This window comes from Ferdinandcohnia sp. SAFN-114, assembly GCF_059415045.1.
In genome coordinates, this window is the sequence record NZ_JBPFDQ010000041.1 from 1 (window position 1) to 47,279 (window position 47,279).

Below are 47,279 nucleotides of genomic sequence, written 5' to 3' on the forward strand. Positions count from 1 at the left end.
CTTATAGTTGATATACTTAATTCTCTATCAGTCTGCTAGCCCTTAATTTTTTTGTCCAGCTAAGTGTAACCTATCCAATAGTGGAAGTATAGAGGTAAGTGGTGAGAAGGTGAACCAGTTTAATCCCTCTATTGCACACGAAAAAGGAATCTATTTGGTGCCTCAAGAACCTTTATTATTTCCAAATATGTCAGTTGAGCAAAATCTCACAATTGGGTTAAATAGGAAAAAACAAGTGGTAAGGGAGCAGGCAAAGAAATTAATTCACCAACTAGGTTGGGATCTTGATTTGAATAGATTTGCAAATTCATTGTCAATTGCTGAGCAGCAACAAGTAGAAATCATAAAAGGTCTGCTAAGGAATGCGAAGATTCTTATTTTAGATGAACCAACATCTTCTCTAACATTTGCAGAGACGAAAAGCTTATTCGAGCTAATTGAGAAGTTAAAGGCCGATGGTGTAGGTGTTTTTTATATCACTCATAGACTTGATGAGGTTTTTCAGATTTCGACACACGCAGTCATTCTTCGAGACGGTAAAGTGACATTAAAAGGAGAAATCCATGACTTTACAAAAGAAATGTTAATTAACGGATTGTTACCAGAAGAAAGCGAACGAAATGGTAAAGAAGAGTTTAGGAAAAGGTTCATAAGTCGTGAAAAAGAAGAGCCGATCCTGAAGGTCCAAAATATTTGTGGTGATGGTTTTAAAAATATAAGTTTCGATGTTTATAAGGGAGAGGTAGTCGGTCTTGCGGGACTCGTTGGGGCAGGTAGAACTGAAATTGCAGAGGCTATATATGGAATTAATAAAATAACTAGCGGGAAAGTTTATTTGAATGGAAAGGATATTACGGACTTACCAGCAAACGAAACAATTGAAAGTGGCTTAGCCTATATTCCGGAGGACCGGTTTTTAAACGGAACTTTTTCAATTAGTTCGGTAAGTAGTAATATCACAGCACAGGTAATCAAAAATCAGGGATTTTTCCTAAATAAAAATTTGGAAGAAGCAATTACAAATGAATATGTTAAAAAGTTAAGCATTAAAATAAGTAGCCAAAATGAAGAAATTAAATCATTGTCTGGCGGAAATCAACAAAAAGTAATCATAGCACGGATTTTATCTACAAATCCACAACTTATCATCATGGATGAACCTACAAGGGGAATTGATGCAGCAGCGAGGAGTGATATTTATTCGATTATCACACAACTAAAAAAACATGGATATTCGATTTTGTTGGTCTCTTCAGATTTAGAAGAAATTGAAAGAATTAGTGATCGAATATATGCCATATATCGTGGTACGTGTGCGGACTGTCTTGGATTTGATGAGATTAATGCAACAAATGTGATGAGTGCTGCATTTGGAACATATAAAGGAAGAAGTGATAGGCATGTCTAAAATCACTGGCATAACGAAGTATAGGGAATTTAGAACCATTATCTTCTTGATTATTATTTTTTTGCTGGTAGGTATAGTTAACTCTGACTTTCTTGCTTTGGAAAACATACTAAATTCTGTGAAAAATAGTTTGCTATATATAGTCCTTGCGGTTGGATTAACTTTCGTTCTATTGACAGGAGAAATTGATATCTCTGTTGGAAGTACTTTAGGACTTAGTGCTGCAGTAAGCGGTGTGATTGTAAGGGACGGAGGAAGCATCTTTCTAGCGATTATTGTAGCTATTTTCATTGGGGCTTTAATCGGTTTAGTCAATGGAATAGGGGTTACAAAACTAAAAATATCTTCATTCATTATGACTCTAGGTATGTTGGAAATTGTAAGGGTTGTACAAGTAATATACACAGATGGAAAATGGATTGAAAATCTTCCTGCAAATTTCAAGCAAATCTCACAGATTAATCTACTGGGAATGAATCTATTAGGAATTATCGTGATTTTAGCCGTTATTATCCTACATCTTTACTTGTCAAATAGTAGGAAAGGGAGGTACTTCTCGGCGATTGGTGATAACGAGGATGGAGCTATATTAATGGGAATACCCGTAATAAGGTATAAAATCATATCATTTGTCATTTGCGGAATCTCAGCTAGTTTAGCTGGACTCATCTTTGCAAGTCAGGTTGGTTTTATTTCAACCACTGCGGGATTAGGGATAGAGATGACGGTAATCGCAGCTGCTGTTCTTGGAGGAGTCTCCTTAAGCGGTGGCATAGGTTCTGTAGTTGGTGCGGCGATTGGAGCCATTATTATGAGTTCAATTAATTCAGCTTTAGTATTCTTAAAAGTTCCAGCATTTTGGAATGCCACAATCTCAGGGTCGCTATTGATCGTTATTGTCGTAGTTGATGTCCTCATTTTCCGTAGAGCTAATAAGAAGGCGAAAAAGGAAAGGTTAAATGCGAGAGTGCTAACTTTAAAGGAGGAGGTGTGAAGTCTGGGATGCTGAAAAAAATACCGAAGTGGAATTTGATCCTTTTACTAACATTAGTTGGTGAAATTATTATATTTGGTTTAATTAACCCGAGATTTTGGAATCTAAATGTACTTCTAAATAGTTTTAATGACTTTGTGGGAATTGCCATCATTGCTTTTTTTGTGACATTTGTCGTTATTACAGGTGGTATCGATATTTCAGGGGGATCTATTATCGGGCTAACTTCTGTAGTAACAGGTATGCTAGCACAATTTGTTGGAATGAATATTTGGATTGCCGCCCTATTAGCAGTACTAGTTGGAGGACTCTGTGGTTTGCTGAATGGAGTACTTATCGCATATGCCAAAGTTCAGGCCATGGTTATAACGCTAGGCGGGATGCTTTTATATAGTGGAATTGCAATTGTATTAGTTGGTTTATCGGGAACAAGCACATATGAGGGAATTTCTGGATTTTCACAAGAGTTTATAAATCTAGCAAATGGAAAAATTCTTGGAATACCACATTCCGTTATCCTCTTTCTTGTAATACTAGTGATTGCCTATATTCTACTTCATAGAACGAGATATGGGAGATATGTCTATTTAACTGGGATTAATCAGAACGCAGCGGATTATTCAGGTATCGATACTAGGAAGATTATTACAAGTACTTATATTTTATCAGGGTTAAGCGCAGGTATTGCGGGTGTAATTTTAACATCGTATTTGGGAAGTTCTCGAGCTGATTTTGGTGCGGAGTATTTAATGCCAATTTTAACAGCTGTTGTCCTAGGAGGAACATTAATAACTGGAGGTAAAGGGGGTGTTATCGGCACTGCACTTGCAAGCATAGTTGTTGGTTTCTTAAAGCTAGGATTGCAAATGGGAGGAGTTCAAACACAATATATAGGCTTAGCTACAGGATTGCTCTTAATCACTTCGGTTGCATTCTTAGGTGTTCCAGGATTCAAGTCCAAGGTAAAAAGATTTTTAACGATTAAAAAGGACAGAGGGGGAAATCTACATGCGTAAATCCAAGTTTTTTCAACTATTAACGGGAGTGGCTCTTTCCACATTGTTATTAGCAGCCTGTAGCGGTGAAGATTCTGGCAAAAGTACAGAAAATGGTTCTGGCGGAGAAAAAGATGCAAGTGACATTGAAGTCGTTTTTATTCCAAAAATGACTGGGAATGCATTCTTTGAATCAGGTAATGACGGTGCACAAGAAATGGCTGAAAAGATAGGATTTAAGGTGAAATATGATGGCGCACCGGAGGGAACAGTTGCAAATCAGGTGCAGATTATTAATAGTGCGGTCAATAGTGGTGCTGATGCAATTGCGATATCATCAGTTACCTCTGATGGATTAAATCAAGCTTTACAAAAGGCATTAGATGCAGGAATTAAAGTTGTTACTTGGGATTCAGATGTTGACCCGAAATATCGAACTGCATATATCAATCAAGGTACACCTGACATCCTTGGTGCAATGCTAGTTGACATGGCAGCACGTCAGCTTGAAAATCCCGATGAAGCACAACAGATTGCATGGTTCTATTCAAGTCCAACTGTGCCTGATCAGAATTCATGGGTTGATTATGCGAATAAATATATAAAAGAAAAATATCCTAACTGGGAAGTTGTAACAACACAATTTGGTGATGGGAATGAACAAAAATCTCTCCAAGTGGGTGAAAGTATTCTAGATTCATATCCTGACATCGATATTATTATTTGTCCTGACTCTACTGCTTTACCTGCAATGGCACAAGCGGCACAAAATAAAGGACTAAATAAGGAGGATGTAATCATTACTGGATTTGCATCTCCAAATTCTATGAGACAGTATATTGAAAATGATACGATCGAAAACCACGGTTTATGGGACGTAAAAGACCAAGGGGCTCTCGCAGTCTACATTGCATACTATTTAGCTCAAGGAAATGAACTAAAAGTAGGTGACACTGTAGATGTTCCGGAACTAGGGGAAGTAAAAGTAGAACCAAATTCTGTTCAAGGCTATGAGTACGAGGCAGAAGATTCCGGAATTATTGTATTACCTGAAAGAATCGTATTCACGAAGGATAATACAGGAGACTATGATTTCTAAAACCTTATAACAAAATTTCGCTTATTACTATCGATACGATTCTAGATATCTTGTAAGGAGAGGAAGAAAAAATGGCTGATGTAATTGGAAACAAAGCTGCAAAGAAATTTTTAGAAGAAACTCCTTTTGCCAATAATGGTAACTTTCATGTGAAAGGAGCAGCTAATTTAGATTGGGGAATGAAAGATCGATTATCAAGAATTTTTAATCCTAAAAGTCAAAAGACAGTCATGTTGGCTTTCGACCATGGATATTTTATGGGACCAACATCAGGCTTAGAAAGATTAGATATCCTTATTCCGAAATTAGCAAATTATGCTGATTGCTTAATGGGAACTAGAGGGGCAATCAGAAGTAGTGTCCCCCCAACCTTTAATAAATCAATAGCACTCCGGGCGTCCTCAGGCTCAAGTGTATTGCAGGATGACTTGAGTCACGAATCGATGGTTGTTGATATTGAGGATGCAATTCGAATGAACGCAAGTGCGATAGCCATCCAAACCTTCATCGGGGCAGAGGGGCAAAAGGAAACAATTGAACAACTAAATAAAGCAGTCAATTTAGGAACTAGGTACTCAATACCAACTATGGGTGTTGTTGCTGTCGGGAAGGAGATGGAACGCACAACCCAATTTTTCCTCTTAGCAACTAGAATGTTAGCAGAATTTGGTGTGCAAATAGTCAAAACCTATTATTGTGAGGACTTTGATAAGGTAGCATCTGCTTGTCCTGTACCATTAGTAGTTGCGGGTGGAAAGAAAGTTCCTGAAAAAGACGCACTCTCGTTGGCGTACAATTCTATCCAAGGTGGTGCGGCCGGAGTTGACATGGGAAGAAACATTTTCCAATCAGATTACCCTGAAGAAATGATTCAGGCAGTGGGAAAGGTTGTGCATGAAGGATATACGGATAAGGAAGCATATGAGTTTTTCATAGATTTAACGAATCAATAATGCTAATTTATTAGAAATCAAGCTTCTGCCTGGATAAGGGTAAAAGCTTGATTTTTGTTTGTCCTTTTAGAAAATATTTTAACTTTTTAAATTAGTACGATATAATTTATGTATATTTCGATTTGCGAAACATTTTACAAGAGAGGGGAAATTTAAATGGCATTATTACGTTCAGAAGTACCTGTTGAGCAAACATGGAACCTACAAGATTTATTTGAAACAGATGAGGCATGGGAGAGAGAGCTTTCGTCTGTTGAAATTGACATCCAAACCGTAACTCAATTTAAGGGGACTGTTGGGAAGAGTGCTAAGAACTTACTTAATTGCTTATTAGCAAATGACGCACTTCAGGAAAGAATTATGCGTGTTGTGAGTTATGCAGATTTACATATGTCGGTAGACGGTACGAATTCCGTTTATCAAACAAATGCTGCCAGGGCCGCATCCTTGGTCTCCAGTGTAAGTGCGAGTATATCATTTATAAAGTCAGAGCTACTTGCATTAGAATCAGAAACCATCCAATCATACATAAAAGAGGAAGAGGGATTACAAGAGTTCATAAAAACGTTATCGGATATCTCAGAGGCAAAGGAATACACACTATCCCCTGATGCAGAGGAAGTTTTAGCTGCGTTTGGTGAGGTGATGGATTCTCCATATATGATTTACCAAAGAAGCAAAACTTCAGATATGCAGTTTTCAGCATTTAAGACGGATAATGGGATCGAACATCCACTTACTTTTAACTCATTCCCAAAATATGAGGATTCTCCTGATACGGAATTGCGCCGTAAGGCTTCTGCAGCTTTTGCTGAAACTTTGGATAAATATAAAAATACCTATGCTGCGACATTAGCCACAGAGGTAAAAAAGCAAGTCATTGAAGCGCGCTTACGTGGTTATGAATCTGTAACAGATATGCTACTTGATGAACAACAGGTTACAAAGGAAATGTACCATAATCAGTTACATACCATTCAAACGGAATTAGCACCCCATATGCGACGCCTTGCTAAATTAAAGCAACGCGTATTAGGGCTTGAAAAAATGTATTATAGTGATTTAAAGGCTCCGCTTGATCCAGACTTTGACCCAGAGGTAACGTATGAGGAGGCTTCAAAGTATGTTCTTGATGCCATCCAGGTTATGGGGCCGGAATATAGTAAAATTATGGAAGAGGGCATTCATAATCGTTGGGTCGATTTAGCAGATAATATTGGGAAACGATCGGGTGCATTTTGTTCGAGCCCGTATGGAGCCCACCCATATATATTGATGACATGGAATAATTCCATGCGAAATACGTATACTCTTGCACATGAATTGGGACATGCTGGTCACTTTGTGCTAGCGGGGCGTAATCAACGCATCTCAAACAACCGTCCTTCACGTTATTTTATCGAGGCGCCATCAACAATGAATGAGATGCTGTTGAGCAGACATATTCTTTCGCATTCCAATGATGAACGGATGAAGCGCTGGGTGATTTTACAATCATTAGGCACCTACTACCACAATTTCGTTACCCATATATTAGAAGGTGAATTACAACGTCGTATCTATGAGTTGGCTGATAAAGGAACCCCGATTACAGCAAAACTTTTATGTGAACAAAAAACAGAGTTGCTGTCGACATTCTGGGGCGATGATGTAGTAATGGATGAGCTCGCTGCTTTAACATGGATGCGTCAGCCACATTATTACATGGGTCTATATCCATATACGTATTCTGCTGGTCTGACTGCTTCAACAGCTGCATCCCAAATGATTCAAGAGGAAGGCCAACCCGCAGTCGACCGCTGGTTATCTGCATTAAAAGCAGGTGGAACACTGAAACCACTTGAGTTGATGAAGCTTGCAGGTGTTGATATGTCAACACCGGAACCAATTAAGAAAGCAGTTGCCTATGTTGGTTCATTGATAGATGAGCTTGAAAGAAGTTTTTGATCAAAACGTTTTAACCTAGTCATTTTGGCTAGGTTTTTTTGTGTAAAAATGGATTTCAGGCATAAGATAAGGAAAGTGAAATTTTAAAGCTTGTACAATGATTCATTTATTCGCCTATGTAGTACAATAGTAGTAAAGGATTCTGATCATTTAAAATGGGGGATTCAAATGGATGAAATGGAAAAGCATTATTCAGACGATAAATTTTGGGAAAAACTTAAAAAGTTTGCATTAAGAGCGGGCCATTCAGTCGTATATACGGCATTATTGCTTTATTATGTCCTTCAAAAACCTGATTTGCCTGCAAAAGCAAGGGTGACGATTCTTGCTGCGTTGGGGTATTTTATTTTTCCAGTGGATCTCATTCCAGACCTTGCAGTAGGTATCGGCTTTACCGATGATTTAGGTGCCTTAGGTGTAGCATTATTCCAAGTGGCAATCCATATTGATGACAATGTCAAAGCAAAGGCAAAAGCAAAGTTAGTTGACTGGTTTGGTGAAGATGTCGATACTTCAGAAGTGGATGAAAAACTCTAGAAAGTAGAAAGGAACTACCCTTATTTAGCCTGGGGTAGTTCTTTTTTTAGAGTGATGGATCGTGGTGTTTTGGGTTCATAATGCAGGACTCCTTTTTCTTTAAGGCGATCCAGATATGCTTTAATTGTGCTTGTTGAGCTCACCGAAGTACAGAGTCTAGAAAGTTCACGTATCGTCGGAGCTTTGTGGAATTTCTTCATATATTTTTCAATTTGTTGAAGTAATTCCTGTTCGGTGTCCTCCATTCGCATTTGTAGTGTTCTAATTTGCAAACTTAACAACTCCTTTTTTCCTGGGTACATCTGCAGATAATATGCTTTCTATTTTAAAAGTTCTTTTTTTATGACGAAGCAAGCAATAAGCCTTGATGGTATGTTCATTGATTTCGTAAACCTTGATTAGGCGTTGTGTAAGTATGCCGTTTTGAGACATATAGATGATTTCGATTGGTGTGTGTTGAGAAAGGGCTCGTTGTAAAATCCCGCGCATGTAATCATCTCCTTTCTTATATTATATACGAACATATATTCTATTATCAACATAAACCAGAACATTTATTCGTGTCTTGGAGACTCGCTTTTAAATCAAGGATGTATGAAAACAGGGGTACCGATTGGAATGGTTCGTGCCAGTTCCTCAACATCATGGTTATACATTCGAATGCAACCTTTTGAAACGAATTTACCGATAGAGCTCGGGTCATTGGTTCCGTGGATTCCGTAGTGTTCTTTTGATAAGCTCATCCACATTGTCCCAAACGGTCCACCAGGATTCGGGGCTTTATTGATGATGATAAAGTTTCCGATAGGTGTGGAATGAAGCATACGGCCAACCGCAATTGGGTATTGTTTTTGTAAGACTCCATTTTTCAGTAAGCGTAAATGACGGTTCTGAGTAGAAATCTCAATTTTAAAGGGAATTGTTGAGGGGTCTGGGAAACCTGGAATAATAATGGATTGACCTGGATAAATCAGATTGGGGTTAATGGAAGGATTTGCTCGAATGATTTCAAAAAGTGGTTTCCGATAATCTCTGGCGATTTGATTCAGTGTTTCACCAGGTTTTACGGTATGATTCAACAGGAATACCTCCTTATTTACTACGTACATTCATCATATTAATTAACGAAGGAAAAGAGTCTGTACCTGTGGTCCAACAAGCCAATCCTCTGTTAAGAGGAATAAAAATACACCAGGCTACAAGGCCTCGTGTATTATGATTTGGATGAAATAGTTGGAGTTGTTTGTTGCGTTTGGTCTGCTTTTCTTTTTCCGGGAATGCCGTTTGTCTCAAGTAATTCAATGATTTTATCAAGATGTTCTTCATTTTCAACAACAACGAAATTGAGGAATGGAAAAATACTTTTTACCTTAATCGTTAACTTATAGCTAAAATTTAATCGGTCTTCAATCCCGTACAAATCATGCCAACGGACAATTCGCTCGACTTCATATTCCTTGACTCGGCTATAAGAAAAATATCGGCCCTGAAGGATAATACCTTTTGGTAATAAAAAGAGGTTTCCACGGTGGCGAACTGCACTAATGAGTGCAAAAAAGAAATATGCCAATGAAAAAAAGGAAGATCCTAAGTAATCTGTTGTAAGAATAACAATTAATAGCCCTATGAGAACGATGATTATAGCAGTCGTTCCCCATTTGACAATTTTATAAGATCTTGTTGATTTAGAAAGGGGCTCCATTTCCTTAAACTCATTCGGGATAAGGATGCCACGGAACTCCTCTTCCGTTTGCGGGTAAAGGGCTTCTTTTGAAAAATCGACTGCCTTTTTAATACTGATTCTGTATTGAATCAAATAATACACACCAAGTATGAAAACAATCGAAAAAAAGATATCTACAAACAAATAATCACCAACCTTGGTTTTTACATTATTTTCTATATATCTATTTTTTCATATTTTCAGCTGTTTGAAAAGGAAAAAAGACCACATTGCTGTGGCCTTCCTTTTACGCTTGTTTTGCATCTTCAACGATATGATATAGCAGGTGAGCGAGGTGATGGATGGGTCCATACTCTTGCTCTTCGTCTTCCGATTCTTCATCTGAAAACTCAAGGTCATTAAGGTACAATGCCATAAATTCATAAAAGTCCTTAAGCTCAAATGAGAAACAGTATGTAGGTTCTTCACTATCTTCTTCATACTGCAGGGCAAGATAATGTATATTTCCCTCGGCATCCGCACCATCGAAAAAGACAAAAAAACCAATATTTGTGTCAAGCTCAAATAAGTGTCGCGTACCACCTTCAGTCACACGGTTAAAATCGTCTTCCTCGAGGATACCGACTTTCATTGCTTCAACAGCATCTTCTTTATGAAATGAAACAGTAATTGATTTCAAAGATAACACCTCCTTAGGCTCATCTTTAGATTGTACTAAAAATATAAAAAGTAAAACAGCTAAAAGAAAATTAATCGATTTTTAAGATTACTAGATTTTCAGGTATAGAACCTAATCACCCTGGCTATCCTTGTTAAGGAGGTGAGGGACAAAATGAAAATGACAATTGCATTAATCTTATCGTTGGGAATTTTAGCAGGATTTTATAATAATCAGGAAGAAATCATTCAAAAAAACGATTTAGTGGATATAAAAGAAATTGCCGATAAAAATGAAATTGAAATTTCATCTTGGATGGCCTTATCTCGAGATAAGGTTGGACAAGCAAATAATGTACATGAAATGAAACAACAGATTGAAAAATTCATGAGTGATCATGGTTCATATAAGTGGAAAAGCATTCTTAAAGAAGAAAACAGCCATTATGTTTGGCAAGGATTAAAAGAAAATGATAACGGAATTACGGAGTCAATTAAGCTAAAAGCTTATAAATCCAATGATAAATACGAAATCGCTATCACGAATGAAGCAAAAGGGAATCAGCTTACTGCAGACCATGTTGAATGGGTGAGTGAAACTTTCGTGGAAAGAAATACTTTTTATACAGTCTCCGGTGTTATGAGATCCAAATCAAACCAATTAGATGAGGTAGCCGAGAAGATGGTTGGAGATGTGAATGCAAAGATGGTGGAACAGCTACAAGAAAAGAAATTTGTGTCGGTATCAGCTTACTCGGAGGTTTTCGAATCTGAATTGTTAACAGCAAAACAAGAAAAAATTAATCTTCAACTAGGCTTACGAGCAGATACAGATAAAAATGAAATCGACGTAACGATTGGAACACCAATAATTACAACCGAATATTAGAATAAGTAGCTTGGGCTAGTTTCCAAGCTATTTTTAAATGGAAGAGCATATTTTGTGACTTTTTCAAATTGTATGCTAAATTAATAGAATAAACTTCGAAGAAAGGATGAAACTAAATGTCACTTGAGAGTGTAAAAGATCATTTCAAAAAGTGGAACCGTGAAAAAGATGTGATGGAGTTTGATTCTGTAAGTGCAACCGTTGATCAGGCTGCTGATACAATCGGCGTTGCCCCTGAACGGATTGCAAAAACTCTTTCCTTTCGGGGAAAAGAGGATGCTGCCATTTTAGTTGTAGCAGCAGGGGATGCGAAAATTGATAATAAAAAATTTCGAAATACCTTTGGGTTTAAGGCAAGAATGCTGTCTGCAGAAGAAGTAGTCGAACAAACCGGACATGTCATAGGTGGTGTATGCCCGTTTGGCTTGGCAAACAATCTTGACGTTTACTTGGACGAGTCCTTAAAACGCTTTACGACCGTATTTCCAGCATGCGGCAGTATCAATTCTGCTATTGAACTAACCTGTGACGAACTATTCCAATACTCCGAAGCAAAACAATGGGTCGACGTATCCAAAGGCTGGCAACCCGAACAAACCGAACAAAAAGAGGCCGTACATAACAAATAGGTGGGACAGAGGGACAGGTCCCTCGTCCCACCATTTTTTTACAGGATTAGTGAAATCCCCTTCATTGAGGTTATGAAGGGGAAATCGAGTAGGTGGATGGGGAGAAATCCAAATCTTCGGGGTTATGAAGGGGAAACCGAGTAGGTGAATCGGGAGAAATCCTCTTCATTGAGGTTATGAAGGGGAAACCGAGTCGGTAGATCCATAGAAATCCTCTTCATGGGGGTTATGAAGGGGAAACCGAGTCGGTAAATCGTGAGAAATCCTCTTCATCGAGGTTATGAAGGGGAAACCGAGTCGGTAAATCGTGAGAAATCCTCTTCATCGGGGATATGAAGAGGAAAACGCGACGGTAGATCCATAGAAATTTTCTTCATCAGGGATATGAAGGGGAAACCGAGTCGGTAAATCGTGAGAAATCCTCTTCATTGAGGTTATGAAGGGGAAATTGAGTCGGTGGATCAGGAGAAATCCTCTTCATGGGGGTTATGAAGGGGAAAACAAGTCGGTAAATCGTGAGAAATCCTCTTCATCGGGGATATGAAGGGGAAACCAAGTCGGTAAATCGTGAGAAATCCTCTTCATCGGGGATATGAAGAGGAAAACGCGACGGTAAATCGTGAGAAATCCTCTTCATCGGGGTGATGAAGGGGAAACCGAGTCGGTAAATCGTGAGAAATCCTCTTCATAGGGGTTATGAAGGGGAAACCAAGTCGGTAAATCGTGAGAAATCCTCTTCATCAGGGTTATGAAGGGGAAACCAAGTCGGTAAATCGTGAGAAATCCTCTTCATCGGGGATATGAAGAGGAAACCGCGACGGTAGCCCCAGAGAAATCCTCTTCATCGTGGATATGAAGGGGAAACCGCGACTGTAGGTCCAAAGAAATCCTCATCATTATAGAGGGAATGTCTATTTTTTTGATGATACTCCTGGTAAATATAATGAAGTAAACTATTGGGATACCAAACAAGATGCCAAATCCGCACATAAGGTAATCTCTCCAAAATTAGAAGCGGCGTTTAAACAAATGAAAAGCCTACTTATCTCTTCATTGAAGTATTTGATACCATTGATGATGAGGAGATTATCTCATCACATTCCGTAACTAAATGAAAAAAAGAGCTTGGTGAGGTGGTGACCCCACAAAGTTAGATTTTCAACTCTAACTTCTGGGGTGCACCACCCGACTCAAGCTCTTTTTATGTGACAACAAATAGTTGGAAAATAGGATTGTATCGCCATACCATATTTTTACGGGGACAACGGACCTGTCCTTGTGTCCCATTATTTTTTCTTGTTGTATCCTCGTTCCCCGTATGGTTGGAAGTGTTCTAACCATTTGTTTTCGAGTTCTTGTAATGCTTCTTTTTCATTGTAATAGGGATCGTCCTTCTTTTTGAGTTTTTCTAGTATCTCAATACTGAATGCACTTGCGCCGTAATGATTCCAATCTACTTGGAGCGCTTGGTTCGTAGGTGAGGCTGAACCTGATTCTAAACTGAACCTTAACCCGTTTAAAGTTTTAAAGTTTCTCGTGCTTCCGATGAAAAGCTTCCCATTTTGGTTGTTTTTTATTTGATAAACACCAGCTTCAATTGGCGTTTCTTTATATTGCTGTTTCAATACTTTCTTTCGATCCATAGTAGACACTCACTTTCTTCTTATTGTTTCAGCCAATATTGACTGCCATCTTTCTTTCGTTCTAAAAATCCATAACTAATTAAATATCTTCGAATCAATACATAATCATCATACAATCCTTTTAATATCTGGTTGATTTCTCTTTCTGTGTATGTGATGTTACTATCGAATTGTTTTGTTATTTCTCGCAAAACAATCAGTCTTTGTTTTTCTTTTGGCGGGAATTTTAGTAGTCGACCATTTATCCCTTCTGGTAAAAACTTTTCAATGATTTCTTGTTGCTCCTGCTCTGTAACAGCATATCGATCATCAACCATTGTCGCTGTTTTATGAGGGGGAACAAAGGCTGGTGCGTGTTGATCTTTTTCTTTTAGTAGCTCCATGATGGCTAAGAAGGTCCTAGCTTGGCGTTCTTTTTCTTTCAATGCAAAACGATGATGTCTAATTGTAGAAGTACTGCCAATCCCCATTTCGGCTTGAACTTCTTTATCGCTTTTTCCTTGGTAGAATAGACGAAGCAGCTGATTTTGATGATCCGTAAGACCCGTAAGTTTTTTATCAAGTTCGATTAAATAATCAAATACAGATTGATGGGTCGCTTCGATATGAAGACGCATATACCTCTCCGCCTCATAAAGAACTTTTTCATGAGGATATATGACCCCCTTTTCTATTTTCTCGCCACATAAAAGGCAGACATATGAATCTGACTCTTGGATATACCCTTTTTTAAGTTCATCTAGTGAGGCATTCCAAAAATTTTCCGACATATCCATTACTTAAACACATCCGTTCAACGTTTGATATAGAACAAACACTTTTGAAAAATGTTTATCTTTTAATCAAAATTTTATAGTGTCCCTAGCTAAAAGTCAAACACTTTATATGGTTGTTTGTATAAAAGTAAACATTTTGTGTGAAAGTTTAACTATATGCAAAAAAGACTAGGATCTATTTATCCTAGTCTTTTCATTTATTCAATTAGCCCTAGCTGTTTTAATCCGTTGTATACGCCGGAATTCTCGACATCCGTTGTTTTATATTTTGCATAGGAAAATAAATCGGGATTGGCATTTCCCATGGCAAATCCAGAACCGACTGCTGACAACATTTCTTTGTCATTCATGCCATCTCCAAAAGCAGCCGCTTGTTCAGTTGATATGTGAAGTGAAGCTAACACAGCTTTTACCGCAACCCCTTTGTTTACTTCATCACGAATGACATCGTGACATGTTCTCATACCATCCACATTAACCGAGGAGAGGTGAATCCCATCGATATGTTCGAACCATTTTTCTGAATGTTCCTCAGTCGTAATAATCGTCGAACCTAGAATTTCGTCTTTTTTAGTGTCATCGTATAGCGCATTTTTCCTTAGATGGAAGGTTTCGATGAACTCTTTTACAATGTTAGAATCCATGCTAGTGAAGATATTTTTATTTTGAGTATATAGAACAATATCGTAATTATTTTCCTTGGTCGTATGTAAAAGGTTGTCAACTAAGCTAGCTGGAAGTGGTTCATTAAACAGTGTTACACCACGATGAATGGCAAAAGCACCATTATATGCAATATAGGATGAAATTGAAAGTTCATCTCCAATATCCGTTATTTCATGAAGCGGTCTACCAGTCGCGAGAAATACTTCAATTCTATTTTGCTGAAGGTGGGTAACCGCCTCCTTGGTGGACTCTTCAATGGTATCGTCCGGTCGCAAAATCGTTCCGTCTATGTCAAGAAAGACAATTTTTATATCAGGCATTTATTTTCTCCTTTTTAACTTTATTCAGCGTTCATCGCCGTTTCATACAGTTAGAGAATTAATTCATAGTGGAGGTTCAAACTTAATGAATAAAGGTAAAGCCTCCGGCGGATGCCACGATTTTTCAAGGATTCGAGTTTGCTTGAAAAATCGGGCGGCAAATACGCCAAAAGGAATTTGATAATAGTATACCACGTTAGTTTGAAACCATATGGGGTGTTTATTCGTATTCATAAGTATGAAGGAGGGGACGGCATGCGTGCAAAAATGGGAGGCATCATATTATTACTAGTATTCCTTTTACTTTTTCCGATGCAAGGTTTTGCGGTCGATTTTTGGATCAATGATGTAAAAATGGATGCGCAGTTGCAGGATGATGGTACTGTTCACGTAACAGAAACACATACATATGAATTTGATGGTGAGTTTAACGGGATAACAAGGACTGTCATCCCGAAGGAAGGAAGTACGATTAAGGACTTTTCCGCTACTGAAAATGGATCGGAGTTACGAGTAAAAAAGGAAGATGAACTTTATAAAATTTATCGTAAGGGTGAGGACGAGACAATAACAGTCACACTTACCTATACGATTGAAAAGGGATTAGAAATTTACGAGGATGTAGCCCAATTTTATTGGCCATTTTTTGATAGTCGGAATGAGGCAACTTATGAAAACCTCGTTATCACAGTTCGTCCGCCACAATCAACAAACGACGTGATCGCCTTCGGGTATGATGAGGCATTTCAAAAGGAAACTGTGAAATCGGACGGCTCTGTTGTCTATCAGTTCGGAGAGGTTCCGAGTGAAACAAATGGAGATATTCGAATTGCTTATGATGTAAATCTTTTTTCTGGAGCAGGCTATGTAACCTCTGATAAACCGATGAAAGCAGAAATTATGAATGCCAAAAATGAACTATTTGCAGAAGCGCAGGAATGGACAGAGACACAAGACACTCTTTCTAAGGTTGCGATTGTGTTAGTACCGCTTTTAGCATTAGTCTTTATTCTCATAATGATTCGAAATCGGATGGAAGGTCGAGCAAAGTTAGCTATGGTAAAAAGGGAGATGACAAATCCTGGTGCGCTCCCAAAACAGGATATCAGCTTGCCTGCAACTATCCGTTTTACTAACTACAATTATTTACCGCAAGGGCAGTCGATGGCAGCTGCGTTATTGGATTTGGTGAGGAAGAAAATGGTTAGACAGGTGACAGATGAAAAATTTCAGCTTATGAATCAGTCAGGGGTACTGCCACATGAGAGTATATTAATTGAGTGGTTATTTGAAAAGATTGGCCAAAATGGGGAGTTTAGTTTTAAAGACCTAGAAGATTATTCAAAAAACAAGAAGAACTCTGATAGTTACTCAGGCTTCCAACTGAAATGGGGCGAGTCAATTCGAAACGAAATTAAGGAACGCAATCTCTATGAGGATAAATCAAAGTTCAAATTGGTTCTTGGGCTGTTAAGCATTTTACTGGTTCCATTTTTAATCTTGTTCCCAATGTATGAGTTATTTTCCTGGTTTGTTTTGGATTTGATTTTGTTTGGAGGAATTATCATCTATTTGATTGCCTATCGACCAAAAAATATAGATGGTTTGCGAATTTACCATGAATGGTTACTGTTCAAAGAGAGATACAAAACATTGTCATCGGATGAATGGAAAAAATGGTCAGAAGATGACCAGATGCGTGCCTATATTTACGGATTTGGTATGGGAGACAAGGAAATGAAAAAGCAGAACGAGGATCTGATATCCGCAATCACTAAGCCTTATTACAATAATAGCACTGGTTTTTATCCTTATTCGGTAGCCTCATTTGGCTATGTTGGACCAAATGCCTCAACCCACTTTGATTCTGCCAATGAACTCATTGGAAGTGGAAGCAGCAGTTCGAGCAGCACAGGCGGTGGTGGAACCGGTGGCGGCGGAGGCGGTTCTGGAGCGTTTTAGGGACACAGGGACAGGTTCCGCGTCCCACCATATTTTTACAGGGACACTGTACCTGTCCCTCTGACCCACAAAATAAAAGCGGTAGCCCACGGGCTACCGCAATAACTAATCTCAATATAATTTTCCCTGTCGATATAGGACAGTAGATAGTCTTGTGACGGCATGAATATAACAGTTTTGACGCAGGGTGAATGAGTCCCCATAGAACGTTGGTAAGATTGCATCCAATGTTGCCTTCATTTTATTCAATAGCTGACTGAACACTTCTTCCTCGGAATAAAATTGTGTTTCACGACCCTGTAGCCACTCTAGGTAAGAAACGATAACGCCACCTGCGTTTGCAAGAATGTCCGGTATAATCAGGACACCTTTTTTACTTAAGAAATTGTCTGCTTCCTGTGTTATAGGGGCATTCGCACCCTCTAAAATAATAGGTGCTTTAATTTTCTCCATATTATTCTTATGGATTTGATCCTCTAAAGCAGCGAGAATCAGAGTATCTACTTCTAAATAAAGGATAGCCTCTCGGTCAAGAATTTCAGCCTTGACACCAGCTGCAGCTAGCTCCTTATCAGAAATAGGGAGATCCCCTTTATTGCTCTTAGTGAATTTTACAAGAGAAGGGATGTTTAAACCGTCCTCATTAAATAAAGTAACATTCCGGTCACTAACAGCTACAACTTTATTTTGTAAATGAGAACATTGATAAGCCTCTAGAGCTGCGACAGAGCCAACATTACCGAAGCCTTGCACCGCGAGCCTCATGGCTTGGTTTTCAAATTTGACCACTGTATTTGAAAACACATTATCAGTTTTCGTAAGTAGACTCTTTTGATTTTGAAGAAAATCATGAAATAGATATCGGAACGTAAAATAGACGCCTTTCCCGGTAGCTTCTCGTCGTCCTAATGAACCACCATTAACCACGCTCTTTCCGGTAAAACTCCCGCGATAGGGTGTGCCAGGTCGAATGCTTTTATACTCTGCCATCATCCAATCCATCTCGCGTTCACCTGAACCAACATCTGGTGCTGGAATATCTTTATCAGGACCAAGACTATCTGAAAAGTAACGAACATATTTTTTGCAAATTAGATGTAGTTCTTTTTCGGAAAGTGTTCTAGGATTGATAACGAGTCCGCCTTTGCCTCCACCAAAAGGAACGTCATGAAGTGCATTCTTTAATGTCATCAGAGAAGCAAGGTTAATTACTTCATCTTCGTTGACTGTTTCGTGAAAACGGATTCCACCCTTATAAGGACCTAACGCATTATTATGCTGGACACGGTAGGCTGGGATACGAACCACCTGACCATTTTCTAACGGGATTCTTAAAAAAGACTTATGAACATGATTCGGGGTTGATAGTATTGAGGCTAGTGAGGTAAAAGCTTGCTCACGGGTTTCCCCAGATAACTCTGGAATAAACGTGTCATCCTTCATTAATGCATCTAATGATTCTTGGACAATCAACTTTGTTTTATTCAATTCCATTCCTCCTTGTTGAAAGCGTTATTACACCTATAATTGTAACATATAGACGGTGTAAATGTTGGTCTGGGACTCTGTACCCTTGTCCCAAGGAATAGGAGCGTTGCTCTACATAAAACTGGCGGATGGAAGGAAAATACTAGAGTGGAGGGATATTGATGAAATATATTATTATTGGTGGCGATGCAGCGGGAATGAGTGCTGCTATGCAAATTGTACGGAATAGCTCAGGGAATTCGATTACTGTGTTCGAGAAGGGTGGAATCTATTCATATGGTCAATGTGGGTTGCCTTATGTAATAGGTGGGAAGATTGAGTCCACAGACAAGGTGATTGCAAGAACACAACAAGAATTCATAGAAAAGTATGAGATTGATGCAAGGGTATTTCATGAGGCGAAGAGCATTGATGCGAAACATAAGGTTGTACGAGGAATTAACCTGTCCACGGGAGAAAACTTTGAACAAGCATATGACCGTTTGCTAATTGCGACGGGTGCCAGTCCAGTTGTCCCAAATTGGGAAGGAAGTTCACTTCAAGGCGTCTTCACGCTAAAAACAATACCAGATACTGAAGAAATTTTAGATTATGTATACAAGGGGTTCCGTGATGTCAAAGACGTAACAATCATCGGTGGTGGTTATATAGGTCTTGAAATGGCAGAAAGCTTTTCGGAAATAGGAAAAAACGTCACCATCATTGAAAGAAATGATCAGCTTGCTGGAATTTTTGATCGAGATCTTGCTGAACTCATTCACGAAGAGGCAAAGAAACATAATCTAACACTAAGATTTGGTGAATCAGTAGAAGGTTTTATTGGAAATAACTTTGTTGAATCCGTAAAAACGGATAAAGGCAGTGTCAAAACAGATTTGGTTTTAATTGCCGTAGGAGTGAAGCCAAATACAGCGTTTATTAATGGTACGGGAATTGTAACAGGAATAAAGGGAGCGATCCAAGTAAATTCGAATATGCAAACAAATCTGGATGATATCTTTGCAGCGGGTGACTGCGCAACACAGTATCACCGAATCAAGGAGCGGGATGATTATATTCCTCTTGGTACTCATGCCAACAAGCAGGGGCAGATCGCTGGCTTGAATATGGTCAATTTACATAAAACCTTTAAAGGCGTAGTTGGGACATCAATTATCAAGTTTTTTGATTTAACACTTGGTCGAACCGGGCTATCAGAAAAAGAAGCGGAGAGGTTGAATATGCCAACTGCTTCTGTCACAATCCGTGCGCGAGACATTGCGGGCTATTATCCGGATGCAAAGAAGATGTCCTTGAAATTAATCTACCATAAAGTAACCCGCAAGCTTCTTGGGGGACAAATTATTGGCGAGAATGGCGTAGACAAACGAATTGACGTCCTATCCACGGCCCTCTTTCACAGTATGTCTATTGATGAATTAATGGATTTAGATTTAGCATATGCACCACCATACAATGGTGTTTGGGATCCCATTCAGCAGGCGGCAAGAAAAGCAAAATGAGGATACAGGCTCTTGTCTCTTGTACCCTGCCAAAAATTGGTGGGACAAGGGACCTGTCCCTGTGACCCACCATGCTTGACGATTTTGGGGGGGTCTTATATTATATGGGAAGATACTTGGTTTAATCGAGAGAGGTTCATAGCTCATAACCCTCTATAAAAAACTATGGATACATGACTATGATGCCATGTCCATATTGGACGTGGCTTTTTATATGTTTGTCCAATTTAGTTTGAAAAGAATAATAGAAGGTTAAGATGTTGGGACAACATTTTACAGGGAGGTTTTTTCATGTCAGGAAGAAGTCATGAAGAAGGATTGAAAGATTTAACATTACTTGGAAATCAAAATACAAAATATAGTTTTGAGTACGCACCAGAGGTGTTAGAGTCTGTTGATAATTTACATCCAGACCGGGATTATTTCGTGAAGTTCAATTGTCCGGAGTTTACGAGTCTTTGCCCACTGACACATCAGCCGGATTTTGCAACGATGTACATTTCGTATGTTCCAGATAAGAAAATCGTAGAAAGCAAGTCTTTAAAGCTGTATTTATTTAGTTTCCGAAACCATGGTGATTTTCACGAAGATTGCGTGAACATCATTATGAATGATCTTATTAAATTATTGGATCCACGTTATATCGAGGTATGGGGCAAGTTTACTCCACGCGGGGGCATTTCGATTGATCCTTGGTGTAATTATGGGAAACCTGGTACGAAATATGAGGAAATGGCACAATTTCGTTTGATGAACCACGACCTCTATCCTGAAAAAGTAGATAACCGATAAGGATTTTTTTCTATATGCAAATGCACACGTGTCAATAACGTGTGCATTTTTTATGCTTTGAAAAGCTGGTAAATAATGCTTCTTATAAATGTAATCCCTTTTACTTGACATGGGCGAAATAAAATAGTTAAATCGTATATGTTTAGTAGGAATTAATTTTTTGATAAATCTCTCTTATAAGATAAATAAAAAAGCTTAAAAGAGTAGTAGCAGTACTAAACGTACAAGATTACATATCATCGGGGGGTAATGACATTGAAAAAACGAACAAAACTCATTTCAGTATTATTACTAAGTGCACTTCTTTTTCTTGCAGCATGTGGTAATAATGAAGCTTCAAAATCAGGCTCTGACTCAAAAGAGGCGACAATTAATAAGGATGCAGAATTAAATATCGCATATCCTACAAATCTACAAACCTTAGATCCACATTTAACAACAAATCAATCAACAAGAGACGTAGCAAGACAAATATTTGAACAGCTTTTGACACTTAATGAGAACTATGAAGTAGTTCCGATGTTGGCTGAATCATACAAAGTAAGTGATGACGGTCTTACATACACATTTAAACTAAGACAAGGTGTAAAGTTTCATAATGGAGAAGAAATGAAAGCAGATGATGTTGTAGCTTCTATGGAAAAATGGATGAAAACATCGACTCAAGGTAAAGCAAACTTAAGTGGTGCACAATTTGTTGAGGTTGATCCGTACACTGTAGAATTGCATATTGATAAGCCGTCTTTAATTGTTCCTTTTGTACTGGCTGATGCAGCTCCGTTCCCAGCAATTGTTCCAAAAGAATCAGTTGAAGCGGCTGGTGATACTGGATTAACAGAATATATCGGTACAGGTCCATTTAAGCTTGAAGAATGGAAAGTTGATCAACATATTCACTTAACACGATTTGATGAATACGTAGCAAGAGAAGACGAAAGCAGTGGTCTTGGAGGAAAGAAAGAAGCGCTTGTAAAAGATGTATACTTCCGCATTGTCACAGATGAATCTACACGGGTATCAGGTGTTACAACCGGCCAATATGATATTGCATTTGAAGTTCCGTTTGACAGTGCAGATCAAATTGAATCAACTGATGGTGTAACGAATGTATTTGACGAAGGTGGAATTGCTACCTATGTATTTAACAAAAAGTCAGGTCCATTTTCTGACTTGAAATTAAGAGAAGCGTTTAATACCGCTCTTAATGCAGAGGAAGCAATGATTGCTGCTTATAGTGATGATCGTTTCTACACATTAGATTCTGGTCTTGCATTACCAAACCAGGTTAACTGGCATAGTGATGCTGCGAAGGAAAAATATAATATAGGTGACATTGAAAAGGCTAAAAAGTTAGTAGAGGAATCAAGCTATAACGGTGAGGAAATTGTTATATTAGCAACGAAAGACTACACCGACCAGTACAATTTAGCTGTGGTTGCTCAACAAGTTCTTGAAAGCATTGGTATAAAAGCGAAGTTAGATGTATATGACTGGCCAACAGTTCAAGAAAGACGAGTAGATCCAAATAACTTTGATATGTTTGCCATGACATTTGCCGTTAGACCAACGATTCACCAAAATCCATTCCTGGATTCTAAAGCAGAGTATCCTGGTTGGACAAATAGTGAAAAAATTGACCAATTACTTGTAGATATTAAATCAGCTTCATCATTTGAAGATGCAAAACCATTAATTGATGAGCTTCAAACAGAGGTTTGGAATTACTTACCGGTGGCTAAGGTTGGTAATATCCAAGACTTAGTAGCTGTAAGTGATGATGTAAAGGGTTATAAAAATCTCATTGGCCCAATCTTATGGAATGTCAGTAAGAGTGAATAAGGTGAAGCTCCAGCGATGAAGGCGGTAAGCTAGATCGCCTTCATTCATAAATAAAGGATGATGATAAATTGCTAAAGTATATTGTACAACGATTATTTTCATTACTTCCCATATTGCTGGTAGTTGCCATAGTAGTCTTTTTCTTGGCCCATCTGACACCAGGTGATCCCGTTACTGTTCTTCTTGGAGATGAAGCTTCAGAAGAGACCAAAGCCGAGTTACGAAAGGAACTCGGTTTTGATTTACCTCTTTATACTCAGTTCATCCTGTGGTTCAAAGGGGCTATCTTAGGTGATTTAGGAGATTCCTATTTTCTGAAAATGCCAGTAACACAAGCGTTTTTTGAATATTTAGGACCGACTTTATCATTGGCCATCATCTCGCAAATAATTGCGATTATTGTGGCTCTTGTTCTTGGTGTCTTGGCAGCAAAAAAGAGAGGCACTTTCATGGATCAGGCAGTTATGGGAATATCTCTCTTTGGTATTTCAGTACCTAGCTTTCTAGTAGGTTTATTTTTAATCTTAATTTTTTCCGTTCAATTGCAATGGCTTCCTGTTGCAGGCTATCGTCCTTTAAGTGATGGGTTGGGGGAACATCTCCGTTATCTAATCCTACCTGCAATAGCCCTTGGCATGATGCAAGCTGCGTTAATTGCAAGAATGACGCGGTCTTCGATGCTAGATGTAATGAAAACCAATTATATAAAAACGGCTAAATCCAAGGGGTTACATCCAAACAAAATTACCTTCAAGCATGCTCTCCGTAGTGCATTTATTCCAATCTTAACCGTCATCGGGGAAAGCTTTGGAACGTTAATTACAGGTGCAGCTGTTGTTGAAACTGTATTTAATATTCCTGGAATTGGACAATTAATTGTTAACTCAATCGAGAGAAGAGATTTTCCTGTTATTCAAGGAACAGTTTTAATGATCACTGTAACATACGTTTTATTAAATTTAGTGATTGATTTGCTTTACGGCGTGGTTGACCCGCGAGTTCGCTTAAATCAGAGAAAATGAGGAGATTACATGAAGAGTGAAATACAAGTAAGCAAGCCATCGACTCTTTTCGTAAAAAAACAACGTAATTGGACACGGGTCTTATCTAACAATATGCTCCTTACTGGTTTAATCATCATTTCGATATTAACCATCATTGCTCTTTTAGCACCGGTTTTAGCACCATTTAGCCCTTATGAAATTAATCCACAGAACCGACTCCAGCCACCAAGTGGAGAGCACTGGTTTGGAACAGATAACTTTGGTAGAGATTTATTTACAAGGGTCCTTTATGGAATACGGGTATCTATAATAGTTGGTCTTTCAGTTGCAATTATTACGGGGATTATTGGTTTAGTGATTGGCCTATTATCTGCTTATTTTAATGTGCTTGATCATATTCTAATGAGAATAGTCGATGGTCTGTATGCTTTCCCTTCTATTCTTTTAGCAATGGCAATAGTGGCTGTAAGAGGACCAAATACAGTAAACGTGATGATTGCTCTCGTGATTGTCTATATTCCTTCCATCGCAAGGGTAGTTCGATCCGCGGCATTAGTGGTAAAGGAGCAAACATATATTGAAGCACTAAAGGCACAAGGGGCAAGTACATGGAGGATACTAGTTATTCACACCATTCCCAACGTACTTTCGCCGGTTATTATTCAAACAACCTTTATATTTGCTGTTTCCATTTTAACAGAAGCTTCATTAAGCTTCTTGGGTGCAGGGATTCCAGCGCCGGAACCAAGCTTAGGAAATATATTGTTTGATGGGAAAAGCGTAATCTATAAGGCGTGGTGGATGACCGTATTTCCGGGTAGTTTCATCGTCCTCCTTGTTCTTGGATTAAACCTTGCAGGTGATGGTCTTAGAGATATAATGGATCCAAAAATTGTCCATGCAAAGCGAAGAAAGAGTCTTTAAAGTGAGTGTTTAAAAAGGAGGATGAAAAGGACCACGTCGACAAAAACGCCACGGCCTCATGTCTTGTCGACACTAGCACATCCTGTGCGTCGAAAGTTCGAGGCGGCGCAGCTTTGAGTACCGGAACGTATGCATTTAATACGTGAGGAACGCAAAAGCAAGCCAACGAGCTTCCACAGGATGTGGTGACTTCGACGTTCGACACAGGACGTGTCGGCACTTAGTCGAAGCTCCGATATAGCAGTGTCATCTTCACCGGACTTTTTAAACTTCTTCTTGTAAAAAAATAGAATTGTAGAATTTGTACCATTAGGAGGGGAGAGCATGAACAGCGACTATTTACTACAGATTGATAAATTAAGAGTTTCTTTCTGGACAGAGAAAGGGCGTTTAACGGCTGTTGAAGATGCTTCCTTTTATATAAAGCAGGGTGAAACACTAGGGGTTGTTGGTGAGTCAGGTTGCGGTAAGAGTGTTACTGCGGAGTCTATCCTGAAATTACACGATGACCAATTGACTGATTATGAAGGAACAATTTCCTATCATAATCAGAACCTTTTAACAGAATCTGAAAAATCCCTTAGAAAAATAAGAGGGAATGAAATTTCAATGATTTTTCAAGACCCAATGAGTTCACTAAACCCCGTCTATACAATTGGCGATCAAATTGTTGAATCGTTGAGATTACACAAAAAAATGTCAAAGAAGGACGCCTATCAAAAAGCGATTGAGGTCCTGCGATTAACAGGGATTCCTTCTCCTGAACAAAGAGTTCATGATTACCCTCATCAACTTTCAGGCGGAATGCGGCAAAGGGTTATGATAGCCCTTGCGATTTGTTGTGAGCCAACCCTGTTAATTGCGGATGAGCCAACGACTGCATTAGATGTAACGATTCAAGCGCAAATCTTGGATGTGATGAAAGATCTTCAAAAGAAAACAAGTATGGGGATTATGATGATTACCCATGATTTAGCGGTTGTTGCAGAGACATGTGATCGAGTTGTCGTTATGTATCTCGGTCAGGTTATCGAGGAAACAGATGTGAAGGATTTGTTCAATCAACCACTTCACCCATATACAATCGGCCTATTAAAATCAATGCCAAACATGGATAGTGATCGAACAAAAGAACTCCATGAAATCAATGGTTCTGTACCATCTCTTCATCAAATTCCACAAGGGTGTCGATTTGCGGGTAGATGTGAATTTGCAACAGAAAAATGTAGAAATGAAGCTCCAATACTTGAGGAAGTAACAGACTCACATAAGGTAAGATGCTGGCATTATCAAGAAATTTCCTTGAAGAGGGGGGCTTCAAATGGCGATTCCTAAAGAAAAAGAACCAATCATAAAAGTAAAAAATTTAAAGAAGTCCTTCACAGCGGCGTCTTCATCCTTTTTTAAGAAAAATGTAGTCAGGGCCGTAAATGATGTTTCCTTCGAGATCTATGAAGGTGAGACATTTGGAATTGTTGGAGAATCTGGTTGTGGTAAAAGTACGACGGGCCGAACAATCCTGAGACTGACTGAACCGTCAGGGGGAGAGGTTTTTTATCATAATCAAAATATCTTTGACATGAAAGAGAAGCAATTTCGGACAATTCGTCAGGATTTGCAGATGATATTTCAAGATCCCTATGCATCGCTAGATCCTAAAAAAAGAATAGGATATAGCCTTGAAGAATCGATGATTATTCAAAAAATCGGTACGAAAGCAGAGCGAAAGGAAAGAGTGCTAGACCTTCTTGAACAGGTTGGTTTCAGTAAAGAGCACTATGATAAGTTTCCACATGAATTCTCTGGTGGCCAAAGACAACGAATTGGAATTGCGCGTGCACTCGTGTTAAACCCTAAGTTTATCGTTTGTGATGAACCTGTTTCAGCACTTGATGTTTCGATTCAGTCACAAATTCTTAACTTGCTAAGAAAACTTCAAAACGACCTAAAGCTATCTTATTTATTTATCGGTCATGACTTGAGTGTGGTACGGTATATTGCGGACCGAATCGGAGTGATGTATCTCGGTGAAATGGTTGAAAAGGCACCAACTGATGAACTATTTAAAAATCCATTACACCCGTATACTCAATCTTTATTGTCAGCAGTTCCGATTCCTGACCCAGAAAGTAGAAGGGAACGGATTATTTTAAAAGGGGACGTTCCATCACCACTTTCCGTTCCGAGTGGGTGTGTGTTTCATACACGTTGTCCATATGCGACAGAACGATGCAGATTAGAAAAGCCAGTTAAAGTTCAAGTGGATGGTAATCATGAAGTACAATGCCATCTATATGATGAATAATTGATCTAAGGAAGTGTCTAAAAGTGAAGGATAACATTATTGGTAAAGAGGATAAGATGCTTGAGTTAATTGAAACTCTTGTCAATATTGACAGTGGTACATACGTCAAGCACGGTGTTGACAAGGTTGGAAAGGTTCTTCTTGAAGAATATAAATCTATCGGGTTTCAAGCGGAAATCGATGAACAAGAAATTGTCGGAAATAATCTTTTAATACGCCATCCAGAAGCTGTCAATCCTCAAATTGTGATTATTGCACATATGGATACTGTGTTTAAAGAAGGGACAGTTGCGGAAAGACCTTTCAGAAAGGAAGGAGAGTACGCCTATGGACCTGGTGTAATTGATATGAAGTCAAGCCAAGTTACGACCCTATTTGCTCTTAAGGCATTAATAGAAAGCGGAAGCAATGCCCATAAGAATGTAGAAATCATCCTAAATACGGATGAGGAAATTGGTTCTATCTACTCTAGAGAACTGATTGAAAGAATAGCTAAAGATAAAAAATATGCACTTATCCTTGAACCTGCGCAAAATGGAAATTTGGTAAGCGAGCGTAAAGGCGGGGGTAAGTACTTACTAAAAATTACAGGGAAGTCTTCACATGCAGGGGTTGCTCCTGAAAATGGAATTAGTGCAATTGAGGAACTAGGGAATAAAATCATAAAGTTGCACAAATTAACAAACCGAGATGAAGGAATCAATGTAAATGTCGGAATTGTAAAAGGTGGAACGTCCGTCAATACGATAGCACCTTATGCTGAAGCTTTTATAGATGTAAGAATCAATACTGCTGAACAAGGAGATGCCATTGACAAGGCGATCAAAGAAATTTGTAGCAAATCGGATGTGCCAGGTACAACACTTGAATTGACAGGAAAGATTACGAGACCGGCATGGGTGTTAACTGAGAAGTCGGAGAAGCTTATTGATATTATAGTAGATGAAGGGAAAAAGCTAGGTCTTGAACTTTCTCATGAAAAAAGTGGTGGAGGTTCAGACGGAAATTTAACTGGATATATGGGTATTCCATCGATAGATGGGCTTGGCCCCGAAGGTGGAAATGCCCATGAGGAATCAGAGTTTCTTTATATTCCTTCCCTTGCAGTAAGAACAAACCTGTTAGCAAATGTGATTCAGAGACTAAGTGATCAATAGGATCAATAGTTAATACGAAGGGAGACGTTCTATATGTCTAAAAAAATATATATTATCCATGAAAATGATGATTGGACTTCACATTTAACAAAACGATTGGATGAGTTAAATTTACCATATGAGGCATGGCATCTTGATAAAGGGGTCATTGATTTAACTGCAGAACCACCAGAAGGTGTTTTTTATAACCGTATGAGTGCTTCTTCACACACAAGGGATCACCGATTTGCTCCTGAATTAACAGGCGGGATTTTAGATTGGCTGGAATTCCATAACCGTACTGTTTTTAATGGTAGTAATGCCCTTCGCCTTGAATTAAGTAAAATCAAGCAATACACAGCACTTGAAAAAAATGGGGTACGCACTCCGAAAACAATTGGGGCCGTGGGCCGTGAGCAAATTATTGAAGCTGCGGAAAAACTAGGAACAGTACCTTTTATTACAAAACATAATCGAGCAGGTAAAGGGCTTGGTGTACAATTATTCCAAACCGTAGAGTCATTAAAGGCATACGTAAATAGCCCTGCATTTGAAGAGCCAGTTGACGGGATTACGCTCATTCAAGAGTATATCCAATCACCAGAATCCTATATTACAAGATCTGAATTTGTTGGCGGCAAGTATGTATATTCTGTACGGGTTGATACGTCAGAAGGATTTGAGCTTTGCCCTGCAGATGCATGTCAAATTGGCGATCTGTTTTGCCCAGTTGGGGAAGAGGTAGAAGTACGTCCTAAGTTCGAAATTATCGATGATGTAGACCCAGAACAGATTGCACGTTACGAAGCATTTCTGAAAGATGTTAACATTGATGTAGCAGGTATTGAGTTTGTGAAAAATGCAGATGGTGAAGTCTTCACCTATGACGTGAATACAAATACCAACTACAACTCCGATGCAGAAGCGAAAGCGGAAAAATACGGAATGCTTGAGCTTGCGAAATTTCTAGGCGAGGCACTAAATAGAATATAAGTTGAACAAACGAAGGGTAGCATGATTGCTACCCTTCGTTTGTTGTTGCCGTATGCATTTTCTTCGTTTTTGCTGTATACATTCTAAATAATATGAAAGCGACAGCGGATAGGAATATACCTGATATGTAGGGTAATCCCATTGAAATTGTATAAAGAAGACCACCTAAAATAGGTCCGAGAATTCGTCCAAGCGAATCGAAGGAGGACAATAATCCTGTGACGCTTCCATGTCCCGTCTTGGAACGCTTCGTAAGTAATGCCGAAACCGCAGGACGAATGATGCCATTTCCTACTCCAAAAATGGTTAAATAAATCGCAGCTGTAACGAAATCCTTTGTAAATAAAATAAGGAAAAAACCTACGGCTGACACGAAAATTCCGATTTGGATGACAAAACCTTCACCAAACTGTTTCGTAAGCCTTCCCACTAATCCACCTTGTACAATCGCTCCAGCGAGTCCCATAATCATAAAAATATAACCGAGCTCAGTAGTTCCCAATCCAGCTTTTTCAGCCGCAAAATAAGCAAACGTAGCTTCAAGCCCTGATAAGGATAATGTGATAAAAAGAGAAAGGAAAAACAGAACACTTTCAGGACCGTTAAGTGCTTTTAACAGACCCGTCCTTTTTCGGTCTTTCGGATGTCTTTGCTCTTTTGATAAAGATTCTTTAAGAACAATCATGACGAGGAAAAAAGTAAGTAAAGACAAAGTACCTGCAATGTAAAATGGCATGTGTAAGTTAGTTTTTGAGAAAATACCACCAATTGCTGGACCAAAGATAAATCCTAGACCAATCGATGCACCAATGACACCCATTCCTTTACCACGGTCTTCCTCAGAGGTAATATCGGCAGCATATGCCATTACGGTTGGCATATTTGCGGCTGAAAGAAAGCCACCAATGATTCTGGCTGCAAACAACATCCATAATTCTGTGGATAAAGCCATTAGAAAGAATGAAACCGCAAGTCCGAAAATACCAATCATAATAACAGGCTTACGTCCAATCCGATCGGAAATTCTTCCCCACATCGGTGCGAACAAGAATTGCATTAATGAATAAACAGCCATGAGTAGTCCTAATTCAGTGGGTGAAGCGCCAAGATCTTCTGCATAAAAGGGTATGACAGGAATAATGATCCCAAACCCAACATAAACCAAGAACATAACTGCAAATAATATAGGTAATGCTTTTTTTGTATTCAACGTATGTCACTCCAGTATGATAGCTTACTTTCCTATCATAAATTAAATGAAAACAATTTGAAAGTAATCAGAGAGAGAGTCACAAAAATATTTTTATAGGACGAATTTATCTCACAAAAAAGCATCTTCAAAGATGAAGATGCTTTAGTCTTGGGCTCGTCCATTACATAACTCGTCTTACGTGCCCCTTAAAATGGTTTTTCCAATAGCCGCTTGTCATATCAGCAATACCAACACCGGTAGAACTTTGTGAGCCGATAAATTTACCGCCACCTATATAAATTCCAACATGACCATCTTTTTTATAGGTGTCGAAGAATACCAAATCACCAGGTTTCATGTTACTAACTGATACTGCAGTACCTTGACCTCTTAAAACACTTGTACTAGAACCAACATTTACACCAGCTTGAGCGAATGCCCAATGTACAAATCCAGAGCAATCGAATCGACCGTTTGCAATATCATATGCACTTCTTCCGCCACCAAATACATAGACGGAGTTTCCTATGTATTTATATCCTGCATTAATTACAGTGTTAATTGAACCAGTAACCTTTGGAGTTGAGGTTGGAACTGATGCAGTAACTGTAGCTTTGGCTGTTTTTGTTGCAGGACTAGTTGAAGCAGTTGTGCTAACTGCAGGTGTTGCAGTAATCATACTAGCACGAAGGTCTTCAATGTCCGCTAATGTTTTTTGTTCTTTTGACTTTAGGGCAGCCTTTAAAGCGTCATTTTGTGCTTTTTGGTCTTCAATTTGACCTTGCATGGCTACCAATTCTTCTTTTTCGTCCGTTAATGCAGTAAGAGTCTCCTGAATCTTAGCTTGCTTTTCTTCAACCAGATTGATTGCTTTGGCTTGTTCATCAATTATTTCTTGGTCTGCTTGCATAATTGTAGAGACTGCACTCACACGATTAATAAAATCAGAGAAGCTTTGTGCACCAAAAATTACATCTAGGTAACTAATCGTTCCACCAGATTGTTGCATCATGCGGGCACGTTCTTTTAAAATCTCGTTACGAGCTTCAATTTCTTTTTCAAGCTTTTCAATCTCAGTTTCTAGAGTTTTTACTTCTTCTTCTGATTTCTTAATTTCCGCTTCTGTTTGAGCGATCATTTTACGGTTATCTTCAATCGCTTGGTCAACCTTTGCAATTTGAGCATTTAATTCTGCTAATGCTTTTTGTGTATCAGATAGCTCAGTTTGAAGTGAACTCATTGTTTCTGCACTAGTTGATATTACATATGGAGAAAAGGCACTTATCATTAAAGTGGCACTTAAGGTTACGAGTGTCTTTTTCAAGATAATTCCTACTTTCTTACTAATCTACTTAGTCTATATCCGAGTCTTTTACTCTATCATATTATCATAAGTTTCTATAAAATTCTCCATTTGTCGCGAAATTGTTACATATTATTAATATTGTAATGTTACAAAACCTAATAGAATCAAGGTTTCGTAAAATAGCGAATATGTCAATGTCGAAATATATTTGTAATATAAACGGAATATTATTCCTACTAAAGTAGGGTTTAGAGGTCATTGTGCCTTTGAGGAGATTGAAGGAAGTCGGTAACATGAACATGATAGGAGTATTTCGTTGATTTCTCAAATAGTTTGATTGAATGTGAAAACCCTTGGAAAAGAAGAGAAAAAGGCGCTAAACAAACATTTGTTTGAAAAATAGGATTCTACTAGCGCCTTCCTTTTTTGTCTATAAAGCTTCAAATTCCTGTATTCTATGTTTAATGTCATCAGGTATAGGTGTAGATGTTTTAGTAACATTGTTGTAATTTACTTGAATGGTTTCGGCTTCAACTAAGATTTCATCATCTCGTGTTATGATACTCTCAAGGGTGAGGCTGGAAGTACCCAATTTTTTTACCCGAACATAAATCGTGATGAGATCATCTAGTAATGCTGGTTTTTTGTACTCAACTGTACTTTTAACAAGAACGGGTTCAAATTGGGAAGAGTGTTGATTCGTAAGCCAATCCGGCCCAAGAATTTTACGCATGTATTCAGTGAAGCCGATATCGATATAGGTAAGATAATGTGCGTTAAAAACAATTTTTTGACCATCGATTTCAGAATACCTAACACGGATAGTATGTGAAAAATGAAAGTTTTCCAAGCTGTTCCCTCCTTTTTACAAAGTATATTCTGCAAAGAGGGGGTTTTTCCTGCATACTATAATAGAAGAACAATCAACTTTATTCAGTAGAAGTCTCTTTTTCTTTATGTGTTGAGATGGATGTAATCCCAGAAGAGAGGGTTCAATCCATTGCTGAATAGAGTGAATGCCTCCACTGAATGCCACTTTTTTCAAAGGGAAATTTTCGATCAGTAAGATCAAAGACTAAGAACGCCACGTCCTGTGGGCAAAAAAATCGGATGCAAATACGCCATGGCGCATTTGATTGAGAAAGGTCGAATATATATGAAATTTTCACAGAAGAAAGGCTTAATAGAGTCCTATATTGTAGCGGGTACGGGGGGAATGGTGTTTTATTTATTACATTTTCCGATCCCGTGGATACTCGGGCCGATGACCTTCATGATTCTATACAAAGCCATTACACATCGAACAATGGTTGTTTCAGTTCGCCTGTACAATGTTGGACTTGCGACACTAGGAATCTACTTCGGATTGTCGTTTACTAAAGAAACCTTTATTACGGTCTATCCATATATTATCCCGTTTTTAATAATGACGATATTGCTATTGACCGTCAGTGTGATAAACAGCATTTTTGTGACTCGATTTATTAAAATTGACCCAATGACAAGTGTATTTGGCTCGATTCCTGGGGGACTATCCGAAATGGTTGCCGCAAGTCATTCGTTAAAAGCAAATTCTGCAATGGTAACGATTTTTCAAACGGTTCGTTTGTTAACGGTCGTGTTCATGGTTCCATTTATTGTGACGCATTGGTTCATAGCAAGTGTTGGAAATCCATATGAAGTCACAAAAAATCTCAGCAGTGTACCTGTTTATGCATATTTATGGTTCAGCATAGCTTTAGTAGCAGGGTGGTTGCTTCGAAATAAGCTTCCAGCGGCGTTTGTTATTGGCCCACTTGCAGTAACGGTATTACTTGGTGTAGTGGGAGTAGGGTTACCACCCATTCCACCCTGGTTACTAATACTTGCTCAAATCACCGTTGGGATGAGAATGGGGAATAATATCAATCTAAGAGATTTAAAGATTGGTGGAAAGTATTGTGGAGTTTACTTCACTCTCACGCTTTTATTACTCGCATTCTCATTTGGATTTGGTTATCTATTTGCCATATTGTCAGATTTAGATATACCAACTGCTTTACTGAGCTTTTCACCTGGAGGATTAGTTGAAATGGTATTAACCGCAACCGCAATAGGTGCAGATCCAGCAGTGGTAAGCTCATTACAGCTTATTCGACTATTATTCATTATTTTAATCGTTCCGAGCTTTTTAAAATGGATGTTTAAAAGAAGGGAAAAAGTAGCTGCATGATAAAAGAGGCAATTCAAACAAACATTTGATTGAAGTTGGGAACCTTTGTGTACCAAGGGATGTAAGTTAAACGGGCGTTTGAAGAGGGAATTTGTAGTTTCTTGAAATTCTGTAAGCAAAAATTCAAACAAACGCTTGATTGAAAATTGAATCCTTTGTGCCCCAAGGAATAGACCGCTAAACAAACGTTTGATTGAAAAAGATTATGTCAACTAGAATGAGGTTTTACCACTGTAAGTGGAATATTGGAGAAGTGGTGCCTTTCAAAAAGGCATAGAACACTATGAATATCCTAGAAACTGGAAAGTGGTATCACTCGGAACGGCTTGGAGTATCATCACCGTCCTATAAACTGAAAATTGATATCACACCAAAAGACTTGGAGTACCACCAACGTCCTATTAACAGGAAAGTGATGTAACTCTGAAAGACTTGGAGCACCATCACCGTCCTAATAACTTGAAATTGGTATCGCTCCGAAATGCATGGAGCACCATCAACATCCCAAAACCCGAAATTTCATAGATTTCAAAGTGGCTTATGGTACCACCATTATCCAACTAACCGGAAACAGGTAGTCTCTAAAAGGGGTTATAGTATCATCACCGTCGTAATTAATGGAAGGTGATGCCACTGTAAGAAGCAATAAAGTACCACAAGCATCCTGAAAATTGACCAACAACGGATCAGCCAAGTGCAGACCAAGACTAAAAAGCCACTAGGGTATCCTAGCGGCCAAACTTAATATTAGATTATGCGCCCCACTCTTCCTTAGATGGACCGTAAACACCAGGGACCCTTAATCCAGCTTGACGCATTAAAATGGTCATTTGTCCGCGGTGGTGAATTTGGTGGGTATTCGTCATTCCAAGTATTACGGCAACAGGCATTGTTTGACCAAACATTTCTTTCATTTCCTTCAATGTTTCATCGTTCCATTGTTCTTTAATCGCAGAAACTAGGTTTTCACTTGTTGTACGGTAGCTATCGGCCATTTCCTTTGCTGATGTTGGAACTGTCTCACCGGCTGCACCATCGAACTGAAGTCCAGTTTGTGAAATAATTTGATGGACGGAAGTCACAACATGCCAAGCAAGTTCACCTAAGGTACGGTGACCAGCTGCAACAGACTGTGATAATGACTCATCTGTTAAAGCATCAAGGATTTTTTGAGTGGCACTACCCTCATAATTCCATTCTTGTAAGAATTCTTCAAGTGTATGGTACATATGTATTCCTCCTATAATGTGATTACCAACATTATACTTGATTCACAAGTAAAAGCCATTTTAAACGCACATGATGATTTTTTTGAAGGATGATGTTTTATCTATGAATTACTTGTAAAATAGAAGAGGATACTAGATTTCTACTACAAAGGATGTTGACGTGTGAAGGATATAACAATTGGCTCACTCTTAGATGTGGTTGGGGAATTGTTCTCCGACGAGATATCAATTGCTGTCTCAAATACAAAAGAATATCTTTATTATCGACCAAGTAAACGAATTGATTTGAAAATTAAACCAGGTGATGAAGTAAAAGAGGGAACCATTGCGTATAAAGCCATTACGTCCAGACAAAAGGCTTCCGAATTTATAAATCGCGACGTATTTGGCATTCCTTATCATGGCATGGCCGTACCTTTTTTTCATGGGGATCAGTTGGAAGGTTGTGTAACGGCAATCTACCCAGCATTAACAGATGGAAAATCGGTCGTAACCGTAAAGTCTCCAGATGGCTGGAAACCCATCCCATTCTCAGAAGTGCTTTACCTTGAGGCAAAAGATAAAAAAACACATGTGTACACGGAAGATTTTTCGGGGACACATAAATATTCGCTTCAGGAATTTGAATATACGTTGCCAAAGGACTCTTTTATTCGCTGCCATCGCTCATTTATTGTGAATGTAAATCAAATCAAAGAAATCCATCCTGATACTCATTCTACATTTGTCTTAGAAATGAACAACGGTGCCAGGGTCCCTGTTAGTCAAAATTACTCAAGTTATTTTAGAAAGTTGCTGGGTTTCTAACTGTTGTCCACCAAAAGATTGAATAGAAATTAGAGGCCTCTTAATTCTGGGAAAAAATATGCCAAAACATATTTGATAATCTAGAAAAAGAACAAATCTTCTGCTTTGGGGGTTTGTTCTTCTTTTTTATCGAAATTTTATGTTCTTTACTCCAGAAATTCCACCCTATGTGGAGAATATAGGTAAAATTATCTTAATATTCAATTTCATAAAGGGGATGGGAGAATATGACTAATAAACTAGATCGCATTAAGGACACCCGTCTACATGACCGTGTTGTAACTCCGGAAGAGGCAGCGGAGTGGATTCAGGATGGTATGACATTAGGCCTCAGTGGATTTACACGTGCGGGCGATGTGAAAGCGGTACCATTCGCGCTTGTAAAACGTGCTGAAACGGAAAGCTTAAAAGTAAATGTATATACAGGGGCGTCATTAGGCTCTGATGTTGATAAATTATTCGCTGAAGCGGGAATTCTAGGTAAGCGCTTACCATTCCAAGCTGATCCAACAATGAGAAAAGGTATTAACAATGGGGACTTTTTGTTTGTAGATCAGCATTTATCTCATACATCAGAATTAATTCGTTCAAATGTGATGGATGTCGATGTTGCAATTTTGGAAGCGATATCAATTGATGAAAATGGGTTAATCATTCCTACAACTTCAATCGGGAATTCTTTAACTTTTGCACAGCATGCTAAATCAATCATTGTTGAAATCAACCTTGCACAAACAACAGAGCTCAAAGGGGTTCATGATTTATATGCACCTGGTAAACAAGGCGAAAGAGAACCTATTCCGTTAACAAAGTCAGATGATCGAATTGGCTTGCCTGGAATTAAAGTAGATATAGGAAAAATCAAGGGAATTGTGTTTACAGATCAAACAGATTCTCCGTCAACAATCGTACCACCAGATGAAGAAACAGAAATAATGGCACAGCATCTTTTAACCTTTTTACGAAAAGAAGTTGAAGCTGGCCGTTTAACAGAGAAGCTTGCACCACTACAGTCTGGAATTGGATCAGTGGCAAATGCGGTACTGCATGGTATGCTTGATTCTGATTTCACAGATTTAGAGGTTTATTCTGAAGTATTGCAGGATGCGGTATTTGACTTAATGGATGCGGGCAAAGTAAGCTTTGCTTCCTGCTGTTCCATAACCTTATCAGAAGAAAAGATGAAAAAAGTGTTTGGGAACTTTGACAAATATCGTGATCGTTTGATCATGCGACCACAAGAGATTTCAAATCATCCTGAAATTATCCGACGTCTCGGACTTATTTCAATAAACACAGCACTCGAACTGGATATATACGGAAACGTCAATTCAACCCATGTGCTCGGTACCAAGATGATGAATGGAATCGGCGGTTCAGGTGACTTTGCTAGAAATGCACGCCTAGCGATTTTTGTTACAAAATCAATTGCAAAAGGTGGAGACATTTCAAGTATCGTTCCATTTGTCTCACATGTGGACCACACAGAGCATGATGTAGATGTCATCGTAACAGAACAAGGATATGCAGACTTACGAGGACTCGCACCAAGAGAACGTGTGGAGCTATTGATTGAAAACTGTGCACATCCAATGTATAAACAACAGCTTAGAGACTATTACCAAGAAGCACTTACACGAGGTGGCCAAACACCACATGTATTAGAAAAGGCATTCTCATGGCATACAAACTTTGCACAAAAAGGTACCATGCTAGAAAAAGAATTAGTAGAAGCGTAAACCATAGAGCCGTATAAAGAAGGAATTCTTTATGCGGCATTTTTTTGTGAGAAACCCAGTATCGAACATAGGTAAAAAGGATTATGTCCTACTGACTGTAATCATGGTACGATTAACCAAAAGTGTAACAGAGAAGAGGGGTAGAATGAATCATGTTAAGGCATTTGTGGGTTGCTTTTTCATCGCGGTGTCTGCTTTTTTGTATGCTACAAAACATGTTACGGCTGCGATCATATCTTCAAATATGAATCGTCCAGACGTGAATTATTATGAGGGGGCATTCAAGGTTGTTGGATTCGGCATTAACTTTTGGATAATCGTATCCTTAATTGTTGGGATTGTTATTTTAATAAGCCTCATTACACAAGGAGCTACCTTTCCATTCAAAAAGAAAAATGCACTCGAAGAAAATCCCCACCAATGAAGATGGGGATTTTTATAGAATAAACTGTTATATGATTTAAAAAGGTTTTAAAATCATTAATGCTATGATAATCAAAAAGAGTGTATTTTCGATATGCTCAACTCGAAAAAGCGCCTTTGCTAGAGGATAGTATTCGGCAGGAATATCTTCACCTTGATGTGATTCTAATAAAGCTTTTACTGGCTTTGATTTAGGTGTAAGGGCGAATGGTCCCATCGCTAGCGCAACAAGAAATAGCAATAAGCTTGTCACATACCAGCCCATAGTAAATAGATAAGGATTAATAGCCCCCATTAAAAGTCCAGAAACGAGCAGGAGTATGCCACCGACCATGACAAATATGTGTAATCTATGTCTAATTGCATACGAATGTCTAAGCTCTGTCATCGTATCTCCCGACTTCACAACCGTTGTTAAAATAAAGCCAGGTCCCATTCCGAGGATGGCTGAAAAAATATGTATGAAAACAAGTATTCGATAAACAACATCCATTTTATGGTCCCCCATTTACAACATATTCCACTAATAATGATAGCACTATAATAAAAAAGATAAGTGATGTAACTCACAATTCCATATTCATAATCTTACTATTTTGTGACAGTAGTTTGCCAGTAAAAGATACGTGGTATAATAGGAAAGAAGTCCTTAAATTCTTAGAAAGGGGACAATATGGTGAAAAGTATCACAAAATTTTTATATATTGTATTAGGTTTTATTTTCTTTGGCCTTGGGATAGTAGGAATCGTATTGCCCATCATCCCAACTACGCCCCTGTTACTACTAGCATCATTCTTTTTTGTAAAAGGATCGGAAAAATTTGATCGGTGGTTTAAAGGGACTAGTATCTATAAAAAGCATTTAGAAGGTTTTGTGAAGCGGCGGGAAATGACATTAAAACAAAAGTTAACCATTTTGTTAACCGCAGATGCGATGATCGCAATTCCGTTTATTATTTTGGACAATATTTGGTTGAAATTATTTTTGGTCGCAGTTGTTATTTATAAATACTATTATTTCATCACAAAAATAAAAACGGTAGCACCTGAAGATTATGCATTACACCAGCAAGCGTTTTTTGAAAAAACAGGTCATAAATAGAGAAAACCCTTGTCCACCTCATAATGACAAGGGTTTTTTATGTATTTAGTTCACTTTACTAAACTCATGGACCCAAACTTTCATGTGAGGGAGCCATGGCATGCCAGGATGATAGGAAAGAATTGATTCTTTGTATTCGTCAACAGTATCAAAGCCTTCTCTTTTCGCATCCGCGTCTGTCAACTCACCTAGGGATTGTTCATATACACGGTCAATTTTAAATTGCTGACCTTCGAGAGTCATGATTTCTCCAACATCTGCATATCTACCATTTCGGCGTGTAGCTGTCTTTTTACCTTCTAGTACTTTCTTTATGTCTGACTCCATTGTCACAAGACGATCAATGGTACATGTTTTAGCTGGTAATTCATTATTTGGTGTAGTCATTAACAAGCTCCTTTCAACTTACAGATCTTAATATTATTTACTATACACTTTAACAAGGAATACCATTCTTGACAACTTATGAGGTAGTTCAAAAAGTCGGCCGGAAATGACACATCGAATTTCAGCGTACCTTGCTGCGAAGATGTCAACTCAAGCAGTTGCCACGCTCCTGTACTCGGGAGCTCGCACAGCCTTAAATTACAATGCACAGGACGTGGCGTTTAGTCGACGCGGTCCTTTACACCCTCCGTTTTGAGCACGCATTAGTTTGTTTTTCGATCAAAATACCTTCTCAAGCCTTCCCCTAGAATGGTAAAAGTAAACATCGTAAAGGAAATAGCAACACAAGTCCAAAATGGAATCCAAATAGAGCTAATCATGTCTTTTCTAGCTTGTCCAAGTAACGTTGGCCAGTTAAGACTAGTGTTTATCATCTCACCAACACCATAACTGGTTTGAACAAACACTTGTGAAAGAAACACACCAAAAATACCTAATTGCGCTATTAATAGACAGGTTCTCCCGATATCAATAAAGAAATTGACCATAATTGCAGGATATGTATTGGGTAGAATGTTTCCTAATGCTAGTCGAAGTGGGGAAATGCCGACTGTAATTCCGGCCTCTATATACGGTTTTCTTACAATTCTTTGAGTTTCCTCACGAATAATGTGACTTACTTTTCCAACCTCAATTAATGCTAAAAGTAAAACCGACCACCATAAGCGATTTTCATTCATTACAAGGGCTGGAATAGCCAATAAGAGCAGTGCCGAAAAAATAATCGGAATACTAGAAAAGACATTGTTCCACGTCGTAACAATCCAAGAGAAAGGATTATTTTTACGTGTTGCTAGTAACCCAAGAGGGATGGCTAAACAATAGCGAATAATCACAATACCTAAGATGATTTTTAGTGTATCTTTCGCGCCGACGATGATCACACTTAATAAATCTCTACCTTCATGGTCAGAGCCAAAAGGAGGTTGTTGCCCTGGGGAAAAAGGTGCTTTAAGTAAACCTTTACCACCGTCTAAAAAACGAATTCTACCTTCTTCAATACCTTCTTTAACATACGGTATATGTGGCCCCACAAAAGTAACGAGAAGAAGAATACTTAACATAAATATGCCTGTGATTAAAAACCAATTTCGATTTAACATAAAACACCCCTATTTTGGATCTAATCTCATTTTGAGTACTTGGCTTATCATATGAGCCACCATCACAAGTATCAGAAAGCTTATACAAATCCCAATGATTAGACCACGTTCATCGGCACCGCCACCTGGAGGGATAAAGTTGGTATATCCAATTGCCGAAAACAATCGATAGGCAGCTCCTTGGTAACCTAGTAAATATTCAACAACCAATAGGTTTGATAGAACAAATACCATTATTGATTGCAAATGGCTGGAAACCGTGATTAAGCAGGATCTCATCATATGATTAAGCAACACTTTATTTTTTGTGAATCCCTTAGCAAATGCCACTTGAATGTACGGTTCGCGGTCCTGAGTAAGAAGTGAAACCGACGTGATTCTAGCTACATAAAGCATTGGCGCAATCGATACGAGAATACTAGGTGCGATAAACTTCCACCAGGCTTCCGTTCCCATGATGCTAAAGTCCGGTACATATAATAGTAGAAAATAGCTTAAACAAATGATAATAAAAAAGTCAGGAACTCCTGAGAAGAACCAGGTCGCACCACTTCCTAAAAAGCTCTTTTTTGTATTCGTCCATCGATAGTCAAGAATCCCTTTTATAATTCCGAACACGACACTAAGAATAAACCCAATCAAAATGATTTTAAGACTTCTCGGAAAAAACTTCGCAATTTCATCTTCTGCTGAGAGGGAGGCAAATTTCGTTCCTCCAAGACTTTTATTCTCATAAACATCTTTTAAAAATACACCTACATTCGTTGCATATTCTTTTAAATTAAAATGATAGGAATACTCAACAGTCATTGCCTTTCCGGAAAAATCAATACTAGGTTCGCGAGGGAAAAGTACAAATAATATCACACATAGAAATACACATAAATAAATCGCTAAAATCTTTCCGAACTCTTTCACAACCCCCACAAAAATGTCCTCCTTTTCGAAAATGGCTACTATTCTAAATATATTCGAAATTCCAGTCCGTGTCATCACCGATTTGTCGTTTAGTTAGTTCTATAGTTCTATATAAGGTTCATAAAATGTAACGATACACATTCATCAAAGGGGGAAAATCAATTCTATATTTCTTTTAGACTATCATTGTGATAATATAGTAAAAAAGTTAACTATTAAAAATTTTATAAAAAATGAAAGGGGTTACATATGTGAAGAAAATTACAGTTTTTTTAATCATGCTTGTATTTCTCTTCTTGGCAGCTTGTGGAACTAGTGATACAAGTGAGACCGGCGGAGAAAAAGAAGGAGAAGATACTGGCAAAAAGACACTTAAGGTTATGACAGATGCGGCATACGCACCATTCGAGTTTATGGAAGGTGACAAAATCGTTGGTTTCGAAATCGATGTTCTTAATGCTGTAGCTGAGGAGGCAGGCTACGAACTTGATATTAAACATACAGGTTGGGATCCAATTTTTGTTGAATTAAATAAAGGTTCTTATGATATGGCGATATCGTCAATTTCAATCACCGAAGACCGTAAGAAGGAGTATCTATTTACGATTCCGTTTTTCCTATCAACTAATAAAATTATGATCCCTGAAGATAGTAATATTCAGACAGCTGATGATTTGAAAGGGAAAAAGGTAGCGGTTCAAGCATCGACCACTGGACATTTTGCGGTTGAAAAGGTACTTGGTGAAAAACATCCTGATATTAAAGCATTTGAAAATAATAACTTAGCCATTCTTGAGCTTGAAAGCGGTGGAGCGGATGCAGTCGTAGCCGATAACGGTGTTATTGAATACTACGCTGCGCAAAATCCAGACAAAAAGCTAAAGGTAGTTGGAGACAAAGACACATTTGATGCTGAATTCTACGGCATGATGTTCCCTAAGGGCAGTGACAACTTAAAAGCTGATCTCGATAAAGCAATTGAAGCAATTATTGAAAGCGGAAAGTACACAGAAATTTATAAAGAATGGTTTGGGGCAGAGCCAGACTTAGAAGCATTGAAGGCAGAACAAGAAGCTTCGAAATAAACGAGTGAAAAATTGCGTAACGACTTCATTGTGTTACGCAATTTTTGGCTTATTAAGAGGGGGACACACCATGGATTTTAGGTTGGATATAATCATAGATTACCTTCCCTATTTTGGGAAAGGAGCATTATTAACCATCGGCTTATCAATTGCCGGAATTTTACTTGGGACAATCCTAGGGCTATTTATTGGCATTGGAAAAATGATTCGTAATAAATGGATTGCTCTTCCATTTATGTTTTACGTAACTTTCTTCCGCGGGACACCACTACTCGTCCAAATCTTTTTAGTTCACTTTGGGGTTGTTCCATTATTTTTAGGTGGAACAAACGGAATTGTCGCAGGTGTTATTGCACTTACATTAAACGCTTCAGCCTACATAGCGGAGATTTTTAGAGCAGGTATCCAATCCCTTGACCGTGGGCAAATGGAAGCCGCTCGCTCATTGGGAATGACACATCCTCAAGCGATGAGATATGTCATTATCCCTCAAGCATTTAAACGAATGATCCCTCCATTAGGAAACGAATTTGTTATTCTGATTAAAGATTCGTCCCTTCTTTCGGTAGTAGCGACTCCGGAATTAATGCACTGGGGCCGCATGATGACTGGCCAATATGCGCGTGTGTGGGAACCATATTTAACTGCAGCCTTCATTTATTTGATATTAACTCTTACATTGACAATCCTATTAAACTATCTTGAAAAGAGGTTGAAAACAGAATGATCAAAGTGGACAATATAAAAAAATCTTTTGGAAAGAATGAAGTGTTAAAAGGGATTTCAGTTGATATTCAGCCTAAAGAGGTTGTGGTTGTCATTGGTCCGTCGGGATCCGGGAAGTCTACCTTTTTACGTTGCATAAATTTATTGGAGACCATAGACGAAGGGCATGTTTTTATAGAGGGTGTCGACATTACTGATAAGAAAACAAATATCAATTCAATCAGAACAGATGTCGGTATGGTGTTCCAGCAGTTTAATTTATTTCCTCACAAAACCGTTATGGAGAATATTATGCTTTCGCCATTGATAGTAAAGAAGGTTTCGAATGAAAAGGCGTATAATAAAGGGATGGAGCTACTGAAAAAAGTTGGTCTTGCAGAGAAAGCGGACGCTTATCCGGATTCATTGTCTGGTGGTCAAAAACAGCGTGTTGCGATTGCACGAGCACTTGCCATGGAACCTAGAATCATGCTTTTTGATGAACCAACCTCTGCTCTTGACCCTGAAATGGTTGGAGAAGTTTTAGAGGTTATGAAGCAACTGGCACGAGAAGGAATGACAATGGTGGTCGTGACCCATGAAATGGGCTTCGCTCGTGAAGTAGGTGACCGTGTTCTTTTCATGGATGGTGGATATATTGTTGAGGAGAATCGACCAAAGGAGTTATTTGAAAATCCACAACATGACCGGACAAAAGCATTCTTAAGTAAAGTACTGTAAATGGGGATACCTGGCATCATTTTGTGTCAGGTTATTTTTACTTTATTCCATTGAATAAAGTTAAGCCTCCGGCGGATGCCTCGATTTTTAAAAGGAGAATATTCGGGCTAGCTCGAAAAAAAATCGGGCGCGAATACGCCAAGGCGCATTTGATAGGAGGAGATCAACAACATGGACATGATTGAAAAAGCAATAATTGTTGCGAGTAAAGCACATGACGGGCAGTATCGCAAACTAACGAATATACCATATATTACCCATCCGCTTGGGGTTGGCCTAATTTTAATGAAGATAAATGCGCGGACTGAACTAGTAGCTGCCGGAATACTACACGATACAGTTGAGGATACTGAGTTAACACTTTCTGATATTAGAGATGGCTTTGGTGATGAGGTAGCAGAACTTGTGGACGGTTGTTCAGAGCCAGATAAATCTCTGCCGTGGGAAGCAAGGAAAGAACATACCATTTCATTTCTAAGGGCGGCGTCAGAAGATAACCGAACAGTCGTATGTGCGGATAAGCTGCATAATATCCGGTCGATCATCCGCGATTATGAGGAGCAGGGTGATCAAGTTTGGCGCAGATTTAGCCGAGGCAAGGATAAACAAGAGTGGTATTACCGAAATGTAGCCGAAAGCCTAGGTCATGCCTCGACTTTTCCATTATTAGAAGAACTTAAAAAGGAAATCGATATATTGTTTGGTTAGGAATAACAGCGTCTCAAAGATAATCTTTGAGGCCTTTTTTATTATTGACCAGAGTGGTCAATAAGGGATATAATGGAATTGACCGAACTGGTCAATGTTAATTGGAGGTTTTACCATGCTTTCAAAATTTTTCAACTTAGAGCAAGAAAAACAAGAACGAATCTTGAATGCAGCCACCAAAGAGTTTGCTGAAAAAAACTATGCGAATGCATCAACAAATGAAATTGTTAAGCAAGCGGGTATTTCAAAGGGGCTGTTGTTTCATTATTTTAAAAATAAAAAAGAACTATATCTCTTCTTATATGACTATTATTTAGAGTTACTGGTTAATGACTTATTTGCCAATATTGACCTTGATGAGCCTGATATTTTTAATAAATACCGCAGTATAACATTGATTAAATTTGAACTAATGAAAAAACACCCCGAGATGTTTACCTTTGTAAGACTTGCCTTTGAGGAAGATTCCCCCGAGATTAAGATTGAACTTGAAAAAAGAAACAAGGATATCCTTAAAAGTAGTTATTCGAAGTTGGCTAGTTCGATTGATGTATCAAAATTCAAGGAAGGAATCGATATTCCAAAAGCAATGAATATTATTTTTTGGTCACTTGAGGCCTTCGGTTACCAAAAGCAAGAACAAACAAAAGAGATCCCGTTAGACCAGTTAAATATTGAAGACCTGCTTGAAGAAATGGACGAATATATCGAAATGCTAAAATTAGCATTTTACAAATAATGTAGGGAGGTCTAGATAAATGAATGTCATTGAAATTCAAAACTTAACAAAGATGTATGGAAAGTCGCGGGGAATTGAAGATATTAGCTTCCATGTGGAGGAAGGAGAGATTTTCGGATTTATTGGGCCGAATGGTGCCGGAAAGTCCACAACTATTCGAACCATGTTGTCACTCATCTACCCGACAAGTGGAAGTGCAAAAATCTTTGGGAAAGACACAGTTCAATTCTCGTCTGAAATTAAAAAGGAAATTGGTTATCTTCCATCAGAAGTCTTTTACTATGACAATATGAAAGTGAAGGACCTGCTTAAGTATTCGGCAAGCTTTTATAAAAAGGATTGTTCCAAGAGAATCAAAGAACTGGCTGAGATTATGGAACTCGACCTTAATCGTAAAATTGATGATCTATCTCTTGGAAACAAGAAAAAGGTAGGGATTGTCCAAGGTCTTCTCCATGAACCAAAGCTTGTGATTCTTGATGAGCCAACGAGTGGGCTTGATCCATTAATGCAACAGCGCTTTTTTGATTTGCTAGAGGAAGAAAATAAAAAAGGTGTGACGATTCTTTTCTCTTCCCACATTTTAAGCGAGGTTCAAAGACTGTGTGACAGGGTTGCTATTATCAAAGAAGGTAAAATCGTAACCGTTGAAAAGATTAGTACTTTAAAAGATAACAATTTTAAAAGATTTGTGGTTGAACCATTAGCTCCGATTGAAAAAAGCTATTTTTCAATTCCAGGTGTAAGTGATTTAGAAGTTACTGATAAGAAAATTAGCTTTCTGTTTAAAGGTAATATCAATACAGTAATGGAAAAAGTCGCCGGTATAGAGATTACCAATCTGTCCGTAACAGAGCCAGACCTTGAGGAGATTTTCATGCATTATTACGAGAAGGAGGCCTAAAATGATATGAACGTCTTTTTTCATGAATGTAGGGCCTATCGAAAAACCACGCTCATTTGGACATTGTCGCTCGTTGGAATCATGGTCTTGTTTATGTCGATGTTTCCAACGATTGCAAAGGATATTGAAGATTATAAAAAGGTGTTGGATGGTTTTCCAGATGCAATGAAACAAGCATTAGGACTACAGGTTGATACCTTTGGTTCCGTTCTCGGATTTTACTCCTACGTGTTTGTGTATATTAGCCTTTGTGGGGCGATCCAGGCAATGAATTTTGGCACAGCCATTGTGTCAAAGGAAGTAAGAGAGAAGACAGCTGACTTCTTACTAACAAAACCAATCACAAGAAATACGATTTTAACGGCAAAAGTTTTGGCTGCATTTACTTCCATTCTGTTCACAAGCATTGTATATTTAGTTGCCTCGTGGCTTATGGTAGCTGCAGTTGCAACGGATGAATACAGTACAAAAGCCTTTTTACTTATTTCGATTTCGTTGTTTTTATTGCAAGTCATTTTTCTTGCGATAGGGATTTTCCTTTCCGTTTACTTACCAAAAATCAAATCGGTACTCTCCGTTTCTTTAGGAACTGTTTTTGCTTTTTTTATTATTGGAATGCTTAGTTCAAGTGGTGCTGAATTTAAACGGTATCTGTCTCCTTTTAAATACTTTGATTCGTACTATATGATTGAACACACAAGATATGGACTAACCTAAAATAGTGAGACAATATAAAACACCTCCAAAATGGCAATACTTGAGATAAGTATTGTGACA

The 47,279-nt window shown here is 38.4% G+C and carries 48 protein-coding genes and 1 riboswitch; of the genes, 31 read left to right on the forward strand and 17 right to left on the reverse strand.

What is annotated here, in order from left to right; genetic code table 11:
* Nucleotides 1-88: 88 nt before the first annotated feature.
* From ACR65M_RS14235 to ACR65M_RS14265, 7 genes are all read left to right on the forward strand, one after another.
* Nucleotides 89-1,408, forward strand: a complete 1,320-nt coding sequence (locus ACR65M_RS14235) for a sugar ABC transporter ATP-binding protein (protein ID WP_440273655.1) — start codon at nucleotides 89-91, stop codon at nucleotides 1,406-1,408.
* A gap of 61 nt (nucleotides 1,409-1,469) precedes the next feature.
* Nucleotides 1,470-2,402: an ABC transporter permease gene (locus ACR65M_RS14240; RefSeq protein WP_440273645.1), complete on the forward strand. Its 933-nt coding sequence runs from the start codon at nucleotides 1,470-1,472 to the stop codon at nucleotides 2,400-2,402.
* Nucleotides 2,403-2,410: 8 nt separating this feature from the next.
* Nucleotides 2,411-3,418, forward strand: coding sequence for an ABC transporter permease (locus tag ACR65M_RS14245; protein WP_341329837.1), 1,008 nt, complete (start codon nucleotides 2,411-2,413; stop codon nucleotides 3,416-3,418).
* Entirely contained in the window at nucleotides 3,411-4,496 is a 1,086-nt protein-coding gene (gene lsrB, locus ACR65M_RS14250; RefSeq protein ID WP_341329838.1) for an autoinducer 2 ABC transporter substrate-binding protein LsrB, read from the forward strand. The genes ACR65M_RS14245 and lsrB overlap by 8 nt, the downstream gene beginning before the upstream one ends.
* Before the next feature lie 71 nt (nucleotides 4,497-4,567).
* Entirely contained in the window at nucleotides 4,568-5,449 is an 882-nt protein-coding gene (gene lsrF / locus ACR65M_RS14255; protein ID WP_341329839.1) for a 3-hydroxy-5-phosphonooxypentane-2,4-dione thiolase, read from the forward strand.
* Between the two features lie 156 nt (nucleotides 5,450-5,605).
* A complete protein-coding gene (gene pepF / locus ACR65M_RS14260; protein WP_440273646.1) occupies nucleotides 5,606-7,396 on the forward strand; it encodes an oligoendopeptidase F in 1,791 nt (596 codons plus the stop codon).
* 168 nt (nucleotides 7,397-7,564) lie between these two features.
* Nucleotides 7,565-7,933, forward strand: coding sequence for a YkvA family protein (locus tag ACR65M_RS14265; protein WP_341329841.1), 369 nt, complete (start codon nucleotides 7,565-7,567; stop codon nucleotides 7,931-7,933).
* Nucleotides 7,934-7,953: 20 nt separating this feature from the next.
* On the opposite strand, the gene ACR65M_RS14270 is transcribed toward ACR65M_RS14265, so the two are convergent.
* The 5 genes from ACR65M_RS14270 to ACR65M_RS14290 form a co-directional block, all read right to left on the reverse strand.
* Nucleotides 7,954-8,205: a LexA family protein gene (locus ACR65M_RS14270; protein ID WP_165918166.1), complete on the reverse strand. Its 252-nt coding sequence runs from the start codon at nucleotides 8,203-8,205 to the stop codon at nucleotides 7,954-7,956.
* The gene (locus ACR65M_RS14275) at nucleotides 8,195-8,422 is read right to left on the reverse strand and encodes a hypothetical protein (RefSeq protein ID WP_341329842.1); all 228 of its coding nucleotides are present in this window, start codon (nucleotides 8,420-8,422) and stop codon (nucleotides 8,195-8,197) included. The genes ACR65M_RS14270 and ACR65M_RS14275 overlap by 11 nt, the downstream gene beginning before the upstream one ends.
* A gap of 95 nt (nucleotides 8,423-8,517) precedes the next feature.
* Complete coding sequence (locus ACR65M_RS14280; protein ID WP_341329843.1) at nucleotides 8,518-9,012, reverse strand: L,D-transpeptidase family protein; 495 nt, start codon at nucleotides 9,010-9,012, stop codon at nucleotides 8,518-8,520.
* Between the two features lie 134 nt (nucleotides 9,013-9,146).
* A complete protein-coding gene (locus ACR65M_RS14285; protein ID WP_440273656.1) occupies nucleotides 9,147-9,758 on the reverse strand; it encodes a hypothetical protein in 612 nt (203 codons plus the stop codon).
* A gap of 145 nt (nucleotides 9,759-9,903) precedes the next feature.
* Complete coding sequence (locus ACR65M_RS14290) at nucleotides 9,904-10,296, reverse strand: cytosolic protein (RefSeq protein WP_309101759.1); 393 nt, start codon at nucleotides 10,294-10,296, stop codon at nucleotides 9,904-9,906.
* 153 nt (nucleotides 10,297-10,449) lie between these two features.
* On the opposite strand from ACR65M_RS14290, the gene ACR65M_RS14295 reads away from it, so the two are divergent.
* Together ACR65M_RS14295 and ACR65M_RS14300 are read left to right on the forward strand one after the other, a co-directional pair.
* Nucleotides 10,450-11,163, forward strand: a complete 714-nt coding sequence (locus tag ACR65M_RS14295) for a YwmB family TATA-box binding protein (RefSeq protein WP_341329845.1) — start codon at nucleotides 10,450-10,452, stop codon at nucleotides 11,161-11,163.
* Between the two features lie 116 nt (nucleotides 11,164-11,279).
* On the forward strand, nucleotides 11,280-11,792 hold the full coding sequence (locus ACR65M_RS14300) for a YbaK/EbsC family protein (RefSeq protein ID WP_341329846.1): 513 nt from the start codon (nucleotides 11,280-11,282) through the stop codon (nucleotides 11,790-11,792).
* Nucleotides 11,793-13,078: 1,286 nt separating this feature from the next.
* Here ACR65M_RS14300 and ACR65M_RS14305 read toward each other — a convergent pair.
* The 3 genes from ACR65M_RS14305 to ACR65M_RS14315 form a co-directional block, all read right to left on the reverse strand.
* Nucleotides 13,079-13,435, reverse strand: a complete 357-nt coding sequence (locus ACR65M_RS14305; RefSeq protein ID WP_341329847.1) for a GIY-YIG nuclease family protein — start codon at nucleotides 13,433-13,435, stop codon at nucleotides 13,079-13,081.
* A gap of 20 nt (nucleotides 13,436-13,455) precedes the next feature.
* A complete protein-coding gene (locus ACR65M_RS14310; protein ID WP_341329848.1) occupies nucleotides 13,456-14,211 on the reverse strand; it encodes a DUF2087 domain-containing protein in 756 nt (251 codons plus the stop codon).
* Nucleotides 14,212-14,408: 197 nt separating this feature from the next.
* Nucleotides 14,409-15,197 (reverse strand): Cof-type HAD-IIB family hydrolase, encoded by a 789-nt coding sequence (locus ACR65M_RS14315; RefSeq protein WP_440273647.1) that lies wholly within the window; start codon nucleotides 15,195-15,197, stop codon nucleotides 14,409-14,411.
* Between the two features lie 255 nt (nucleotides 15,198-15,452).
* Between ACR65M_RS14315 and ACR65M_RS14320 the strand changes: the two genes are divergently transcribed.
* Complete coding sequence (locus ACR65M_RS14320; RefSeq protein WP_440273648.1) at nucleotides 15,453-17,159, forward strand: DUF2207 domain-containing protein; 1,707 nt, start codon at nucleotides 15,453-15,455, stop codon at nucleotides 17,157-17,159.
* 111 nt (nucleotides 17,160-17,270) lie between these two features.
* Here the strand turns inward: ACR65M_RS14320 and ACR65M_RS14325 are convergent, their stop codons facing one another.
* The gene (locus ACR65M_RS14325) at nucleotides 17,271-18,653 is read right to left on the reverse strand and encodes a Glu/Leu/Phe/Val family dehydrogenase (protein WP_440273649.1); all 1,383 of its coding nucleotides are present in this window, start codon (nucleotides 18,651-18,653) and stop codon (nucleotides 17,271-17,273) included.
* A gap of 155 nt (nucleotides 18,654-18,808) precedes the next feature.
* Here ACR65M_RS14325 and ACR65M_RS14330 point away from each other — a divergent pair, with 155 nt between their 5' ends.
* The 9 genes from ACR65M_RS14330 (at nucleotide 18,809) to ACR65M_RS14370 (ending at nucleotide 29,142) form a co-directional block, all read left to right on the forward strand.
* Nucleotides 18,809-20,149 (forward strand): FAD-dependent oxidoreductase, encoded by a 1,341-nt coding sequence (locus tag ACR65M_RS14330; RefSeq protein WP_341329852.1) that lies wholly within the window; start codon nucleotides 18,809-18,811, stop codon nucleotides 20,147-20,149.
* Between the two features lie 125 nt (nucleotides 20,150-20,274).
* Nucleotides 20,275-20,322: riboswitch (PreQ1 riboswitch) on the forward strand.
* A gap of 118 nt (nucleotides 20,323-20,440) precedes the next feature.
* On the forward strand, nucleotides 20,441-20,941 hold the full coding sequence (queF, locus tag ACR65M_RS14335; RefSeq protein WP_121446832.1) for a preQ(1) synthase: 501 nt from the start codon (nucleotides 20,441-20,443) through the stop codon (nucleotides 20,939-20,941).
* Between the two features lie 255 nt (nucleotides 20,942-21,196).
* On the forward strand, nucleotides 21,197-22,780 hold the full coding sequence (locus tag ACR65M_RS14340) for an ABC transporter substrate-binding protein (protein WP_440273650.1): 1,584 nt from the start codon (nucleotides 21,197-21,199) through the stop codon (nucleotides 22,778-22,780).
* A gap of 68 nt (nucleotides 22,781-22,848) precedes the next feature.
* The gene (locus ACR65M_RS14345) at nucleotides 22,849-23,802 is read left to right on the forward strand and encodes an ABC transporter permease (RefSeq protein WP_341329854.1); all 954 of its coding nucleotides are present in this window, start codon (nucleotides 22,849-22,851) and stop codon (nucleotides 23,800-23,802) included.
* A gap of 9 nt (nucleotides 23,803-23,811) precedes the next feature.
* On the forward strand, nucleotides 23,812-24,708 hold the full coding sequence (locus ACR65M_RS14350) for an ABC transporter permease subunit (RefSeq protein WP_121446829.1): 897 nt from the start codon (nucleotides 23,812-23,814) through the stop codon (nucleotides 24,706-24,708).
* Nucleotides 24,709-25,032: 324 nt separating this feature from the next.
* Nucleotides 25,033-26,043, forward strand: a complete 1,011-nt coding sequence (locus ACR65M_RS14355; RefSeq protein ID WP_341329855.1) for an ABC transporter ATP-binding protein — start codon at nucleotides 25,033-25,035, stop codon at nucleotides 26,041-26,043.
* On the forward strand, nucleotides 26,030-27,013 hold the full coding sequence (locus tag ACR65M_RS14360; protein WP_341329856.1) for an ABC transporter ATP-binding protein: 984 nt from the start codon (nucleotides 26,030-26,032) through the stop codon (nucleotides 27,011-27,013). Before ACR65M_RS14355 ends, ACR65M_RS14360 begins: the two co-directional genes overlap by 14 nt.
* A gap of 23 nt (nucleotides 27,014-27,036) precedes the next feature.
* On the forward strand, nucleotides 27,037-28,170 hold the full coding sequence (locus ACR65M_RS14365; RefSeq protein ID WP_341329857.1) for a M20 family metallopeptidase: 1,134 nt from the start codon (nucleotides 27,037-27,039) through the stop codon (nucleotides 28,168-28,170).
* Between the two features lie 33 nt (nucleotides 28,171-28,203).
* Nucleotides 28,204-29,142 carry an ATP-grasp domain-containing protein gene (locus ACR65M_RS14370; protein WP_341329858.1) on the forward strand — a complete coding sequence of 313 codons (939 nt, stop codon included), beginning with the start codon at nucleotides 28,204-28,206 and terminating at the stop codon, nucleotides 29,140-29,142.
* Between the two features lie 28 nt (nucleotides 29,143-29,170).
* Here ACR65M_RS14370 and ACR65M_RS14375 read toward each other — a convergent pair whose 3' ends face one another.
* From ACR65M_RS14375 to ACR65M_RS14385, 3 genes are all read right to left on the reverse strand, one after another.
* A complete protein-coding gene (locus ACR65M_RS14375; protein WP_341329859.1) occupies nucleotides 29,171-30,352 on the reverse strand; it encodes an MFS transporter in 1,182 nt (393 codons plus the stop codon).
* Between the two features lie 163 nt (nucleotides 30,353-30,515).
* Complete coding sequence (locus ACR65M_RS14380; RefSeq protein ID WP_341329860.1) at nucleotides 30,516-31,658, reverse strand: coiled-coil domain-containing protein; 1,143 nt, start codon at nucleotides 31,656-31,658, stop codon at nucleotides 30,516-30,518.
* A gap of 412 nt (nucleotides 31,659-32,070) precedes the next feature.
* The gene (locus ACR65M_RS14385) at nucleotides 32,071-32,490 is read right to left on the reverse strand and encodes an acyl-CoA thioesterase (RefSeq protein WP_341329861.1); all 420 of its coding nucleotides are present in this window, start codon (nucleotides 32,488-32,490) and stop codon (nucleotides 32,071-32,073) included.
* Between the two features lie 306 nt (nucleotides 32,491-32,796).
* Here ACR65M_RS14385 and ACR65M_RS14390 point away from each other — a divergent pair, with 306 nt between their 5' ends.
* On the forward strand, nucleotides 32,797-33,852 hold the full coding sequence (locus ACR65M_RS14390) for an AbrB family transcriptional regulator (protein ID WP_341329862.1): 1,056 nt from the start codon (nucleotides 32,797-32,799) through the stop codon (nucleotides 33,850-33,852).
* A gap of 752 nt (nucleotides 33,853-34,604) precedes the next feature.
* On the opposite strand, the gene ACR65M_RS14395 is transcribed toward ACR65M_RS14390, so the two are convergent.
* Nucleotides 34,605-35,081, reverse strand: coding sequence for a DinB family protein (locus tag ACR65M_RS14395; RefSeq protein ID WP_440273651.1), 477 nt, complete (start codon nucleotides 35,079-35,081; stop codon nucleotides 34,605-34,607).
* Between the two features lie 162 nt (nucleotides 35,082-35,243).
* Here ACR65M_RS14395 and ACR65M_RS14400 point away from each other — a divergent pair, with 162 nt between their 5' ends.
* The 3 genes from ACR65M_RS14400 to ACR65M_RS14410 all read left to right on the forward strand — a co-directional run bounded on the left by ACR65M_RS14400 (nucleotide 35,244) and on the right by ACR65M_RS14410 (nucleotide 38,051).
* Nucleotides 35,244-35,888, forward strand: coding sequence for a LytTR family DNA-binding domain-containing protein (locus tag ACR65M_RS14400; RefSeq protein WP_341329863.1), 645 nt, complete (start codon nucleotides 35,244-35,246; stop codon nucleotides 35,886-35,888).
* Nucleotides 35,889-36,115: 227 nt separating this feature from the next.
* On the forward strand, nucleotides 36,116-37,627 hold the full coding sequence (gene scpC, locus ACR65M_RS14405) for a succinyl-CoA:acetate CoA-transferase ScpC (protein WP_440273652.1): 1,512 nt from the start codon (nucleotides 36,116-36,118) through the stop codon (nucleotides 37,625-37,627).
* 145 nt (nucleotides 37,628-37,772) lie between these two features.
* Nucleotides 37,773-38,051, forward strand: a complete 279-nt coding sequence (locus tag ACR65M_RS14410; RefSeq protein ID WP_341329865.1) for a hypothetical protein — start codon at nucleotides 37,773-37,775, stop codon at nucleotides 38,049-38,051.
* Between the two features lie 36 nt (nucleotides 38,052-38,087).
* On the opposite strand, the gene ACR65M_RS14415 is transcribed toward ACR65M_RS14410, so the two are convergent.
* On the reverse strand, nucleotides 38,088-38,543 hold the full coding sequence (locus tag ACR65M_RS14415) for a DUF2269 family protein (protein WP_341329866.1): 456 nt from the start codon (nucleotides 38,541-38,543) through the stop codon (nucleotides 38,088-38,090).
* A gap of 180 nt (nucleotides 38,544-38,723) precedes the next feature.
* Between ACR65M_RS14415 and ACR65M_RS14420 the strand changes: the two genes are divergently transcribed.
* A complete protein-coding gene (locus ACR65M_RS14420; protein WP_341329867.1) occupies nucleotides 38,724-39,152 on the forward strand; it encodes a YbaN family protein in 429 nt (142 codons plus the stop codon).
* A gap of 45 nt (nucleotides 39,153-39,197) precedes the next feature.
* On the opposite strand, the gene ACR65M_RS14425 is transcribed toward ACR65M_RS14420, so the two are convergent.
* From ACR65M_RS14425 to ACR65M_RS14435, 3 genes are all read right to left on the reverse strand, one after another.
* Nucleotides 39,198-39,539 carry an ASCH domain-containing protein gene (locus ACR65M_RS14425; RefSeq protein ID WP_121446816.1) on the reverse strand — a complete coding sequence of 114 codons (342 nt, stop codon included), beginning with the start codon at nucleotides 39,537-39,539 and terminating at the stop codon, nucleotides 39,198-39,200.
* A 263-nt stretch (nucleotides 39,540-39,802) separates the two neighbouring features.
* The gene (locus tag ACR65M_RS14430; RefSeq protein ID WP_341329868.1) at nucleotides 39,803-40,702 is read right to left on the reverse strand and encodes an ABC transporter permease; all 900 of its coding nucleotides are present in this window, start codon (nucleotides 40,700-40,702) and stop codon (nucleotides 39,803-39,805) included.
* 9 nt (nucleotides 40,703-40,711) lie between these two features.
* The gene (locus tag ACR65M_RS14435) at nucleotides 40,712-41,629 is read right to left on the reverse strand and encodes an ABC transporter permease subunit (RefSeq protein ID WP_341329869.1); all 918 of its coding nucleotides are present in this window, start codon (nucleotides 41,627-41,629) and stop codon (nucleotides 40,712-40,714) included.
* Between the two features lie 242 nt (nucleotides 41,630-41,871).
* Between ACR65M_RS14435 and ACR65M_RS14440 the strand changes: the two genes are divergently transcribed.
* From ACR65M_RS14440 to ACR65M_RS14470, 7 genes are all read left to right on the forward strand, one after another.
* The gene (locus ACR65M_RS14440) at nucleotides 41,872-42,705 is read left to right on the forward strand and encodes a basic amino acid ABC transporter substrate-binding protein (RefSeq protein ID WP_341329870.1); all 834 of its coding nucleotides are present in this window, start codon (nucleotides 41,872-41,874) and stop codon (nucleotides 42,703-42,705) included.
* Nucleotides 42,706-42,775: 70 nt separating this feature from the next.
* A complete protein-coding gene (locus tag ACR65M_RS14445; RefSeq protein ID WP_440273653.1) occupies nucleotides 42,776-43,432 on the forward strand; it encodes an amino acid ABC transporter permease in 657 nt (218 codons plus the stop codon).
* A complete protein-coding gene (locus tag ACR65M_RS14450) occupies nucleotides 43,429-44,151 on the forward strand; it encodes an amino acid ABC transporter ATP-binding protein (RefSeq protein WP_341329872.1) in 723 nt (240 codons plus the stop codon). Before ACR65M_RS14445 ends, ACR65M_RS14450 begins: the two co-directional genes overlap by 4 nt.
* 171 nt (nucleotides 44,152-44,322) lie before the next feature.
* Entirely contained in the window at nucleotides 44,323-44,859 is a 537-nt protein-coding gene (locus ACR65M_RS14455) for an HD domain-containing protein (RefSeq protein WP_341329873.1), read from the forward strand.
* Nucleotides 44,860-44,974: 115 nt separating this feature from the next.
* The gene (locus ACR65M_RS14460) at nucleotides 44,975-45,598 is read left to right on the forward strand and encodes a TetR/AcrR family transcriptional regulator (RefSeq protein ID WP_341329874.1); all 624 of its coding nucleotides are present in this window, start codon (nucleotides 44,975-44,977) and stop codon (nucleotides 45,596-45,598) included.
* A 19-nt stretch (nucleotides 45,599-45,617) separates the two neighbouring features.
* Complete coding sequence (locus ACR65M_RS14465; RefSeq protein WP_341329875.1) at nucleotides 45,618-46,502, forward strand: ABC transporter ATP-binding protein; 885 nt, start codon at nucleotides 45,618-45,620, stop codon at nucleotides 46,500-46,502.
* 6 nt (nucleotides 46,503-46,508) lie between these two features.
* Nucleotides 46,509-47,219: an ABC transporter permease subunit gene (locus ACR65M_RS14470; protein ID WP_440273654.1), complete on the forward strand. Its 711-nt coding sequence runs from the start codon at nucleotides 46,509-46,511 to the stop codon at nucleotides 47,217-47,219.
* The last annotated feature ends 60 nt before the right edge of the window (nucleotides 47,220-47,279 follow it).

Excerpts from the sequence above, each read along its gene's own strand:
- ACR65M_RS14245 (WP_341329837.1), top strand. The coding sequence starts at position 2,411 with ATGCTGAAAAAAATACCGAAGTGGAATTTGATCCTTTTACTAACATTA.
- ACR65M_RS14325 (WP_440273649.1), bottom strand. The coding sequence starts at position 18,653 with ATGGAATTGAATAAAACAAAGTTGATTGTCCAAGAATCATTAGATGCA.
- ACR65M_RS14310 (WP_341329848.1), bottom strand. The coding sequence starts at position 14,211 with ATGGATATGTCGGAAAATTTTTGGAATGCCTCACTAGATGAACTTAAA.
- ACR65M_RS14470 (WP_440273654.1), top strand. The coding sequence starts at position 46,509 with ATGAACGTCTTTTTTCATGAATGTAGGGCCTATCGAAAAACCACGCTC.
- ACR65M_RS14460 (WP_341329874.1), top strand. The coding sequence starts at position 44,975 with ATGCTTTCAAAATTTTTCAACTTAGAGCAAGAAAAACAAGAACGAATC.
- ACR65M_RS14465 (WP_341329875.1), top strand. The coding sequence starts at position 45,618 with ATGAATGTCATTGAAATTCAAAACTTAACAAAGATGTATGGAAAGTCG.
- ACR65M_RS14455 (WP_341329873.1), top strand. The coding sequence starts at position 44,323 with ATGGACATGATTGAAAAAGCAATAATTGTTGCGAGTAAAGCACATGAC.
- ACR65M_RS14430 (WP_341329868.1), bottom strand. The coding sequence starts at position 40,702 with ATGTTAAATCGAAATTGGTTTTTAATCACAGGCATATTTATGTTAAGT.
- ACR65M_RS14300 (WP_341329846.1), top strand. The coding sequence starts at position 11,280 with ATGTCACTTGAGAGTGTAAAAGATCATTTCAAAAAGTGGAACCGTGAA.
- ACR65M_RS14370 (WP_341329858.1), top strand. The coding sequence starts at position 28,204 with ATGTCTAAAAAAATATATATTATCCATGAAAATGATGATTGGACTTCA.
- ACR65M_RS14425 (WP_121446816.1), bottom strand. The coding sequence starts at position 39,539 with ATGACTACACCAAATAATGAATTACCAGCTAAAACATGTACCATTGAT.
- ACR65M_RS14355 (WP_341329855.1), top strand. The coding sequence starts at position 25,033 with ATGAACAGCGACTATTTACTACAGATTGATAAATTAAGAGTTTCTTTC.
- lsrF (WP_341329839.1), top strand. The coding sequence starts at position 4,568 with ATGGCTGATGTAATTGGAAACAAAGCTGCAAAGAAATTTTTAGAAGAA.
- ACR65M_RS14420 (WP_341329867.1), top strand. The coding sequence starts at position 38,724 with ATGGTGAAAAGTATCACAAAATTTTTATATATTGTATTAGGTTTTATT.
- ACR65M_RS14350 (WP_121446829.1), top strand. The coding sequence starts at position 23,812 with ATGAAGAGTGAAATACAAGTAAGCAAGCCATCGACTCTTTTCGTAAAA.
- ACR65M_RS14265 (WP_341329841.1), top strand. The coding sequence starts at position 7,565 with ATGGATGAAATGGAAAAGCATTATTCAGACGATAAATTTTGGGAAAAA.
- pepF (WP_440273646.1), top strand. The coding sequence starts at position 5,606 with ATGGCATTATTACGTTCAGAAGTACCTGTTGAGCAAACATGGAACCTA.
- scpC (WP_440273652.1), top strand. The coding sequence starts at position 36,116 with ATGACTAATAAACTAGATCGCATTAAGGACACCCGTCTACATGACCGT.
- ACR65M_RS14390 (WP_341329862.1), top strand. The coding sequence starts at position 32,797 with ATGAAATTTTCACAGAAGAAAGGCTTAATAGAGTCCTATATTGTAGCG.
- ACR65M_RS14410 (WP_341329865.1), top strand. The coding sequence starts at position 37,773 with ATGAATCATGTTAAGGCATTTGTGGGTTGCTTTTTCATCGCGGTGTCT.
- ACR65M_RS14295 (WP_341329845.1), top strand. The coding sequence starts at position 10,450 with ATGAAAATGACAATTGCATTAATCTTATCGTTGGGAATTTTAGCAGGA.
- ACR65M_RS14395 (WP_440273651.1), bottom strand. The coding sequence starts at position 35,081 with ATGTACCATACACTTGAAGAATTCTTACAAGAATGGAATTATGAGGGT.
- lsrB (WP_341329838.1), top strand. The coding sequence starts at position 3,411 with ATGCGTAAATCCAAGTTTTTTCAACTATTAACGGGAGTGGCTCTTTCC.
- ACR65M_RS14305 (WP_341329847.1), bottom strand. The coding sequence starts at position 13,435 with ATGGATCGAAAGAAAGTATTGAAACAGCAATATAAAGAAACGCCAATT.
- ACR65M_RS14320 (WP_440273648.1), top strand. The coding sequence starts at position 15,453 with ATGCGTGCAAAAATGGGAGGCATCATATTATTACTAGTATTCCTTTTA.
- ACR65M_RS14275 (WP_341329842.1), bottom strand. The coding sequence starts at position 8,422 with ATGCGCGGGATTTTACAACGAGCCCTTTCTCAACACACACCAATCGAA.
- ACR65M_RS14445 (WP_440273653.1), top strand. The coding sequence starts at position 42,776 with ATGGATTTTAGGTTGGATATAATCATAGATTACCTTCCCTATTTTGGG.
- ACR65M_RS14315 (WP_440273647.1), bottom strand. The coding sequence starts at position 15,197 with ATGCCTGATATAAAAATTGTCTTTCTTGACATAGACGGAACGATTTTG.
- ACR65M_RS14330 (WP_341329852.1), top strand. The coding sequence starts at position 18,809 with ATGAAATATATTATTATTGGTGGCGATGCAGCGGGAATGAGTGCTGCT.
- ACR65M_RS14415 (WP_341329866.1), bottom strand. The coding sequence starts at position 38,543 with ATGGATGTTGTTTATCGAATACTTGTTTTCATACATATTTTTTCAGCC.
- queF (WP_121446832.1), top strand. The coding sequence starts at position 20,441 with ATGTCAGGAAGAAGTCATGAAGAAGGATTGAAAGATTTAACATTACTT.
- ACR65M_RS14360 (WP_341329856.1), top strand. The coding sequence starts at position 26,030 with ATGGCGATTCCTAAAGAAAAAGAACCAATCATAAAAGTAAAAAATTTA.
- ACR65M_RS14450 (WP_341329872.1), top strand. The coding sequence starts at position 43,429 with ATGATCAAAGTGGACAATATAAAAAAATCTTTTGGAAAGAATGAAGTG.